General features: G+C 67.0%; 50 protein-coding genes and 1 tRNA gene (2 of these 51 cut by a window edge). 25 read left to right on the forward strand and 26 right to left on the reverse strand.

All coding sequences use genetic code 11. From position 1 onward, the window contains the following. From ACFPOU_RS10190 to ACFPOU_RS10200, 3 genes are all read right to left on the reverse strand, one after another. On the reverse strand, positions 1-439 hold the start of the coding sequence (locus tag ACFPOU_RS10190) for an efflux RND transporter periplasmic adaptor subunit (RefSeq protein ID WP_379720223.1). Its footprint begins 749 nt before the window's first position; the window shows 439 of its 1,188 coding nt (coding positions 1-439); the start codon lies at positions 437-439; its stop codon lies beyond the left edge, outside the window. A 146-nt stretch (positions 440-585) separates the two neighbouring features. Further along, positions 586-1,443, reverse strand: a complete 858-nt coding sequence (locus ACFPOU_RS10195; protein ID WP_379720226.1) for an alpha/beta hydrolase — start codon at positions 1,441-1,443, stop codon at positions 586-588. Further along, a complete protein-coding gene (locus ACFPOU_RS10200; RefSeq protein WP_379720229.1) occupies positions 1,440-1,652 on the reverse strand; it encodes a hypothetical protein in 213 nt (70 codons plus the stop codon). The genes ACFPOU_RS10195 and ACFPOU_RS10200 overlap by 4 nt, the downstream gene beginning before the upstream one ends. A gap of 141 nt (positions 1,653-1,793) precedes the next feature. On the opposite strand from ACFPOU_RS10200, the gene ACFPOU_RS10205 reads away from it, so the two are divergent. From ACFPOU_RS10205 to ACFPOU_RS10225, 5 genes are all read left to right on the forward strand, one after another. Continuing rightward, on the forward strand, positions 1,794-2,744 hold the full coding sequence (locus tag ACFPOU_RS10205; RefSeq protein WP_379720232.1) for a LysR family transcriptional regulator: 951 nt from the start codon (positions 1,794-1,796) through the stop codon (positions 2,742-2,744). 58 nt (positions 2,745-2,802) lie between these two features. Continuing rightward, on the forward strand, positions 2,803-3,249 hold the full coding sequence (locus ACFPOU_RS10210) for an Mpo1 family 2-hydroxy fatty acid dioxygenase (protein ID WP_379720235.1): 447 nt from the start codon (positions 2,803-2,805) through the stop codon (positions 3,247-3,249). Between the two features lie 77 nt (positions 3,250-3,326). Beyond that, positions 3,327-3,773, forward strand: coding sequence for an outer membrane lipoprotein (locus ACFPOU_RS10215; protein ID WP_379720238.1), 447 nt, complete (start codon positions 3,327-3,329; stop codon positions 3,771-3,773). A gap of 128 nt (positions 3,774-3,901) precedes the next feature. Next, positions 3,902-4,840, forward strand: coding sequence for a DMT family transporter (locus ACFPOU_RS10220; RefSeq protein ID WP_379720241.1), 939 nt, complete (start codon positions 3,902-3,904; stop codon positions 4,838-4,840). Further along, positions 4,837-5,334, forward strand: coding sequence for a GNAT family N-acetyltransferase (locus tag ACFPOU_RS10225; protein ID WP_379720244.1), 498 nt, complete (start codon positions 4,837-4,839; stop codon positions 5,332-5,334). Before ACFPOU_RS10220 ends, ACFPOU_RS10225 begins: the two co-directional genes overlap by 4 nt. Positions 5,335-5,666: 332 nt before the next feature. Here the strand turns inward: ACFPOU_RS10225 and hutI are convergent, their stop codons facing one another. The 7 genes from hutI to ACFPOU_RS10260 form a co-directional block, all read right to left on the reverse strand. Next, positions 5,667-6,911, reverse strand: a complete 1,245-nt coding sequence (hutI, locus tag ACFPOU_RS10230) for an imidazolonepropionase (protein WP_379720247.1) — start codon at positions 6,909-6,911, stop codon at positions 5,667-5,669. Then, positions 6,904-7,509: a HutD/Ves family protein gene (locus ACFPOU_RS10235; protein ID WP_379720250.1), complete on the reverse strand. Its 606-nt coding sequence runs from the start codon at positions 7,507-7,509 to the stop codon at positions 6,904-6,906. Before ACFPOU_RS10235 ends, hutI begins: the two co-directional genes overlap by 8 nt. After that, complete coding sequence (locus ACFPOU_RS10240; protein ID WP_379720253.1) at positions 7,506-8,873, reverse strand: formimidoylglutamate deiminase; 1,368 nt, start codon at positions 8,871-8,873, stop codon at positions 7,506-7,508. The genes ACFPOU_RS10235 and ACFPOU_RS10240 overlap by 4 nt, the downstream gene beginning before the upstream one ends. After that, positions 8,870-9,658 carry an N-formylglutamate deformylase gene (hutG, locus tag ACFPOU_RS10245; protein ID WP_379720256.1) on the reverse strand — a complete coding sequence of 263 codons (789 nt, stop codon included), beginning with the start codon at positions 9,656-9,658 and terminating at the stop codon, positions 8,870-8,872. Before hutG ends, ACFPOU_RS10240 begins: the two co-directional genes overlap by 4 nt. Positions 9,659-9,672: 14 nt before the next feature. Further along, positions 9,673-11,235: a histidine ammonia-lyase gene (gene hutH, locus ACFPOU_RS10250; protein ID WP_379720259.1), complete on the reverse strand. Its 1,563-nt coding sequence runs from the start codon at positions 11,233-11,235 to the stop codon at positions 9,673-9,675. Continuing rightward, positions 11,232-12,956: a urocanate hydratase gene (gene hutU / locus ACFPOU_RS10255; RefSeq protein WP_379720262.1), complete on the reverse strand. Its 1,725-nt coding sequence runs from the start codon at positions 12,954-12,956 to the stop codon at positions 11,232-11,234. Before hutU ends, hutH begins: the two co-directional genes overlap by 4 nt. A gap of 103 nt (positions 12,957-13,059) precedes the next feature. Then, entirely contained in the window at positions 13,060-14,727 is a 1,668-nt protein-coding gene (locus ACFPOU_RS10260; protein WP_379720265.1) for an amidohydrolase, read from the reverse strand. Positions 14,728-14,883: 156 nt separating this feature from the next. Between ACFPOU_RS10260 and bla the strand changes: the two genes are divergently transcribed. Further along, positions 14,884-15,717 (forward strand): subclass B3 metallo-beta-lactamase, encoded by an 834-nt coding sequence (gene bla, locus ACFPOU_RS10265; protein ID WP_379720268.1) that lies wholly within the window; start codon positions 14,884-14,886, stop codon positions 15,715-15,717. A gap of 1 nt (position 15,718) precedes the next feature. Here bla and ada read toward each other — a convergent pair whose 3' ends face one another. Then, positions 15,719-16,795 carry a bifunctional DNA-binding transcriptional regulator/O6-methylguanine-DNA methyltransferase Ada gene (gene ada, locus ACFPOU_RS10270; protein ID WP_379720271.1) on the reverse strand — a complete coding sequence of 359 codons (1,077 nt, stop codon included), beginning with the start codon at positions 16,793-16,795 and terminating at the stop codon, positions 15,719-15,721. 139 nt (positions 16,796-16,934) lie between these two features. On the opposite strand from ada, the gene hutC reads away from it, so the two are divergent. The 3 genes from hutC (at position 16,935) to rho (ending at position 19,803) form a co-directional block, all read left to right on the forward strand. Then, entirely contained in the window at positions 16,935-17,651 is a 717-nt protein-coding gene (hutC, locus tag ACFPOU_RS10275) for a histidine utilization repressor (protein ID WP_379720371.1), read from the forward strand. A gap of 393 nt (positions 17,652-18,044) precedes the next feature. Further along, positions 18,045-18,371, forward strand: coding sequence for a thioredoxin TrxA (gene trxA / locus ACFPOU_RS10280; RefSeq protein ID WP_379720274.1), 327 nt, complete (start codon positions 18,045-18,047; stop codon positions 18,369-18,371). 169 nt (positions 18,372-18,540) lie between these two features. Continuing rightward, the gene (gene rho / locus ACFPOU_RS10285) at positions 18,541-19,803 is read left to right on the forward strand and encodes a transcription termination factor Rho (protein ID WP_192056178.1); all 1,263 of its coding nucleotides are present in this window, start codon (positions 18,541-18,543) and stop codon (positions 19,801-19,803) included. Positions 19,804-19,943: 140 nt separating this feature from the next. Here the strand turns inward: rho and ACFPOU_RS10290 are convergent, their stop codons facing one another. Next, positions 19,944-20,765: a helix-turn-helix domain-containing protein gene (locus ACFPOU_RS10290; RefSeq protein WP_379720374.1), complete on the reverse strand. Its 822-nt coding sequence runs from the start codon at positions 20,763-20,765 to the stop codon at positions 19,944-19,946. Between the two features lie 239 nt (positions 20,766-21,004). On the opposite strand from ACFPOU_RS10290, the gene ACFPOU_RS10295 reads away from it, so the two are divergent. Next, positions 21,005-21,280 carry a type B 50S ribosomal protein L31 gene (locus ACFPOU_RS10295; protein ID WP_379720277.1) on the forward strand — a complete coding sequence of 92 codons (276 nt, stop codon included), beginning with the start codon at positions 21,005-21,007 and terminating at the stop codon, positions 21,278-21,280. 150 nt (positions 21,281-21,430) lie between these two features. Beyond that, on the forward strand, positions 21,431-23,152 hold the full coding sequence (locus tag ACFPOU_RS10300) for an ArnT family glycosyltransferase (RefSeq protein ID WP_379720280.1): 1,722 nt from the start codon (positions 21,431-21,433) through the stop codon (positions 23,150-23,152). Positions 23,153-23,168: 16 nt separating this feature from the next. On the opposite strand, the gene ACFPOU_RS10305 is transcribed toward ACFPOU_RS10300, so the two are convergent. Further along, positions 23,169-23,801, reverse strand: a complete 633-nt coding sequence (locus ACFPOU_RS10305; RefSeq protein WP_379720283.1) for an FxDxF family PEP-CTERM protein — start codon at positions 23,799-23,801, stop codon at positions 23,169-23,171. Positions 23,802-23,985: 184 nt separating this feature from the next. On the opposite strand from ACFPOU_RS10305, the gene ACFPOU_RS10310 reads away from it, so the two are divergent. Together ACFPOU_RS10310 and ACFPOU_RS10315 are read left to right on the forward strand one after the other, a co-directional pair. Beyond that, positions 23,986-24,555, forward strand: a complete 570-nt coding sequence (locus tag ACFPOU_RS10310; protein WP_379720286.1) for a hypothetical protein — start codon at positions 23,986-23,988, stop codon at positions 24,553-24,555. Continuing rightward, a tRNA-Leu gene (locus ACFPOU_RS10315) sits at positions 24,538-24,622 on the forward strand. The genes ACFPOU_RS10310 and ACFPOU_RS10315 overlap by 18 nt, the downstream gene beginning before the upstream one ends. Before the next feature lie 144 nt (positions 24,623-24,766). Here ACFPOU_RS10315 and ACFPOU_RS10320 read toward each other — a convergent pair. Then, the gene (locus tag ACFPOU_RS10320) at positions 24,767-25,537 is read right to left on the reverse strand and encodes a substrate-binding periplasmic protein (protein ID WP_379720289.1); all 771 of its coding nucleotides are present in this window, start codon (positions 25,535-25,537) and stop codon (positions 24,767-24,769) included. A 229-nt stretch (positions 25,538-25,766) separates the two neighbouring features. Here ACFPOU_RS10320 and ACFPOU_RS10325 point away from each other — a divergent pair, with 229 nt between their 5' ends. Continuing rightward, the gene (locus ACFPOU_RS10325; protein ID WP_379720291.1) at positions 25,767-29,150 is read left to right on the forward strand and encodes an MHYT domain-containing protein; all 3,384 of its coding nucleotides are present in this window, start codon (positions 25,767-25,769) and stop codon (positions 29,148-29,150) included. Beyond that, entirely contained in the window at positions 29,147-30,142 is a 996-nt protein-coding gene (locus ACFPOU_RS10330) for a response regulator (protein WP_379720294.1), read from the forward strand. The genes ACFPOU_RS10325 and ACFPOU_RS10330 overlap by 4 nt, the downstream gene beginning before the upstream one ends. Positions 30,143-30,145: 3 nt before the next feature. Here ACFPOU_RS10330 and ACFPOU_RS10335 read toward each other — a convergent pair whose 3' ends face one another. From ACFPOU_RS10335 to ACFPOU_RS10350, 4 genes are all read right to left on the reverse strand, one after another. Beyond that, positions 30,146-31,318 (reverse strand): glycosyltransferase family 4 protein, encoded by a 1,173-nt coding sequence (locus ACFPOU_RS10335; protein WP_379720297.1) that lies wholly within the window; start codon positions 31,316-31,318, stop codon positions 30,146-30,148. An 89-nt stretch (positions 31,319-31,407) separates the two neighbouring features. Continuing rightward, the gene (locus ACFPOU_RS10340; protein WP_379720300.1) at positions 31,408-32,334 is read right to left on the reverse strand and encodes an NAD-dependent epimerase/dehydratase family protein; all 927 of its coding nucleotides are present in this window, start codon (positions 32,332-32,334) and stop codon (positions 31,408-31,410) included. 13 nt (positions 32,335-32,347) lie between these two features. After that, positions 32,348-33,394, reverse strand: coding sequence for a GDP-mannose 4,6-dehydratase (gene gmd, locus ACFPOU_RS10345; RefSeq protein WP_379720303.1), 1,047 nt, complete (start codon positions 33,392-33,394; stop codon positions 32,348-32,350). A gap of 275 nt (positions 33,395-33,669) precedes the next feature. Further along, a complete protein-coding gene (locus ACFPOU_RS10350; protein WP_379720306.1) occupies positions 33,670-35,982 on the reverse strand; it encodes an NADP-dependent malic enzyme in 2,313 nt (770 codons plus the stop codon). A 229-nt stretch (positions 35,983-36,211) separates the two neighbouring features. On the opposite strand from ACFPOU_RS10350, the gene thiL reads away from it, so the two are divergent. Further along, a complete protein-coding gene (gene thiL / locus ACFPOU_RS10355; RefSeq protein WP_379720309.1) occupies positions 36,212-37,180 on the forward strand; it encodes a thiamine-phosphate kinase in 969 nt (322 codons plus the stop codon). Between the two features lie 37 nt (positions 37,181-37,217). Here thiL and ACFPOU_RS10360 read toward each other — a convergent pair whose 3' ends face one another. Genes ACFPOU_RS10360 through ACFPOU_RS10370 form a run of 3 tightly spaced genes read right to left on the reverse strand, consistent with a single transcriptional unit; the run spans position 37,218 to position 42,183 of the window. Continuing rightward, positions 37,218-39,782 carry an EAL domain-containing protein gene (locus ACFPOU_RS10360; protein ID WP_379720312.1) on the reverse strand — a complete coding sequence of 855 codons (2,565 nt, stop codon included), beginning with the start codon at positions 39,780-39,782 and terminating at the stop codon, positions 37,218-37,220. Next, positions 39,779-41,791, reverse strand: a complete 2,013-nt coding sequence (locus ACFPOU_RS10365) for a sensor histidine kinase, YfiR-like protein-associated (protein WP_379720315.1) — start codon at positions 41,789-41,791, stop codon at positions 39,779-39,781. The genes ACFPOU_RS10360 and ACFPOU_RS10365 overlap by 4 nt, the downstream gene beginning before the upstream one ends. Further along, positions 41,788-42,183, reverse strand: coding sequence for a hypothetical protein (locus ACFPOU_RS10370; protein WP_379720318.1), 396 nt, complete (start codon positions 42,181-42,183; stop codon positions 41,788-41,790). The genes ACFPOU_RS10365 and ACFPOU_RS10370 overlap by 4 nt, the downstream gene beginning before the upstream one ends. Positions 42,184-42,303: 120 nt before the next feature. Between ACFPOU_RS10370 and ACFPOU_RS10375 the strand changes: the two genes are divergently transcribed. The 4 genes from ACFPOU_RS10375 to ACFPOU_RS10390 all read left to right on the forward strand — a co-directional run bounded on the left by ACFPOU_RS10375 (position 42,304) and on the right by ACFPOU_RS10390 (position 47,097). Further along, on the forward strand, positions 42,304-42,786 hold the full coding sequence (locus tag ACFPOU_RS10375) for a CinA family protein (RefSeq protein WP_379720321.1): 483 nt from the start codon (positions 42,304-42,306) through the stop codon (positions 42,784-42,786). A gap of 27 nt (positions 42,787-42,813) precedes the next feature. After that, positions 42,814-43,749, forward strand: a complete 936-nt coding sequence (locus ACFPOU_RS10380) for a metallophosphoesterase family protein (protein ID WP_379720324.1) — start codon at positions 42,814-42,816, stop codon at positions 43,747-43,749. A 49-nt stretch (positions 43,750-43,798) separates the two neighbouring features. Then, positions 43,799-46,636, forward strand: coding sequence for a M16 family metallopeptidase (locus tag ACFPOU_RS10385; protein WP_379720327.1), 2,838 nt, complete (start codon positions 43,799-43,801; stop codon positions 46,634-46,636). 98 nt (positions 46,637-46,734) lie between these two features. Next, positions 46,735-47,097 carry a methyltransferase domain-containing protein gene (locus ACFPOU_RS10390; RefSeq protein ID WP_379720330.1) on the forward strand — a complete coding sequence of 121 codons (363 nt, stop codon included), beginning with the start codon at positions 46,735-46,737 and terminating at the stop codon, positions 47,095-47,097. On the opposite strand, the gene glf is transcribed toward ACFPOU_RS10390, so the two are convergent. Continuing rightward, positions 47,094-48,248 (reverse strand): UDP-galactopyranose mutase, encoded by a 1,155-nt coding sequence (glf, locus tag ACFPOU_RS10395; protein ID WP_379720333.1) that lies wholly within the window; start codon positions 48,246-48,248, stop codon positions 47,094-47,096. The two genes, ACFPOU_RS10390 and glf, sit on opposite strands and share 4 nt — an antisense overlap. A 370-nt stretch (positions 48,249-48,618) precedes the next feature. Between glf and ACFPOU_RS10400 the strand changes: the two genes are divergently transcribed. Together ACFPOU_RS10400 and ACFPOU_RS10405 are read left to right on the forward strand one after the other, a co-directional pair. Beyond that, positions 48,619-48,936 carry an ArsR/SmtB family transcription factor gene (locus ACFPOU_RS10400; protein WP_379720336.1) on the forward strand — a complete coding sequence of 106 codons (318 nt, stop codon included), beginning with the start codon at positions 48,619-48,621 and terminating at the stop codon, positions 48,934-48,936. Then, positions 48,933-49,883, forward strand: coding sequence for a cation diffusion facilitator family transporter (locus ACFPOU_RS10405; protein ID WP_379720339.1), 951 nt, complete (start codon positions 48,933-48,935; stop codon positions 49,881-49,883). The genes ACFPOU_RS10400 and ACFPOU_RS10405 overlap by 4 nt, the downstream gene beginning before the upstream one ends. A gap of 70 nt (positions 49,884-49,953) precedes the next feature. Here the strand turns inward: ACFPOU_RS10405 and cysK are convergent, their stop codons facing one another. From cysK to tcdA, 3 genes are all read right to left on the reverse strand, one after another. Beyond that, a complete protein-coding gene (cysK, locus tag ACFPOU_RS10410; protein WP_379720342.1) occupies positions 49,954-50,883 on the reverse strand; it encodes a cysteine synthase A in 930 nt (309 codons plus the stop codon). Between the two features lie 39 nt (positions 50,884-50,922). After that, positions 50,923-51,486, reverse strand: coding sequence for an FKBP-type peptidyl-prolyl cis-trans isomerase (locus tag ACFPOU_RS10415; protein WP_379720346.1), 564 nt, complete (start codon positions 51,484-51,486; stop codon positions 50,923-50,925). A 75-nt stretch (positions 51,487-51,561) separates the two neighbouring features. Further along, positions 51,562-52,413: a tRNA cyclic N6-threonylcarbamoyladenosine(37) synthase TcdA gene (tcdA, locus tag ACFPOU_RS10420; RefSeq protein ID WP_379720349.1), complete on the reverse strand. Its 852-nt coding sequence runs from the start codon at positions 52,411-52,413 to the stop codon at positions 51,562-51,564. Between the two features lie 88 nt (positions 52,414-52,501). Between tcdA and pdxH the strand changes: the two genes are divergently transcribed. Together pdxH and ACFPOU_RS10430 are read left to right on the forward strand one after the other, a co-directional pair. Further along, entirely contained in the window at positions 52,502-53,710 is a 1,209-nt protein-coding gene (pdxH, locus tag ACFPOU_RS10425) for a pyridoxamine 5'-phosphate oxidase (protein ID WP_379720352.1), read from the forward strand. 94 nt (positions 53,711-53,804) lie between these two features. Further along, complete coding sequence (locus ACFPOU_RS10430) at positions 53,805-55,007, forward strand: class I SAM-dependent methyltransferase (protein ID WP_379720355.1); 1,203 nt, start codon at positions 53,805-53,807, stop codon at positions 55,005-55,007. A 51-nt stretch (positions 55,008-55,058) separates the two neighbouring features. On the opposite strand, the gene msrA is transcribed toward ACFPOU_RS10430, so the two are convergent. Further along, positions 55,059-55,598: a peptide-methionine (S)-S-oxide reductase MsrA gene (gene msrA, locus ACFPOU_RS10435; protein WP_379720358.1), complete on the reverse strand. Its 540-nt coding sequence runs from the start codon at positions 55,596-55,598 to the stop codon at positions 55,059-55,061. 146 nt (positions 55,599-55,744) lie between these two features. On the opposite strand from msrA, the gene ACFPOU_RS10440 reads away from it, so the two are divergent. Beyond that, positions 55,745-56,075: the 5' portion of a flavin reductase family protein gene (locus tag ACFPOU_RS10440; protein ID WP_379720362.1), read on the forward strand. The gene runs 182 nt beyond the window's last position; only the first 331 of its 513 coding nucleotides appear in the window; its start codon is at positions 55,745-55,747; the stop codon falls past the right edge of the window.

The raw sequence follows: 56,075 nt of genomic DNA on the forward strand, positions 1-56,075 counted from the left end.
CGATCGCCTTGTCGGCCACCAGGCTCTCGGCGCGCGCCAGCTCGCGCCTGGCGAGATCGGCTTTGGCGCGGGCCGAGGCAGCGGCGGCCTGGGCGCGGGTGGCTTCGGCCTGGTAAGGCCGCGGATCGACCACGAACAGCACGTCGCCCTTCTTGACTTTGCTGCCCGGCTTGAAGTTGACGGCGGTGATGAAGCCGCTGACGCGGGAACGAATGTCGACCTGCTCGACCGCTTCCAGGCGGCCGGAGAATTCCTGGGTTTCGGCGACCGGCTTTTCCAGCACGATGGCGGCCGAGACGGGCGGCGCGGCGGGTGCCGCGGCGGCGGGCTTGCCGGTCGCGTCGTCGCAGCCGCTGAGCGTGCCGGCAAGGATGCCGGCCGCGGCCAGCGCGACGATCAAGGGCCGGGCGGTGCTGGCCAGGTATGTCGGTTTTTTCATGATGGACCTTTTTTTATTGCAAGAACGTAAATACGTTGGCGACACCCGTCCTGCCCGCGACGAATCGCAGGAAAAACGGGTCCCGCCGCACCGGAACGGTGCGGCTATCCAGTTCGCTAGTGTTGGAAAATCAGGAAGCTGCTGGCTTACGCTGGAAGCCTCTCCTGCCCTTCGAGATCAGCAATGAAGTCGGCGATGGCGGCCAGTGCCGGCCCCTCGCAGGCGCATTCGTTGCGGTTGTCCGCCATCTGCGGCGCCGGCAGCATGCGGCGCACGGTCGCCTGCACGCCGAAGCCGGCGAGTTTGGCGCCATAGGCTTCGGCTTCGTCGCGCAAGGGATCGTCGTCCGCGGACAGGATCAGGGCCGGCGGCAGGTTCTTGAGCCGGCTCGATTGCAGGGGCGAAGCATACGGATGGGTACGGTCGGCTGCGTTCGGCAAATAGCCGCGGTAGGCGGCGGCGCAGCCGTCAGCCAGCTTTTCCTGGTCGGGGCAATTGGGCATCTCGCGCATCGAGCAGGTCGACAGGCCGGGGTCGAGCATCGGCATGATCAGGACCTGGCCGGCGAGCCTGGGCGCGCCGCGGTCGCGCGACATCAGGGCGCAGACGGCGGCGAGATTCGCGCCGGCCTCGATGCCGGCCACCAGCAGGTGCTTGCCGCTCCAGCCAAGCCTGGTCTTGTTCTTTGTCGCCCAGAGCAGCACGGCGTGGGCATCCTCGACCGCCGCCGGGAAGGGACGCACGGTGGCGAGCGTGTAGCTGGACGCCAGCACCACCGGAGCGTGGCTGACCCCCGCCAGGCGGCGCAGGAAGCCGTCCGAGTCGTCGAGGTTGTCGGCGACGAAACCGCCGGGCGGGAAGAACACGACCAGGGTGTCGCGCCTGGCCTTGGCGCCGGTGGCGTACAGGCGCCCCTTCAAGAGGCCCTGCTCGCCGGCCACCTCCAGTTCGCGCATCCGCACCGCGTCGGCGGCGGGGTCGACGGCATCGAAGCGGTCGTTCATCGCGCCCCCCGCGGCGAGACGGCGGCCAGCGTCGCCATCGGCGCGGCCTCGTTGCACAGCGATTCGGACACCGCAGCGGACAGCGCATGCACGCCGCGCGCTTCGGCCTGCGCCGCCTGGGCATAGACCCCGCTGCCGACCACCCCCGCCATGGCGAGGGTACCGATCGCCATGGCGATGCTTGCCACGATGCTGTCCCGAATCTTCATGTCCTGCTCCCGCTGACTGATAGGTTTTTCTGCAATGCGATCACTATAAACACGATCGTCAAGCAAATAAAGATGGCAATCTCGAATTGATTGTTCGTGAATGGCGAACAATAAGCTTAAAATATCGGGAAAGGGGGTTCCATGAACAAACTTCAGGCGATGGAAGTGTTCGTCCAGGTGGTCGACACAGGCAGCTTTACACGCGCGGCGCAGGTGCTCGACCTGCCGAAAGCGAGCGTCTCGACCCTGGTGCAGGCATTGGAAGCCTCGCTCTCGGCCAAGCTGCTGCACCGCACGACGCGCCAGGTGACGGTGACCTCGGACGGCGCGGCGTATTACGAGCGCTGCGTGCGTATCCTGTCGGACGTGCGCGAAGCCGAAGAGTCTTTGTCGCGCATGCGCATCAATCCGAGCGGGCGCCTGCGCGTCGATACCCCGACCGGCTTGTCGAGCGAGATCCTGATTCCCGCCCTGCCCGCCTTTTTCGAGCGCTACCCCGACATTACGCTGGAAATGGGCAGCACCGACCGTCCGGTCGACCTGGTCGAGGAAGGCGTCGACTGCGCGGTGCGCGGCGGTGCGCTGACGGATACCAGCCTGATCGCGCGGCGCGTCGGCATCATCAACTTCGTCACTGCGGCCGCCCCGTCCTACCTGGCGCGCTTCGGCGTGCCGCGCCATCCGGGCGAGCTGGCGCAGCACCGCTGCGTGAACTATTTCTCCGCCAAGACCGGCAAAGTCTACGACTGGGATTTCAACCGCGACGGCGAGCACATCAAGGTGCCGATGCCGGGCGTGATCGCGCTGAACGATTCGAACGCCTATGTGCAGGCGGGACTGGCGGGCCTGGGCGTGGTCCAGATGACCGACTACCTCGTGATGCGCCACGTCGAAGCGGGGCGCATGGTGCAGGTGCTGCCGGACTGGACGAGCGATCCGCTGCCGGTGCACATCGTCTACCCGCAGAACCGCCACATGTCGGCCAAGGTGCGCGTGTTCGTGGAATGGGTGTCGGAAGTGTTCGCGAACCATCCGCAGATGCGGCTCGGCGCGCGGCCGGCATTCGCGCCCGTGGCCGATGCGGCGACCTGATTGTTGGCCCTGCTCCGGTGTAGAATCTTTCGCATGACCATCACGGCCGGAGACACCCTTGGACCAGACCGCAAGCGCGCGCACCATCCACGCCCTGCTCGCCCAGTACGGCGAGAGCCACCGCCATCGAACCAATGAGCTGATCCACTTCGTGTGCGTGCCGCTGATCGTGTTTTCGCTGCTCGGCATCCTGTGGGCCATCCACCCGGCCGCCGCGCTGGCCGCCGTCGGCTGGGCGATGTGGTACTACCTTCAACTGTCGAAACCGTTCGCGGTCGGCATGCTCGCCATGTCGATCCTGATGCTGGCGATCCTCGCCGCCATGCCGCCGATGACGGTGCTGCCGCTGTCGATCGCCGTCTTCGTCGTGTCCTGGATCGGCCAGTTCATCGGCCACAAGATCGAAGGAAAAAAACCTTCTTTTCTCGACGACGTGCGCTTCTTGCTGATCGGTCCGCTGTTCGTGCTCGGCTTCCTGTACCGGCGTTTCAACCTGGCCTACTGAGGCGCCGATGCGGGTGGCGCGGGCCGCTTTCGAGGAGTAAGCTTTTCTGGCAGCGCCTCGCGCTTTTGGAGACCGCCATGAAAACTTCCCTCTCTCTCGTTTTCGTCGCCCTGCTCGCCGCTTGCGCCGTCCCGCCGCCGTCGGGCAGCGTCTACCACGCCTACCAGGCCCAGAACGAGCAAGTCATCCGCACCGGCACGGTCGAGTCGGTACGCAATGTCGTCATCGTCCATCCGGAATCGGGTGTCGGCACCGTGGGCGGCGCCGCGCTCGGCGGCCTGGCCGGCTCGCAGGCCGGCAGCGGCGACGGGTCGGCCGCGATGGGCATCATCGGCGCCATCGCGGGCGGCTTGCTCGGCCAGCGGGTCGAGGCCGGCGCGAACAGGCGTCACGGTGTCGAAATCACCGTCAGGCTCGACAGCGGCGAGCTGCGCGCCGTGACCCAGGCGGCGGACGAACTGTTCCGTCCGGGCGAGCGCGTGCGCCTGCTCAGCAACGGCTACACGACGCGCGTGACGCATTGAACCGGCCTGCGCCGCGTCGCCCGGCGGCTGATGCGGCACCGCCACACCCCTGCGCCGGCCCCGGCACGGACCCGGGCTTTTCCCATTTATAGACGGCAGGAAACGGGGAAAGCACGTATACTTCCGCGATGTCTTCTCCCGTCCTGTTTACCATCGCCTCGCTGATCTGGGGCTCGACCTTCTGGGCCATCACCTTGCAGCTGGGCGAAGTGCCGCCCTCGGTCTCGGTGGTCTACCGTTTCGCCCTCGCATCGAGCGTGCTGTTTGCCATCTGCATCGGCCGCGGCGTCAAGCTGCAGCTGCCGTGGAGCACCCAGAAGTGGCTGATGCTGCAGGGCATGGCGACCTTCGGCCTGTCCTATATCTGCACCTACCAGGCCGAGGAAGTCGTGGTCTCGGGCCTGGTCGCCGTGCTGTTCGCGCTGATGGTGTTCTGGACGCCCTTGCTCGGCCGCGTGGTCTACGGCACCCCGATCGCGCCGCGCACCTGGGGCGCCGGCGCGGTGGCCACCGGCGGCGTCGCCCTGCTTTTCTATCATTCGATCGCTGCCGCCTGGCGCGACGTGCAGGCGGGCGGCAGCGGCCATTTCCTGCTGGGCGTGGCGCTGGCCCTGGTGGCGACGATCGCCAGCTCGGCCGGCAGCATCGTGGTCGGCAAGGTGCGCGAGCAGTCGGGCAACGTCATGCTCACCACCGCCTGGTCGATGTTCTGGGGCACGCTGCTGGTGGCCGTGTACGCCGTGCTGACCGGCCAGCGCTTCATGCTGCCGCCGACGCTCTCCTACACGCTCGGCCTGCTGTACCTGTCGATCTTCGGCTCGGTGATCGCTTTCCTCGCCTACTTCACGCTGATCAACCGCATCGGTCCGCAAAAGGCCGTGTATATCGGCGTCATCACGCCGGTGCTGTCGGTGCTGCTGTCGATCCAGCTGGAAGCGTATCGTCCCGGACCGGTCGAATTCCTGGGCATGATCCTGTGCCTGGCCAGCGTGGCCTGGGCCCTGCGCGCACCCGCCGTCAAACCGGTACGCACCATTATGTTGAACAACGCAACCGAAACTCCATGACCGCTGTCATCCATTTCTCCGTCCGCCCGGCAGAACCCGCCGACGTCAGCCACATCCACTCGATGATCGTCGAGCTGGCCGTGTTCGAAAAACTCGAGCACATGGTCGTTGCCACCGAAGAGTTGCTGCACGACGGCCTGTTCGGCACGCGCCCCGCCTGCGAAGCCATCATCGGCGAGGAAAACGGCGAAGTCGTCGCCTTTGCCCTGTTCTTCCACAATTTCTCGACCTTCCTCACCAAGAAGGGCCTGTACCTGGAAGATTTATATGTGCGCCAGTCGCACCGCGGCAAGGGCTACGGGACCCAGTTGCTGTCGAAGCTGGCCCAGATCGCAGTCGAACGCGATTGCGGCCGCTTCGAGTGGTCGGTGCTGGACTGGAACGAACCGGCCATCGGTTTCTACCAGACCATGGGCGCCGAAATCATGCCGGAGTGGCGGATCTGCCGCGTGACCGGGGAAGCGCTGGATCACCTCGCGCGGCGCGCGGACTGAGCATCGCGCCGGCTTTCCAGGCATAAAAAACCCACGGAGCCGCGAGGCGCCGTGGGCGAACCCATTGTGGTAATGGGGAGGGGAGACTGGAAATCAACGATTTCACTATAGCGGCTCGAAATCGCTGGAAGCTGTTGTTCTTACAATTGCTTACCTCTCTTACCGATACTCTGGTACCTATAATTACCGAGCTGGAGACTGACGAATTGACTCCGATCAAGGGTAAGCAACCGCTGTTGCACGATTGAGTGATCACAAATGCAAGGGCGGAGCGTGCTTGAGAATGTGCGCTTCGCTCCGGGAGACATGCCTGCAATCGCCCTGCGGCGCACTCAGAACCCCGCCGGCAAGCCCACATCGCGCGCGCGCATCACACCGCCGTTGACCACCGCCTGGCAGGGATTGAAGCCGATCGCATACGCCAGCTCGGCCGGCCGGCCGATGTCCCACAGCGCGAAATCGGCGCGCTTGCCCACCTCCAGAGTGCCGACCTCATCTTGCAGGCCGAGCGCGCGCGCCGCGTGGACAGTCGCGCCCGACAAGGCTTCGCGCGGTGTCAGGCGCCACAGCGTGCAAGCCATGTTCATCGCCAGCAGCAGGGAACTGAGCGGCGAGGTGCCGGGATTGCAGTCGGTCGCCACCGCCAGCGGCACGCCGGCGGCGCGCAGGGCGGCGATCGGCGGCGCCTGCGTCTCGCGCAGGAAATAATAGGCGCCGGGCAGCAGCACGGCCACCGTGCCGGCCGCGGCCATGGCGGCGATGCCGGCCGGCGTCACGTGTTCCAGATGGTCGGCCGACAGGCCGCGGTAGCGCGCCACCAGTTCGGCGCCGCGTCCGTCCGACAGTTGTTCGGCGTGCAGCTTGACGGGCAGGCCGAGCCGTTTGGCGGCGGCGAACACCCGTTCGGTCTGGTCATAACTGAAGCCGATGTGCTCGCAGAAGGCGTCGACCGCGTCGACCAGCTTTTCCTTCACCAGCAGCGGCAGCATGCGCTCGGTGACTTCGGCGATGTAGTCGTCGGGGCGGCCCGTGAACTCGGGCGGCAACGCGTGCGCGCCCAGGAAGGTCGTGCGCACCTTCACCGGCAACAATTCTCCGATGCGGCGCGCGGCGCGCAGCAGGGCCGCTTCCCCCTGCAGATTCAGCCCGTAGCCGGACTTGATCTCCAGCGTCGTCACGCCTTCGGCCAGCAGCTGCGAGACGCGCGGCGCGCTCTGGCGCAGCAGGTCCTCGACGCTGGCCGCGCGCGTGGCGCGCACGGTTGCCATGATGCCGCCGCTGTCGCGCGCGATGTCTTCGTAGCTGGCCCCTTCCAGGCGCGCTTCCCATTCGTCGCTGCGGCTGCCGGCGTGGACGATATGGGTATGGCAGTCGACCAGGCCGGGCGTGAGCCAGGCGCCGTCGCAGTCGTGGATGACGGCCGCACGGGGCGCCTCGCGGCGCGGGCCGAGCCAGGCGATGCGGCCGTGGTGCACGGCGATCGCGCCATCCTTCACCTCGCCGTAGCCGCCGACCATCGTGGCCAGGTTAACGTTCGCAAACACCGCGTCGACGCGCGGCCCGTGGCGCTCACTCATCTTCGTAATCCTCGTCTTCGTTGTAATAGAAAATGTCGACAATGAAGATCACCGCCTGGGTCGCCTCGATCGACCAGATCGTGCCCGGATCGAACATGACGGCGTCGTAGCGGACCATGTTGATGCGTTCAATGTCACTGGCGATCTCGAGGGTCTCGCCCTCGGCCAGGAACATCAATGTCAGGTCGGCGCGCGCCACGAAACGCGATTTGCCCGCCAGGCGGCGGCGTCCGAACTGGTGGTAGCAGCGGTCGCTGCGGGTCATGACGTTGAAGTCGGTGGTCGGGCCGCGATTGAGCTTGGCCACCACCTCCGAGTCGCCGTCGAAGGCCAGCACCGGCCCGCTTTCGCAGATGATCACGCGTTCGCTGCCGTCGATGTCGAGCGTCATGCCGTGGCCGTCCACCAGCGCCAGCGTGCGGTCGACGCCGGGAAAGCGCGAGAACGGGCCGTCCTCGGAGATCGTGGCCAGGCTGACGCGCCAGTCGAAGTCCTCCAGGCCGGCCTCGGGCGGGCCGACCGCGATCGTCGTGGTGCTGCCGCCGCCGTTTTTCCACGGAAGGGCCGACAGGCCGGCAAACGGAATCAGGATGTTCATGTTTGTGCCTCGCGCAACTGTTGGATGGCTTGCCGGTAGCGGCGCCCGATTGCTTCCTGGGCCATGTGGCGCCCGCCCTGCACGACCCAGCGTCCGCCGGCCAGCACGTCGCGCACCAGGTTGTCATTGCCACAGAATAGCAGGCGGCCCAGCACGTCGGTGTCCGCCACGCCGTCCAGGTTCGGATGGGCCGCGTCGAGCACCAGCAAGTCGGCCCGCCGGCCCGCCGCCAGGGCCCCCACCGGACGGCCGGCCGCCTGCGCGCCGCCGTCCAGTGCATCCTGCCACAGGTTGAGCGCCACGTCGCGCCTTGTCGGCGTGGCGGCCACATTCCGGCGCTGCCCGGCCAGGCGCTGGCCGTATTCGAGCCAGCGCAATTCCTCGACCGGACTGTGCGAGACGTGGCTGTCGCTGCCGATGCCCCAGCGTCCGCCGGCGACCAGGTAGTCGCCCAGGGGGAACAGGCCGTCGCCCAGGTTGGCCTCGGTCGTCGGACACAGGCCGGCCACGGCGCCGCTGGCGGCCAGCTGCGCCACTTCCGCCGCGTTCAGATGGGTCGCATGCACCAGGCACCAGCGCGCGTCGACGGCGAGCTGGTCGAACAGGTATTGAACCGGACGGCGTCCGCTGAAGTCGAGGCTTTGCTGGACCTCGCCCTGCTGCTCGGCGATGTGGATGTGCAGCGGACGTTCGACCGGCAGCGCCGCCATCAGTTCCGCGATCTGTCCGATGCCGGCCGCGCGCAGCGAATGGGGCGCCGCGCCCACTTCGAGCTGGCCATTGCGCAGCGGTTCCAGGGCCTCGACGATGCGCAGCACGGTGTCGACGTCCGTCTGAAAGCGCCGCTGCCCGGCTTGCAAGGACTGGGCGCCGAAGCCGCCGTGGCTGTACAAGACCGGCAGCAGGGTCAGCCCGATGCCGGCCTGCTGCCCGGCCGCCGCCACGCGTTCGGCCATCTCGGCGGGCCGGGCGTACAGGCTGCCCGCCGGATCGCGCTGGATGTAGTGGAATTCGCACAGCGCCGTGTAGCCGTGGCGCAGGCATTCGGAAAACAGCTGGGCCGCGATCGCTTCCACCTGTTCCGGCGTGATGTTCGCGGCGAAGCGGTACATCAGCGCGCGCCAGGTCCAGAAGCTGTCCGGCCCATCGCCCGCCTTTTCGGTCAGGCCGCCGAGCGCGCGCTGGAAGGCGTGCGAATGCAGGTTGACCATGCCCGGCACCACATACTCGGCCCGCGCCACCCCGATCGGCGGGCGCGCACGCGGCTCGACGCGCGTCAGGTTGCCGCGCGCATCCCATTCGACGAGCACGTCGCCATGCCAGCCCGCGGGGAGCAAGGCGTGGCGCGCGAACAGGGCGTTCATGCGCGCACCCAGTCGAGCGCGGACCCCAACAGGTCATTCAACAGCGGCTGGACCCCGGCCGCGACCTCGGGGCGATAAGTGAACGGCGGCGCTTCATCCATGTACAGGCATTGGCACATCTCGAGCTGGATCGCATGCACGCCCGCCTGCGGCTGGCCATAGTAACGGGTGATGTGGCCGCCCTTGAAACGGCCGTTGACCGCGATGCTGAAACGGTCCTGGACGCGCGCCACGCCAACGACCGCCTGCTCCAGCCCGCGATCGCAGGACTTGCCTTCGGCGGTGCCGAAGTTCAGGTCCGGCAGGCGGCCCTCGAAAAAGCGCGGCACGGTCGAGGCGATCGAATGCGCATCCCACAGCACCACGCGCCCGTGCAGCGCCAGCAACCGCGCCAGTTCGGCGCGCAGCTGGCCGTGGTAGGGCTGCCAGTAGCGCGCCAGGCGGCGCTGGACCTCGGCCTGGCCGGGCACGCGGCCCTCCTGGTACAGGCTTTCGCGGCCGAAGGTATCGACCGGGCACAGGCCGGTCGTGTCCAGGCCCGGATACAGGTTGGTGTTCTCGGGCGGGCGGTTCAGGTCGATGACATAGCGCGACCAGCGTGCGGCGAGCGTCGAGATGCCGAGCCGGTCGGCGCAACCGTACAGTTCGGCCAGGTGCCAGTCGGTGTCGGCGCTCGCCAGCGCGCAGGGCGCCATGTGCGCGGCCACCTCGTCGGGAATGTCGGTGCCGACGTGGGGCATCGACAGCAGCAGCGGCGCCTGGCCTGCCTTGAACCGGAAATCCATACCATCTCCTGTTTTTAAGGGTGTAACACGGCGAACAGCGCCTTGCAGGACGCCGACAGCTCGCCATCGATCACCATCCTGCGCGCCGCCTCGATGTCGGGCGCGAAGAAGCGGTCGGCATCGAAGGGCGCCACGCGCTTGCGCAGCTGCGCATGCACGTGTTCGAGGTGCCCCGACGTTGCCAGGGGCCGGTGGAATTCGATGCCCTGGCCTGCCGCCAGCAGCTCGATCCCGACAATGACTGCCGTATTGTGTGCCATCTGGTCGAGGCGGCGCGCCGCGAAGGTGGCCATGCTGACATGGTCTTCCTGGTTGGCCGAGGTCGGCAGGCTGTCGACGCTGGCCGGATGGGCGAGCGACTTGTTTTCCGAGGCCAGGGCGGCGGCCGTGACGTGGGCGATCATGAAGCCCGAGTTCAGCCCCGGTTCGCGCACCAGGAAGGCGGGCAGGCCCGACAGGTTGGCGTCGATCAGGAGCGCGATGCGGCGTTCGGCCAGCGCCCCGATTTCGGCAATCGCAAGGGCCAGCGTGTCGGCCGCGAAGGCCACCGGCTCGGCGTGGAAGTTGCCACCCGAGAGGATCGCGCCCTGTTCCGGGTCGCCGGCCGCCGGGAACAGGAGCGGGTTGTCGGTCACGGCATTGGCTTCGATCAGGAGCGTGCGGCCGGCGTTGGCGACCAGGTCCATCACCGCCCCCATCACCTGCGGCTGGCAGCGCAGGCTGTACGGGTCTTGCACGCGCTCGTCGCCGACCAGGTGCGAGGCGCGGATCGCGCTGCCGGCCACCAGTTCGCGGTAGATGGCGGCGGCCGCGATCTGGCCCGGCTGGCCGCGTACGGCGTGGATGCGGGCATCGAAGGGCGCGTCGCTGCCGCGCGCGGCATCGACCGACAGCGCGCCGGTGACCATCGCCGCTTCCACCAGGCGTTCGGCCATGAACAGGCCGTGCAGGGCCAGCGCGGTCGATACCTGCGTGCCGTTGATCAGGGCCAGGCCCTCCTTCGCGGCGAGGGTGACCGGTTCGATGCCGGCCAGCGCCAGTGCCGCGCCGGCTTGCATGACCTGCCCCTTGTAGCGCACCGGACCGACGCCCAGCATGGCCAGCGTCATGTGCGCCAGCGGCGCCAGGTCGCCCGAGGCGCCGACCGAACCCTGGCTCGGTATGGCCGGCATGACGCCGGCGTTGTAGAGGGCGACCAGGGTGTCGATGATGACCGGGCGTACGCCCGAATAGCCGCGCGCCAGGCTGCCGATCTTGGTGAGCAGGATCAGGCGCACGACGGCATCCGGAACGAGCTCGCCGGTGCCGACCGCGTGCGACAGGATCAGGTTGCGCTGGAGCTGTTCCAGTTGGTCGTTGGGGATGTGGGCCTTGGCCAGGATGCCGAAGCCGGTGTTGATGCCGTAGGCCGGATCGCCCTTGTCGACGATGGTCTTGACCAGCGTGGCCGAGGCCGCGATTCCTGCGGCGGCATCCTGCGCGAGCGAAATCGGAAAATGCGCGGTCCAGACCGCGCGCAGGTCGGACAGGGTCATCGCGCCCGGGTGCAGGGTCCAGCCGTGGTATGCGTCGTTCATGGGGTATTGCCCTTGTTGATCATCGGGAGGTTCAGGCCGCTGCGCCGGGCACAGGCGATGGCCGTTTCGTAGCCGGCGTCGGCGTGGCGCATCACGCCCGAGCCGCTGTCGTTGACCAGCACCCGCGCCAGGCGTCTGGCGGCGGCGTCGGTACCGTCGGCCACGATGACGACGCCGGCATGCTGCGAGTAACCCATGCCGACGCCGCCGCCGTGGTGCAGCGAAACCCAGGTCGCGCCGCCCGCCGTATTCAACAAGGCGTTCAGCAGCGGCCAGTCGGAGACGGCATCGGTCCCGTCGCGCATGCCTTCGGTTTCGCGGTTGGGGCTGGCGACCGAACCGGTGTCCAGATGGTCGCGGCCGATGACGATCGGCGCCTTCAGTTCGCCCGTGCGGACCATCTCGTTGAAGGCGAGACCGGCGAGGTGGCGCTCGCCCAGGCCGAGCCAGCAGATGCGCGCCGGCAGGCCCTGGAAGGCGATGCGTTCGCGCGCCATGTCGAGCCAGCGGTGCACTTGCGCGTGGCGCGGGAACAGCTCCTTGATCTTGGCGTCGGTTTTATAAATGTCTTCCGGGTCGCCCGAGAGCGCCACCCAGCGGAACGGGCCGCGCCCTTCGCAGAACTGCGGACGGATATAGGCCGGTACGAAACCGGGGAAATCGAAGGCGTTCGCGACGCCTTCGTCGAGCGCCACCTGGCGGATGTTGTTGCCGTAGTCGACCGCGTGGCTGCCCAGGGCCTTGAAGTCGAGGATGGCTTGCACGTGCACGGCGCAGGACGCGGCGGCGGCCGCTTTCAGGCGTGCGTGCTGGCCTGGATCGGCCTGGGCCGCCTTCCACTCCTGTACCGTCCAGCCCTGCGGCAGGTAGCCGTGGATCAGGTCGTGGGCCGAGGTCTGGTCGGTCACCATGCCAGGCACCAGGCCGCCGGCGCGCGCTCGGCGCACCAGTTCCGGCAGCACGTCGGCGGCGTTGCCGAGCAAGCCGATCGAGACCGCCTCGCGTTTGTCGCAGTGCTCCTGGATGAGGGCAAGGGCGTCGTCGATGTCCTTCGCCTGCTTGTCGAGATAGCGCGTGCGCAGCCGGAAATCGATGCTGCTCTGCTGGCATTCGACGGTCAAGGAGACGGCGCCGGCGAAGGTGGCGGCCAGCGGCTGGGCGCCGCCCATGCCGCCCAGACCCGCGGTCAGGATCCAGCGTCCGCCCCAGTCGCCATCGAAATGCTGGCGCCCTGCTTCGGCGAAGGTTTCGTAGGTGCCCTGCACGATGCCCTGGGTGCCGATATAGATCCAGCTGCCGGCCGTCATCTGGCCGTACATGAACAGGCCCTTGCGATCGAGCTCGTTGAAATGCTCCCAATCGGCCCATTTCGGCACCAGGTTCGAGTTCGCCAGCAGCACGCGCGGGGCGTTCTCGTGGGTCTGGAAGACGCCGACCGGTTTGCCCGACTGGATGAGCAGGGTCTGGTCGTCTTCCAGCGTGCGCAGCGAGGCCAGGATCTGGTCGTAGCATTCCCAGTTGCGCGCGGCGCGGCCGATGCCGCCATACACCACCAGGCGCTGCGGGTCCTCGGCCACTTCCGCGTCGAGGTTATTTTGCAGCATGCGGTAGGCCGCTTCGGTCAGCCAGCTCTTGCAGGAGAGCGCGCTGCCGCGCGGGGCGCGGATGGTGCGGGCCGGATCGAAGCGGGGATCGGCAGCGCGGGGCGATTCTTGGGTCATGGCAGCTCCTAGGACAGAAACAGGCGCGCGGCCCTTCCGCGCACCGGATACGTACGAAGTCTAGGTTGTCTATACAAGCCAGTCAATCCATTTTGTCACACCTTTACTGCGAGGTGTACACCGTCTTGCCCGCCACCCAGGTCTGCAGCACGGCGGTCTTGTGGATGTCGTAGGTCGGCATGGTAAACAGGTCGCGGTCGATGACGATGAAGTCGGCCCACTTGCCCGGCTCCAGCGAGCCCAGGCTGTTTTCGGCGTGGCCAGCGTAGGCGGCGTCGAGCGTGAAGCAGCGCAACGCTTCCTTCAGCGACATCGCCTGGTTCGGGTACCAGCCGGCAATCGGCTGGCCTGCCGCATCCTGGCGCGTGACGGCCGCGTGGATGCCGAAGAAGGGGTTCGGCGACTCGACCGGGAAGTCGGAACCGCAGGCGATGCGCGAGCCCTGGTGCAGGAAGCTGCGCCAGGCATAGGCCCCCTTGATACGCTCGGCGCCGACACGGCGCTCGGCCATGTTCTTGTCGGAGGTCGCATGGGTCGGCTGCATCGACGGGATGATGCCGAGGGCCTTGAAACGCGCGATGTCGGCTGGCGCCACGACCTGGGCGTGTTCGATGCGATGGCGCTGGGCCGCGCTTTTCGTCGCGCCCAGTTCCTTCTTGTAGATGTCGAGGATCTGCTTGTTGCCGGCGTCGCCGATCGCGTGCACGTTGACCTGGTAGCCGCGCGCCATCGCCTTTTTCATCCTGGCGTTCATCTCGGCCTGCTTGAAGAACAGCAGGCCATGCGAATGCGGTTCGTCGCTGTAGGGCTTGATCAGCGCGGCGCCGCGGCTGCCCAGGGCGCCGTCCGAATACAGCTTCACCGCGCGCAGCGCGTACATGTCCCTGGCATGGGTTTTCAGGGGACCGTCCTTGGCCAGCGCATCGAAGTCGGCGTCGGTGCCGCCGATCATGCCGTAGATGCGCGCGGTCAGCTTGCCCGCGTCGGCGTAGGCGCGGTACAGGCGGTCTTCGGCCACGCCCACGCCGGCGTCGTGGGTCCCGGTCAGGCCGACTTTCGCCATTGCGCCGAGGGCGCGCTCAAGCGCCACGCGGCCCTCGGCTTCGGTCTGGGCCGGCATGACCTTGACGACCAGGTCCTGGGCCGCGTCGACCAGCACCCCGGTCGCCTTGCCGTTCGCATCGCGCATGATCTTGCCGCCGGCCGGGTCCGGGGTGGTATCGGTGATGCCGGCCGCGGCCAGCGCGCGGCTGTTGGCCCAGCCGGCGTGGCTGTCGACGCGCTCGAACCAGACCGGCTTGTCGCTCACGACCGGATCGAGGTCGGCGGCGGTCGGAAAGCGCCCCAGCTTCCAGTTTTCCTGGTTCCAGCCGCGCCCGCGCAGCCAAGTCTGCGTCGGGTTGGCGCGCGCATAGGCGGCGATCGACGCCAAGGCGCCCTCGAGCGAAGTGGCCTGCGACAAATCGAGCTGGGTCAGCATCTGGCCCAGGCCGAACACGTGGCCGTGGGCGTCGATCAGGCCCGGCAGCACGGTCTTGCCCTGCACGTCCACCTGGCGCGCGCCGGGCGCTTTCGCCCGTACGTCGGCGGCCGTGCCGACCGCCAGGATCTTGCCCTGCTCGTCGAAGGCGAGCGCGGCGAATTGCACCAGGTCGCCCTTGGCGTTCAGCGTATAACCGTTGGCGTTGACGATCACGGTATCGGCCTGCGCGCCCAGCATGGCAAGGGCGGCAAGGACGAACGCGGAACACTGCTTGAGACTGGGCTGCATGGACTCTCCGTCGAAGTGATAGGGGTTGCACGTTTATGAAATGCAAAACAGAAGTGTAGCGAACTCCCCGCGCCTTGGGGGCCGCCGGTGTCCTGCCGTCGGCCTTTTTTCGTTATGATGTCCCCGTAGCAATCCACCTCGACGAACTGGAATCCCGTGAAACGACTCGCCTGCTTCATCGCCTGCCTGCCGCTGGCCGCGGCCGCCGACTGGGACGCCCCGCAGCAACCCTTTCCCCTGTACGGCGGCAGTTACTACGTCGGCCCGCATGGGGTCAGTTCCGTGCTGATCACCTCGCACGCTGGCCACATCCTGATCGACAGCGGCACCCCGAAGTCGCCGCAGCAGATCGCGGCGCATATCCGCGCACTCGGCTTCAGGGTAGAGGACATCAAGGCCATCCTGGTGTCGCACGAGCACTACGACCATAGCGGCGGCGTCGCCGCCCTGCAGCGCCTGAGCGGCGCGACGGTCATGACCAGCCCGCACGCCGGGCAGGTGCTGGAATCGGGCAAGCCCGACCCGGGCGATCCGCAATACGGCGGCCTGCCGGACATGGAGCCGGTGGCCAGGGTGAAGGCCGTCGCCGACGGCGAACTGGTGACGGTGGGCCCGCTGCGCGTGAAGGCGCTCTATACGCCGGGTCACACCCGGGGCGGCATGAGCTGGACCTGGATCGCGGTCGAGAACGGCAAGGCCCTGAACATGGTGTATGCGGACAGCATGAACGCCGTCAGCGCCGGCGGCTTCCGCTACAGCGGCAGCGCGGCATATCCGGCCGCGAAGGCCGACGTGGAACGCTCGATCGCGCGCGTGGCGGCCCTGCCCTGCGACATCCTGGTGACGGCGCATCCAGAGGCGAGCCGCTTGTTCGAGCGCCAGGCCAGGGGCAAGGCGGCGCTGGTCGATCCGGCTGCCTGCCGCAGCTATGCCGAGGCCGGGCGGGCGCGCCTGGCGCAGACGCTGGCGCAGGAAGCGCGGCAGCGCTGAACTAGGTTTCGCGGGCGAGCAGCAGGGCCTTGCGCTCGACCCCCCAGCGGTATCCCGACAAGCCGCCATCGTGACGCACCACGCGGTGGCAGGGAATGGCGACCGCCACCGGATTGGCAGCGCAGGCCCCCGCCACTGCGCGCACGGCGGCGGGCGCGCCGATGCGCCGGGCCAGCTCGGTATAACTGACCGTCTCGCCCGCCGGAATCGCGCGCAGGGCCGCCCACACGCGCTGCTGGAACGCCGTGCCGCGCACGTCGAGCGGCAGATCCAGGCCGATGCGCGGCGCTTCGACCAGGCCGATCACTTGCGCCACGGTCTGCTCGAACGCACCGTCGGCGCCGATCAACCGCGCCTTTGAAAAGCGGCCCTGCAAATCGCGCACCAGCAGCTCCGGATCGTCCCCCATCAGCACCGCGCAAATGCCGCGTTCGGTCGCGGCCACCAGGATCGCGCCGAGCGAACAGGCGCCCACGGCAAAACGGATCTCCTCGCCGGCGCCGCCCGCCTTGAAACGCGCGGGCGCCATGCCGAGCATCGCCTCGCTGCCGGCGTAAAAGCGCGAACTCGATCGGAAGCCGGCCGCGTACAGCGCATCGGTGACGCTGCCGCCCGTCGCCAGCGCGGCGCGCACGCGGTCGGCCCGGCGCGCCGCGGCATAGGCCTTCGGCGTCACGCCGGCACAGGCTTTGAACACGCGCTGGAAGTGGAAGCGGCTCATGCCGACCGCCTGCGCCACCGCGTCCAGGTCGGGCGCCTCGCCCTGCGCGTCGATGATGCGGCAGGCTTCGGCCACGGCCTGCGCCTGGCGCTCGGCCAGCGGCGCCCGGTCCGGCTTGCAGCGCAGGCAGGCGCGAAAGCCGGCGCTTTCGGCCGCCGCGCAGCTGGCGTGGAAAGCGACGTTCGCGCGCAACGCGGTACGGGCGCCGCACGAGGGGCGGCAGTAGACGCCGGTCGTGCGCACCGAGTAATAGAAGAGGCCGTCGGCGGCGGCGTCGCGGCCCTGCACGGCGCGCCAGCGCGCCTCGTCGCTGGCATAGGCGCTGGCAGGGGATGCTGCGGTGGAGTCAATCTTCATGGCGCATTCCGGTCGAAGGTGAATGGCCCGATCCTGGCATGCCAGGTTTTGTCCCGCAACTCGCGCCTTGCTTTCGAATTCGCGATGCTAGAATCAGGCATTCAATCCTCATCATTATCGCCTTTCGGAGAGCAGTTTGATCGAGTCGAGCGCGCCAGCGAGCACCCCCATCTTCCAGCGCATCAAGGACTACCTGGTCGGCGAAATCGCCACCGGGCGCTGGAAGGAAGGCGACCTGGTGCCGTCCGAACAGGCCCTGGTGCGCCAGTTCGGCGTCTCGCGCATGACGGTCAACCGCGCCGTGCGCGAGCTGACGGCCGAGCAGGTGCTCACCCGGCGCCAGGGTTCGGGTACCTATGTTGCGCCGCGCAAGTACCAGGCGACGCTGGTCGAGATCCGCAACATCGCCGACGAAGTGCGCGCGCGCGGCCACCGCCACGCGAGCCGCCTGCACCTGCTCGAACAAGCCGCGGCGACCGAGGCGCTGGCGCTGCAGTTCGGCCTGGCGCCGGGCACGCCGCTATTTCATTCCCTGATCGTGCATTTCGAGAACGAGGTGCCGATCCAGCTCGAAGACCGCTGGGTCAACCCGGCCTGCGCGCCTGCCTACCTGGAGCAGGATTTCGCCAGCATCACGCCGAACGAACACCTGATGGCCGTCGCCCCGCTGCAAGACGCAAGCTACAGCCTGGAAGCCCTGGGCGCGCCGCGCGAAGTGACGGACCTGCTCGGCATCGACGGCCGCACCCCCTGCCTGGTCCTCAAACGCAGGACCACCTCCCAGGGCCGGGTCGCCTCGGTGGTCACGATGTGGCATCCCGGCCACCTGATCCAATTTACGGGAAAGGTGGGTTGACGCAGGACGCGCGCTACCCGGCCAGGATATTTTAAACACGGCAGGCCGCGCGGACCCGTTCTCGCGGATAATCACTGGCAGTCGATCACCGGCGCGGGCGCTCCGGTAGGACGTGGCGGCTGTCTTGCGCAACGCCCTTCGCGCTCGGGCAATTGCGCTCGGCAGTGGCGTGTTAGGATTTTGTACAAACGCCTGAACACCTTTTGGGAAAATAAGGTATGATTCGGCCTAAATCCCCCGCCTGACGTCCTCCAGACGCCCTTCCCATTGAGTTAGCGCACTTTGCCTCCACCATTGTGCTGCAGCCAGTTTTATCAGTAAGCGGAAGCCGGACGAGCCGTTGATCGGCAGTCGCCAGGCGTACATTGATCCTTACCTCTCTTTGAGGAAAACATGAGCGAAAACATTAAACACATCAGCGATGCTTCTTTCGAAACCGACGTGCTCAAATCCGAGCGTCCGGTACTGGTCGATTTCTGGGCCGAGTGGTGCGGTCCGTGCAAGATGATCGCCCCGATCCTCGAAGAAGTCGCCAAGGAATACGATGGCAAGATCACGATCGCGAAGATGGACGTCGACGCCAACCAGGCCGTACCGGCCCAGTTCGGCATTCGCGGCATTCCGACCCTGATCCTGTTCAAGGACGGTGCAGTCGCTGCGCAAAAAGTCGGCGCATTGGCCAAAGGCCAGCTGACCGCCTTCATCGACAGCAACATCTAAAAAGAATCGCATAGCGGCGGCAGCGCGCCCGCGCTGCCGCCATTGTCCGGGCGGGAATCCGGTCGGCTCCGACCGCTCCCCACCTCGACGCAGTTTAACGCAGTTAAATTTATATCCACGTCGTTCCCTCCCCTACCTTTACCTTCCCGTCACGGGACACCCACACAACATGCACTTATCTGAACTGAAGGCAATGCACGTCTCCGCGCTGCTGGAGATGGCCATCGGCCTCGACATCGACAACGCAGCCCGCCTGCGCAAGCAGGAACTGATGTTCGCGATCCTGAAGAAGCGCGCCAAGTCCGGCGAGCAGATCTTCGGCGACGGCGCCCTCGAAGTCCTGCCGGACGGCTTCGGCTTCCTGCGCTCTCCCGATGCGAGCTACATGGCCTCGACCGACGATATCTATATCTCGCCGTCGCAGATTCGCCGCTTCAACCTGCATACGGGTGACTCGATCGAAGGCGAAGTACGCACGCCGAAAGACGGCGAACGCTATTTCGCCCTGGTCAAGGTGGACAAGGTCAACGGCGAGTCGCCCGAAGCCTCGAAGCACCGCATCCTGTTTGAAAACCTGACGCCGCTGCACCCGAACGAGCCGCTGCGCCTCGAGCGCGACATGAACGGCGCCGAGAACATCACAGGCCGCATCGTCGACCTGATCTCGCCGATCGGCAAGGGCCAGCGCGGCCTGCTGGTCGCTTCGCCGAAGTCGGGCAAGTCGGTCATGCTGCAGCACATCGCCCACGCGATCACCTCGAACCACCCCGACGTCACCCTGATCGTGCTCCTGATCGACGAGCGTCCGGAAGAAGTGACGGAAATGCAGCGATCGGTGCGCGGCGAAGTCGTCGCCTCCACGTTCGACGAACCGGCCACGCGTCACGTGCAGGTCGCCGAGATGGTGCTGGAAAAGGCCAAGCGCCTGGTCGAAATGAAGAAGGACGTCGTGATCCTGCTCGACTCGATCACCCGCCTGGCGCGCGCCTACAACACCGTGATCCCTGCCTCGGGCAAGGTCCTCACCGGCGGCGTCGACGCCAACGCGCTACAGCGTCCGAAGCGCTTCTTCGGCGCCGCCCGCAACGTCGAAGAAGGCGGCTCGCTGACCATCGTCGCGACCGCCCTGATCGAAACCGGCTCGCGCATGGACGACGTCATCTACGAAGAATTCAAGGGCACCGGCAACATGGAAGTGCACCTCGAGCGCCGCCTGGCCGAGAAGCGCGTCTACCCGGCGATCAACCTGAACAAGTCGGGCACGCGCCGCGAAGAGTTGCTCATCAAGCCGGACCAGCTGCAAAAGATCTGGATCCTGCGCAAGCTGCTGTACTCGATGGACGAGATCGAAGCGATGGAGTTCATCCTCGACAAGATGCGTGCGACGAAGACGAATATCGAGTTCTTCGACATGATGCGGCGCGGCGGCTGATCCAGTCGAAAGCATCCAGGAAGGCAGCCTCGGCTGCCTTTTTTTATGTGGCCGCCGCGCATGCAGGACGCCAAAAGCTGTCAACGCTAAATAGAAATGTCCCCTGTTCTGCAAAGTAGAAATGTCCCCTGGGGCTCGCTTCAGGAAGCAGGAGCCAAGGCTAAAGGCGCCTTGGTGTGCTCGAACTGAGCGCATGGCGGCGCCTTTCCCGGGGCGGTGGACATTTTCTTTTTCCAAGGGTGGCCGACCGGCTGCGGTGGGGTACGCCGGCTCAGCGCGCGGTCGACCTTCCTGTTGACCTCCTTGCCGTCGACAGCCTCTTGTTGCCTGATCGCTTTGCTGCTGAGCGTATGGGGCAAGACACGCCCTTGCCAGAGCACTTCGGTTGGGCTGGCAGGGTGGGTTACGATGGTCACGTCGGCACCACGCAACGCAAGTCCACGGTCGGCGGGCTGCACTTCGCTGGTCGCGTCATCGATGAACACCAGCAGGCAGCAGCGCGGCGCACGCCCCTCGAACCAGTCGTGCGGGGAGCCATCAATCTGGATCAGTTCGCCACGCCTTGCGCCACGCTCACGTATCGCGTGGGTGCGTATGCCGGCGCCGCGCCGGGCTTTCCATAAACCTGCACCCAGCATTGCCTGGCGCACCGTTTCCACGGACAGCTTGATCTCATGCAGCTCTTGCAACTTCTCGCATGCCAGTGTCGGCCCGAAATCGGCGTAGTGCTTCCTGATTAGAGCGGCCGCCTTGGCCATCATCTCCGGCGGCGTGCGCCGGTTCGATGGCACGCCACGCTTCTGACTCAGCAGGCCCTGCGTCCCCTCGTCTTGCAGGCGCCGTTTCAAGCGCTTGACCTGTCGCACGCTGATTCCCAGCCTGCTCGCTGCACTGGCTTGATCCAGCTTTCCTTCCACTACCTGTGCCATCACCTGGCTACGCAGCACGTCCTTGGCCGTCATCTTGATCACGATCCCATCCTCCCCTAGAACGCATCCTAGGGGACATCTCTACTTAGCAGAGAGGGGACATTACTACTTAGCGCTAACAGCAGGACGCCAAAAGCTTGCCTGGGGACGCAGGGCGATTTATAATCGCCGGTTCAGCAGTACTCACCCTGGCAAGTGAGCGGCAATCGGGTCACGAAGCAAGACGACCGACGAAGTGCTGTTTGGCTACCAAACCTACCCAAGGCAGAACCATGAAAAACGAAATCCATCCAGATTACCGCGAAGTTGTCTTCCAGGACATGTCGTGCGACTTCAAATTCATCACCCGCTCGACCATCGCTACCCGCGAAACGATCAACTTCGAAGGCAAGGACTACCCGCTGATCAAGATCGAGGTGTCGGCTGAATCGCACCCATTCTTCACCGGCAAGCACAAGATCGTCGACACCGCTGGCCGCGTCGAGAAGTTCCGCCAGAAGTTCGGCGCTGTCGGTTCGAAGACCGCCGTCGCGAACGACCAAGGGTAAATTCGCCCAACAGCCCCTCGCGGGCTGTCGCTGCCCGCACGGGCCTCGCAATGAAGCCGGGAACCAGAAGCCGATTCCCGGCTTCTTTTTTTTCGTCTTCTATTCGCCGTTATACTAGCGCGACCTTCATTCCACGCATCCGACTTATCGATGAAACCAGTCCGCCTCCCCGCTGCCGCCACGCTGGCCTTGCCGCGCTGGGCCTTGTTCGCGCTCGGCCTGCTGTATATCCTGCCGGGCCTGATCGGTCGCGATCCGTGGAAGGACGACGCCGGCAGCTTCGGCATCATGTGGACGATGGCGCGCGGCACCCTGGACGACTGGCTGTACCCGAACATCGCCGGCCTGCCCGCCCTCGAGGACGGCCCGCTCGCCTTCTGGCTGGGCGCCATCTGCATCAAGCTGTTCGGCTGGCTGCTGGGCGACGTGCTGGCCGCGCGCGTGTCCAATCTCGGCTTCTTCGTCATGGGCGGCATGTCGCTCTGGTACACCGCCTTCCACCTCGGGCGCCGCCCCGAAGCGCAGCCGCTGCGCCTGGCCTTCGGCGGCCAGCCCGAACCGGACGCCTATGGCCGCACCCTGGCCGATACCACGGTCCTGGTCTACCTCGGTTCGCTCGGCCTGCTGCTGTACAGCCACGAAACCCTGGCCGTCACGCTGCAAGGCTCGCTGGTCGCCTATTTCCTGTACCGCGCGGTGCGCTATATCGAAACGGCCAGCGCGCGCAACGCCGCCCTGGTCGGCCTGTCGCTGGGCGCGCTGGCGCTCGCGCGCGGCCCGCTGTCGCCGCTGGCCCTGCTGCTGGCGCTGCTGCTGTGCACGCGCTTCTTCCATATTCCGGCCGCCAGCGCGCTGCGCCACATGCTGCTGGCCGCCGCCGCCGCGCTGGCCCTGACGCTGGTGTGGATCGTGCCGGCGAGCCTGGCGCAGCCCTACGGCCAGTCGCCGGTGGGCGCGTGGTTCGACGCGAACATCGCGCAACTGGCCCTGCCGGGCTGGGTGGCGATCAAGGCCTTCTTCCGGGTCGGGGTCTGGTTCTTCTGGCCGGCCTGGCCGTTTGCCGGCTGGGCGATCTGGGCCTGGCGGCGCCAGGAAAACATGCTGCACATCGTGCTGCCGCTCACCTTCCTGGGGGCGCTGACCGCCTTGTCCCTGTGCGACCCGTCGCCCGAGAACGGCGACCTGCTGAAACTGCTGCCGCCGCTGGCCCTGATGGCCGCCTTCGGCCTGCCGACCATGAAGCGCGGGGCGATCAACGCCATCGACTGGTTCTCGGTGATGGCCTTGACGACGCTCGCGGCCCTGGTCTGGCTGTTCTGGATCGCCAAGCTGACCGGCTGGCCGGCCAAGCTGTCGCACAATGCCTTGAAACTGGTGCCGGGCTTCACGCCCGAATTCGGGCTCGTCGCCTTCACGGTGGCGGCCGCCGTTTCGGTCGGCTGGATCTGGCTCGTGCGCTGGCGCGTCTCGCGCCAGCGCACCGTACTGTGGCGCGCGGTGGTGCTGTCCTCGAGCGGCCTGATCCTGCTGTGGGTGCTCCTGATGACCCTGTTCCTGCCGGACCTGAACTACAGCAAGAGCTACGCCGGCGTGGCCCAGGCCATCGCCGCCAAGCTGCCGCATGACGCGAACTGCATCGACACCAATGTCGGCCCGCCGCAGCGCGCCTCGTTCGCGTTTTACGGGCGCCTGCCCTTCGCCGGCATGGAAGGCGGCCGATGCGATTACGTCCTGCTGCAAGACAATGTCAAAACGCGCGACGACCGCGCGCTGTTCCGCGACTGGAACGCACGCGGCGCCACGCTGTTGTGGGAAGGCCGGCGCGCCTCCGACCGCAACGAACGGTTCCGCCTGTACCGGCGCGCGCGCTGAGCGGGCGCCCCCCTCCTCAAGCCGCCCGTCCAGGCGGCCTTTCCCTTGCCGCCGGCGGCAGCGCCAAGCCGCGGCGCCAGGCCAGCGCGCCGCCCGCCAGGCCTGCCAGCAGCAAGGCGTGGAACGGCGCCTCCGGCACCGGCGACACGCTCAGGTCGCCGCCGAAGCTGCCCCCGGCCGTACCCGCCACTCGCCCGTCGACGCGGATCGCATACGCGCCGCTCGCAAGGTTCAAGCCGGTCACCGCCCAGGAATCGACCGGATTGTCGCCCGAGCCGGTCAGGTCGATGCCGGCCACCGCGTTGCCGATCACGTTCAGGGTCCGCGGATCGTAGCGGTACAGGCTCAGGGCCGTGATCGACAGGTCTTTCGAGCCCGGCGAATCGAGGAAGGACGAGGTGGTGGACGCGCTGGCGTCGAACGGCGTGCCGGCGACCTCGAACGTGAACAGGCCGGTGAAGCCGCTGCCGCTGTCGGCCGCGTTGAACGCGTCGCCGAAGAAGGCATTGAAGCCGCCCGCCCCGTCGGGCACCGTGCTCACCGCCACGCTGCGTTCGAGCGCTTGCGCCCGCGCCGGCGATGCGCCCGCCAGCGCGACCGGAAGGATGGCCGAGAGCACGGCCCCCGGCACGAACAATGATCGTTTCATGGTGTCTCCATCGGCAAGTTAACGCCGCTTCGCGCATGTCGACGTGCCAGCGGGCCGGGTCGCGCCCTGCCCAGGCAGCGTCCCGCCAGCTTGTTTGAGTCACGTCAACGCCAGGACGCAAGCGGGGCCGACAATGGCAAAGGCGCCTGCCGACCCCCATCCGCCCTCTAAGAAAGGAGACACCATGAAAAGCGTAATGTTCTCTGAAATCGTGGGGGCGCCGCATTCGGGCCTGCGCGGCCTGTCGCCCTGGACCGCCTATGGCCTGACGATGGCGCTCGGCACGCCGCTGCTGGTGCTGGCGCTGCGCGCGCTCGACCCCGCTGCGCCGCTGGCCTGCATCGTGCTGCCGGTGCTGGCCGGCCTGGCCCTGCCACTGTGCGCACGCGCCCCCGGCCGCCTCGACATCAGCACCCGCTTCCATGCCCGGCACATGCGCTCCATGCTCGACCGCACGCTTGGCGAAATGGGTTTCACCCAGGCGTCCGGCAGCCTCGAGTGCATCCGCTACGTCAGGGCCGGCCGCGGCGCCTGGCGCGGCCAGGCGGTCCACGTGCGCATTGGCCGGCACTCGCTGGAAGTCATCGGCCCGATCCCCACCCTGCGCACCTTGCAGGCCGCCCTGGCCGGCACGGCGCCCGCAGCCGCGCCGTCGCCGCTCCCGCGGGGCGCTGATCTTTCAAACAGGGAAAGTGTTGCCGCTACAATCCAAATCAGCGATAATGCGGAGCGCGTTGCCGGGATGGCGGAATAGGTAGACGCACGGGACTCAAAATCCCGCGCCGCAAGGCGTGCCGGTTCGATTCCGGCTCCCGGCACCACGACGCACGAATATGAAAAAACCCGCGTTCTCCCCTGGAGAACGCGGGTTTTTGCTTTGCGGCGGCAATGCCGGTCGATCACCATCGTCCTGGCCCGCCATCGAGCGCCGGGCGGGCCATGCGCACGCAGGTATGCGCGATCGCCTATTTGGCCGATTGCACCGACCATTGATCGTACGAGCGCTCCACCCGCCGCATCGTGCCGTCCCGTTCGAGCGCCAGGAACGCCGCGTTCAGGCGCCCGATCACCTCGTCCGGCACCGCGCGGTTGCAGGCCAGGAAAACGTCGACGCGGTTGAACACCAGTACCGGCACGATCTGCCCGGCCCAGCCGTTCTGTTCGAGCACGGGACTGCCGACGCGCAGCGAGGCGGCCCACAGGTCGATGCGTCCGAGCAGCAGCTTGCGTGGATTGGTCAGATCGTTGGGCGCGGAGTCGACCCGGAAACCCCGGCTGCGCAGGAAATCGTCGCGCGCGTCGCCGTTGTAGGTGCCGATCCGGTAAGGCCGCGCGTCTTCCAGGGTGCGCAGCGAAAAGCGGCGGTTGGCATGCGCCATCAGCACCCATTCCGCGCTGTCGACCGGGCCCACCCATTTGAACAGCGGCTCGCGCTCGGGCGTGCGGGTGGCCGAGTAGACGCAGGCATCGGGCCGGTCGCGCGCGGCGGCGTAGGCCCGTTTCCAGGGCAGCAGCTCGATGGTATAGGCAAGGCCGGCGCGCTCCATGGCGGCGCGCACCTTGTCGGTCGAGATGCCGACGACCTTGCCCTCGCTGTCCTGCATGCTCGACGGCGCTGCGGTCTCGGTCGTGATGTACAGCGACGCCGACTCGACGCGCGTATCGGCGTCGGTCATTGCGGCGGCGCACAGCAGCGTCACGGCCAAGGCCGCCCTTGGAAGTTGTCGAATGGACATTAAGAAACCCGTTCGTGCAGCACAAAAATCTCCCTATGGACGCAGCATACCCGATCGGCATCCTGCTATCCGGTATCTTGCCAGGGTGCTCGTCCATATGGTGGTAACTGCGCGACAATTTAATTGTGCGTTCGGCAATTTCAGCATTTCACGAAAAGACTTTCCACAAAGAAAGTGCCATACTGACGATATCGCCGCCCTCCTTGGGCGCCTTTCCCGTTGGAATGCCATGTCGCTCTTCACCTTGCCAAGTGATCCTTCGTTGTTTAGTTATGGAACCTATGACCCGAAGCTGGTCGCCTTGTCATTACTGATGGCGATCTTTGCGTCCTGGATGGGCCTGCAGGTTGCCGGGCAGGCGCGCCAGCAGACGCGTCAACGCAAGCTCTTCCTGTTTACCGGCAGCCTGGCGCTCGGCGCCGGCGTCTGGGCCATGCACTTCATCGGCATGCTGGCCTTTAATTTGTGCACCCAGGTCGACTACGACCCGATGATCACGATCCTGTCGAACCTGCCGAGCATCGGCGCCTGCTACCTGGCGCTGAACCTGATCGCGCGCGAGCGCATCGGCACCGGCACCCTCGTCATGGGCGGCGTACTGGTGGGCGCCGGTATCGGCACGATGCACTATGCGGGCATGGCCGGGATGCAGATGCGCCTCGACCTGCGCTACGAACCGCTCACCTTCGCCCTGTCGATCGTGGTGGCGGTCGTGCTGTCGACGCTGGCGCTCTGGGTACGCTTCGGCCTGACCCGCCTGCGCAGCCTGTCGGAAGGCAAACGCCTGCTGCTGGCCGCCGTCGTCATGGGCTGCGCCATCACCGGCATGCACTACACCGGCATGGCCGCCGCGCGCTTCGTCGGCACGGTCGACCCGAACGCGGCGGCGGCGTCGAACACCACGTTCCTGGCGCTGGCGGTTTCCCTGATCACGGTCCTGTTCACGGTCGTCGTGCTCGGCGCCAACGGCCTGCTGCGCTACCGCCAGCTCTACGTCGAACTCTCGCGCAGCGAAGCCTGGATGCGCGCCCTGCTCACCACCACCGTCGATGGCGTGATCACGATCGACCGCAGCGGCAGGATCGAGGAATTCAATGCTTCGGCCGAGAAGATCTTCGGCTGGAAGCGCGACGAGATCGTGGGCGGGAACATCCGTCTCCTGATGACCGACGCCAGGCGCAGCAACGAAGGCGGCCTGCTCGGCTACCTGCGCGACAGCAGCGCCCACGCCGCGCCCAACAACGCCGAAGTCGAGGCCGTGCGCCGCGACGGCAGCCTGGTGCCGATCCGTGTCGCGGTCGGCCATGCGCGCCTGGACGAGCGCGAGCTCTTCGTCTGTTTTGTCACCGACATCACCGAACGGCGCGAAATGGTGGCGGCCCTGCGCGCCAGCGAAACCCAGTTCCGCTCCCTGATCGGCACCATCCCCGGCATTTCCTACCGCAGCCGGATCGAGGGCGCGCATCCGATGGTCTTCATCAGCGAGGCCGTCGAGCGCGTGGCCGGCTATCCCGCGCGCGACTTCCTGGGCGACCCGCCGGGTGCGGCGCCGCGGCGCTGCTTCGGCGCCCTGATCCACGCCGCCGACCGCGTGCGCGTGTCCGGGGCGATTGCGGCGGCGCTGCAGGAAGAGCGTCCTTACCTGGTCGAATACCGGCTGCTGCATGCCGACGGCTCCACCCGCTGGCTGTGGGAAAACGGCACCGGCGTACGCAACGAAGCGGGCGAACTGACCTGGCTCGATGGCGTGATCCTCGATATCAGCGAGCGCCGCAAGATGGAAGATGCGCTGCGCGAAGCGAAGGACGCGGCCGAACAGGCCGCCGCCGCGCGCGCCAGCTTCGTCGCCAACATGAGCCACGAGATCCGGACGCCGATGAACTCGATCCTGGGCTTTACCGACGTGCTGCTCGACGGCGACCTGGCGCCCGACCAGCGCCGCCACCTCGACACGGTGCGCAGCAACGGCCGCTCGCTGCTGCGCCTGCTCAACGAAATCCTCGACACGGCGAAACTGGAAAAAGGCGCGGTCGAACTCGAGCTCAACGATTTCAACCTGCTGTCCCTGATCGACGAACTGTCCTCGACGCTGGCGGCCAATGCGCGCGCCAAGGGCTTGCAGGTCGACATCCATTACGACCCGGCGCTGCCGACCAACCTGCGCGGCGACGAGCTGCGCATCCGCCAGGTCCTGACCAACCTGCTCGACAACGCGATCAAGTTCACCGGCGCCGGCACCGTCGGCCTGCGCGCCGAGGCGCAGGACGGCATGCTCCACTTCAGCGTGAAGGACACCGGCATCGGCATCGCGCAGGACCGCTTGGAGGCGATCTTCGACCCCTTCACCCAGGCCGACGCTTCGATGACGCGCCGGTTCGGCGGCACCGGGCTCGGCACCACGATCAGCAAGCAGCTTGTCGAGCTGATGGGCGGGAAGATCTGGGCCGAGAGCGTCATCGGCGAAGGCACGACCTTCCACGTGGTACTGCCGCTGGTGGTGTCGCGCTTCGCGCCGCAGCAGGCGCGCGTGCGCACCGCCGCCGTCCTGCCGCCGCTGCGCGTGCTGGCGGCCGACGACGTGCCGCAAAACCTCGAGCTGCTGCAGCTGCTGCTGGCGCGCCGCGGCCACACGTTGACGACCGCCTCCGACGGCGCCGCGGTGGCCGACCTGGCCGCGCGCCAGGAATTCGACCTGATCCTGATGGACTTCCAGATGCCGGTGCTTGACGGCCTGAGCGCCACGCGCCGCATCCGCGAGCAGGCGCTGGCGGCCGGCCGCGCGCGCATCCCGGTCATTGCGATGACCGCCAGCGTGCTGGCCGAACACCGCCGCGCCAGTCTCGAGGTGGGCATGGACGGCTTCGTCTCCAAGCCGGTCGACTGGGTCACCCTGTCGCACGAGATCGCACGGGTGCTGGGCCTGGGGGCCGGCGCCCCGGGGCCGGATGTGGCGCCGGTGCTCGAGCGCCAGGTCCTGAACCGGCGCGCCGCCCTGCACCGCTGGGGTGGCGAGGAAGACGCCTACCGCGAGGCGCTGGAACACTTCCACAGCCAGCATGCGATGCTGCCGCAGTTCCTGCGCGGCTTCCTCGACAGCGCCGACTATCCGTCGCTGCGCATGCTGGCGCACAAGGCGCGCGGCGTGGCCGCCAACGTCGGTCTCGAACTGCTGGCCGACGCGCTGGCCGGGCTGGAGGTCCTGGCCGAAGGCGACCAGGGCCAGGCGCTGGCTGGCGTGGCGCTGCTGCCCGAAGCCCTGGCCCATGCCGCGGCGACGCATGCCGAGGCGATCCGGACGATCCGCGCCGACCGCCCGCTCGCGGCCAGCAAGCCGGCTCCGGCGCCGCATGCGGCCGACCTGCCGCGCGCGCTGCGCGCCGGGCGCGTGCTGCGTGACGTCCTGGCACGCGGCGCGCTCGACGACGCCGCCCTGGCCGGCCTGGCCGCGGCCCTTTCCGGGCATCCGCTGGCCGCGCGCGTGACCCAGGTCCAGGCGGCGCTGGCCGATTTCGATTTCGACCTCGCCCAGCGGCAGCTCGACGCCGCGCTCGAGGAACTCGAGCAACACGAGAAGCAGCACGACAATTCAATGCCACGGGAAACGATGGAATGAGCATGACCGGCAACAAGCCGCTGATCCTGGCGGTCGACGACGAAGCGAGCAACCTGCAGTTGCTGCGCCAGATCCTGCAGGACCACTACCGCCTGCTGTTCGCGAAGGACGGCGCCCGCGCGCTCGAACTGGCGAACAAGGAGCGTCCGGACCTGGTGCTGCTGGACGTGATGATGCCGGGGATGAGCGGCTACGAAGTGTGCGCGGCCCTGAAGGCCAATCCGCTGACGGCGCCGATTCCGGTGGTGTTCGTGACCGCCCTGGCCGATACTGCCGACGAACTGGAAGGCTTCGAGGCCGGCGCGGTCGACTACATCACCAAGCCGGTCAGCCCGCCGGTGGTGCGCGCGCGCGTGCGTACCCACTTGTCGCTGGTGCGGATGGAAGAATTGAAAGCCTCGCGCCTGGCAATCGTCCAGCGCCTGGGCCTGGCCGCGGAATACAAGGACAACGAGACCGGCCTGCACGTGATCCGCATGAGCCATTTCTCGCAGATCCTGGGCTTGGCGGCCGGCATGACGGAGCGGGAAGCGGACGAGCTGCTGCATGCCGCGCCGATGCACGACGTCGGCAAGATCGGCATTCCCGACCGTATCCTGCAAAAGACCGGGCCGCTCGACCCGGATGAATGGAAGGTGATGCAGAGCCACGCGACGATCGGCGCCGAGATCATTGGCGAGCACAGCGACGGCATGCTGGCGCTGGCGCGCGAGATCGCCCTTACCCACCACGAGAAGTACGACGGCAGCGGCTATCCGAACGGACTGGCCGGCGACGCGATCCCGCTCACCGGGCGCATCGTGGCCATTGCCGACGTGTTCGACGCCCTGACCTCGATCCGGCCCTATAAACGCGCCTGGACCGAACAGGAAGCGATCGAGTACATGCTCCAGCAAAAGGGCAAGCACTTCGATCCGGGGCTGATCGACCTGTTCGTTGCCCAGCTGCCGGCGATCCGCACCGTGCGCGAGCGCTGGGCGGAAGCGGCCTGAGCCTCAGTCGCGGCTTGGAGGCAGGACCGCCACAGCCGGCGCGACGGCGCCCGACCTGGCGCTGTGGCGCGCCACCAGTTCGCGGTACAGGGCAAGGTAACCGCTCGCCATCTGCTCGGCCGTGAACACCGCCTCGAAGCGGGCCGCGGCGCGCGCGCCCATGTCGCGTGCCATCTCCGGGTTGTCCCACAGCGTGCGCATGGCCGCGCGCAGGGCGCGCGGATCGTCCGGCGGCGTCACCAGCCCGGTCTCGCCATCGATGTTGATATAGGTAGTGCCGCTGCCGATGTCGCAGGAGATCAGCGGCTTGCCGAACATCGCCCCTTCCAGCAGCGAAATGCCGAACGCTTCCGAGCGCAGGTGCGAGGGGAAAGCCAGCGCGTAGCACAGGGTCAGCAGGGCCACCTTGTCGTCCTCGCCGACGGCGCCGACAAAGACCACGTTCTTCAAGCCCAGGCGCATGGCCTGGATCTTCAGTGCCGCTTCCTCGGGCCCGGCGCCGACGATCACCACCGGATAATCGGTGTCGGCGACCGCCTCGAGCAGCACATGCAAGCCCTTGTAATAGCGCAGCACGCCGACGAACAGGAAGAACTTCGGGCCGATCCGCTCGCGCCAGTGCGCGAGAAGCGCCGGGTCCGGCTGCGGATAGGTGCCCTGGTCCAGGCCGTAGGTGATGATGCGGGTCTTGTCACGGTAGCGCCCCAGCACCGGCGACGATTCCATGTAGTTCGGCGAGGTCGCGACGATGGCGTCGACGCTGCGCAGGAAACGCTGCTTGAGCGGCTGGTACAGGCGCAGCAGCTTCTTCTGGCGCACGATGTCGGAGTGGTAGGTGACCACGGTCGGCTTCTTGACGCGCGCGATGAAGTGGGCCAGGTCCATGAACGGCCACGGGAAATGGTAGTGCACGACGTCGGCTTGGCGCGCCAGGCGCGCCAGCGCGCCGAGCGAGGAAATCGAGCAGGCATTTGAGGCCAGCTCGAAGTCGAGCGGAACGCGGTGCACGGTATGGCCCTCGAAGGCGATCGGCGCCAGGTCCTTTTCGCGCGACAGCGACAGCACGGTATTGGCCACCCCGAGGCGGCCGGTGCCGACGCACATCTGGCGGATGACTTGCTCGATGCCGCCGACGCTGTCGGGATAATAGGTCTTGTAGAAGTGAAGGACGCGCATAGGTACGATCGGAAAAGAACAGGCCTGCGACCGCGGCGCGCTGAGGGCAACCCGGGCTGGTCGTGCGCGGGACTGCGGCCCGCCCATGGTCAGCCCTGGTACATCCAGCGCAAGGTATCCAGTAATGGAGGCGCTTCGAGCGGCCCGATGACCCTGGCCAGCTTGTCGTTACTCCCCGACAGTGTAAGGACGTCGTTGGCGCGCACGAACGCAGGATTGACCTGCACTTCGATGCGGTAGCCGGCGATGTCGGAACTCAGGTCGATCACTTCGGCCAGCGAGTGGCTGCGGCCGGAGCAGACATTGAAGGCTTCGCCGCTGGGCGCCGCCGCCAGCAGACGGCGATAGCTGCGCGCGACCATGCGGACGTCGGAGAAGTCGCGCGCGATCGCCAGGTTGCCCAGTTCGATGCGGCGTTCGCGGCGGCGGAAATGCGCCACGATCTTCGGCAGCAGGAAACTCTCGCTCTGCCCCCGGCCGGTGTAATTGAAGGGGCGCACGATGACGATCGGCAGCTTGTCCATCCACAGGCGCGCCATGTATTCCATGGCCAGCTTGCTGACGGCGTAGTCGTTGGCCGGCGCCGGCACCACGCCTTCGTCGATGACGGGCACGCTGGCGTTGCCGTAGATGTTGGCCGACGAAGCCAGCAGCACGCTGGACGCCTTGTGGCGCGCCCCGGCCAAGGCCTCGAGCAGGTTGCGCGTGCCGACCACGTTGACGCGGTAGATTTGCGCGACGTCGCTATGGCCGACAAAGGCGATGCCGGCCAGGTGCACGACCACGTCCGGCTCGACCTGCTCGACCATCGCAGCGACGGCATCGCGGTCGCACAGGTCGACCGGCAGCATGCCGGAGCCGCTATCGTCGCCCGGCATGGCCGTGCCGAATACGCGGTACCCGGCCGCTTCCAGTTCGCGCGCCACGTATGCGCCGGTGAAGCCGCGCAGGCCGGTGATCAGGGCGCGCTTGCCCTCGCCTTCACGTGCGGCCGGGTCACACCGGAAATCATGCATCGCGGCGCTCATGTCAGAACGAGAAGCCCTGCTCGTTGCGGCGCAGGTCGGCGTCGACCATCATCTGGCACAGCTCCTCGAGGCTGGTCTTCGGCTCCCAGCCCAGCACGCGCCTGGCTTTTTCCGGGTTGCCGATCAGGAGATCGACTTCGGCGGGACGGTAGAATTTCGGCGAGATGCGCACCAGGGTCTTGCCGCTCCGGGTGCACTGGCCCGATTCGTTCTCGCCGCTGCCGGTCCATTCCAGCGAGACGTCGGCGCCCTTGAAGGCCATGTCGACGAAGTCGCGCACGGTTTCGGTACGGTTGGTGGCCAGCACGAAGGTATCTGGCTCGTCGACCTGCAGCATGCGCCACATGCCCTCCACGTATTCCTTGGCAAAGCCCCAGTCGCGCTTGGCGTCGAGGTTGCCCAGTTCGAGCACGTCGAGCTTGCCCTGGACGATCTTGGCGACCGAGTCGGTGATCTTGCGCGTGACGAATTCACGGCCGCGCAGCGGCGATTCGTGGTTGAACAGGATACCCGAGGCGCCGAAGATGCCGTAGCTCTCGCGGTAGTTGATCGTCATCCAGTGCGCGTACAGCTTGGCCACGCCGTACGGGCTGCGCGGATAGAACGGGGTGTCCTCGATTTGCGGGATGGCCTGGACCTTGCCGAACATTTCCGAGGTCGACGCCTGGTAGAAGCGGATCTTCGGGTTGATCAGGCGAATCGCCTCGAGCAGGTTGACGGCGCCCAGGCCGGTAATCGACGCGGTGGTGAGCGGCTGGTCGAAGGAAACGCCGACGAAGCTTTGCGCCGCCAGGTTGTAGACCTCATCCGGTTCCGCGGTCTGGATCAGGCGCAGGCTCGATGCCAGGTCGGTCAGGTCGTATTCGACCAGCGACAGGTTCGGATGTGCCTGGATGCCGAGTTCTTCGATACGCCAGAAATTGGTCGAGCTGGCACGGCGGAAAGTACCGGTGACGTGGTAACCCTTCTCTAGCAGCAACTGCGCCAGATAGGCGCCGTCCTGGCCGGTGATACCCGTGATGACCGCTCTTTTTGTTGCTTTCTGCATGATGTGAAATTCCGGATAAGTGTCGTGCGCGACGTATACGTTTCTGACAACCGCCAATTGTAACAGAGGAGCATGCGCCGTAAGGGTGCGGTGCAACATAACAACAGGCGCATCGGCAGCGCATTATTGGCCGAAATACAAGCCCAGGGGTAGGTGCTTACGGATTGTTACGTGAGACGGCCCGAAAAGACAGGCGAGCACGCTCGCCTGCAAGTCCTGCTCAACATGGGTTCAGACGGGCCGAACTTTCGCCCGCACGCATTGCCTAAGTAAGTTCAACGGTTCGATACGGCATCGACGACGCACAGGGCCGTCATGTTGACGATGCGGCGTACCGTGGCCGAGGGGGTCAGGATGTGTACCGGCTTGGCGCAACCGAGCAGTACCGGGCCGACCGCGATGCCGTTGCCGGCGGCCGTCTTGAGCAGGTTGTAGGCGATGTTGGCCGACTCGATGTTCGGCATCACCACCATGTTGGCGTCGCCCTTGAGCGACGACTGCGGCATGATCTTGGCGCGCAGCTTCGAATCGAGCGCCGCGTCGCCGTGCATCTCGCCGTCGATCTCCAGGTTCGGCGCCTTTTCCCGCACCAGCGCCAGCGTGGCGCGCATCTTCTGCGCCGACTCGCTGTCGGAGGTGCCGAAGTTCGAATGCGACAGCAGCGCCACGCGCGGGGTAATGCCGAAGCGCTCGAGTTCCTCGGCCGCCATGATCGTGATCTCGGCCAGTTCGTCGGCGTTCGGATTCTCGTTGACGTGGGTGTCGACCATCGCCAGCTGGCGTTCCTCGGTGATGATGAAATTCATCGCCGCGTACACCTTGGTGCCGGCGCGCTTGCCCAGCACCTTGTCGATGAAGTCCAGGTGGGTCCAGGTGGTGCCGTAGGTGCCGCAGATCATGCCGTCGGCGTCGCCCTTGTGGATCATCATCGCGCCGATCAGGGTATGGCGGCGGCGCATGGCCAGCTTGGCCATGTCCGCGGTCACGCCCTTGCGCATGACCATCTGGTGATAGGTCTGCCAGTAGTCGCGGTAACGCTCGTCGAAATCGGGGTTGATGACGTCGAAATGCACGCCCAGCTTCAGGCGCAGGCCGAACTTCTCGATGCGCTGCTCGAGCACCGCCGGGCGGCCCACCAGGATCGGGCGCGCCAGCTTCTCGTCGACCACCACCTGCACCGCGCGCAGCACGCGTTCGTCCTCGCCTTCGGCGTAGACGATGCGCTTCATCTCGGGCGGGGTGCTCTTGGCGACCTGGAAGAGCGGCTTCATGAACGAACCGCTGCGATAGACGATCTGCTGCAGGCTCTCGGTATAGGCTTCCAGGTCCGCGATCGGACGCGCGGCGACCCCGCCGTCCATCGCGGCCTTGGCCACGGCCGGCGCGATATGGGTCAGCAGGCGCGGATCGAAGGGCATCGGGATCAGGTATTCCGGGCCGAAGGACAGGTTGTTGATGCCGTAGGTGGTGGCCACGACGTCGGACTGCTCGGCATGGGCCAGGTCGGCAATGGCGTGCACGACGGCGATTTCCATTTCGCGCGTGATCGTCGTCGCGCCGCAATCGAGGGCGCCGCGGAAGATGTACGGGAAGCACAGGACGTTGTTGACCTGGTTCGGATAGTCCGACCGGCCGGTGGCGATGATGACGTCGCCGCGCACGGCCTTCGCGTCTTCCGGCAGGATTTCCGGATTCGGGTTCGCCAGCGCCAGGATCAGCGGGTTCGGCCCCATCGCGGCGACCATCTCCGGCTTCAGGACGCCCCCGGCCGACAGGCCGAGGAAGATGTCGGCACCGGGAATGACTTCCGACAGCGTGCGGTACGGCGTGTCTTGTGCGAAACGTTCCTTGTCCGGGTCCATCAGCTCGAGACGGCCCTTGTAGACGACACCGGCGAGGTCGGTGACATAGATGTTCTCGATCGGGAAGCCGAGGTCGACGATCAGGTCGAGGCAGGCCAGGGCCGCCGCGCCCGCGCCCGAGACCACCAGTTTGCATCCCTTGATATCCTTGCCCACCACCTTCAGGCCGTTCAGGATGGCCGCGCCGACGATGATCGCGGTGCCGTGCTGGTCGTCGTGGAAGACCGGGATCTTCATCCGCTCGCGCAGCTTGCGCTCGATGTAGAAGCACTCGGGCGCCTTGATGTCTTCCAGGTTGACGCCGCCGAAGGTCGGCTCGAGCGAGGCAATGATGTCGACCAGTTTATCCGGATCGTTTTCGGCGATCTCGATGTCGAACACGTCGATCGCGGCGAACTTCTTGAACAGCACGCCCTTGCCTTCCATGACGGGCTTGGAGGCCAGCGGGCCGATGTTGCCGAGGCCCAGCACGGCGGTGCCGTTCGAGATCACGGCCACCAGGTTGCCGCGCGCGGTGTATTTGTAGGAGGCTGCCGGGTCCTTGACGATCTCTTCGCAAGGAGCGGCGACGCCCGGCGAGTAGGCCAGCGCCAGGTCGCGCTGGTTCAGCAAGCCCTTGGTCGGCGTGACGCTGATCTTGCCTGGACGGGGAAGCTGGTGGTATTCGAGCGCTGCAGCACGCAGTTGTTGGCGTAATTCTTCTTTTTTGTCCGGTGACGAATCCATGCTATGCAGCCTTCCTGAACTAGAGGGGAACCTCCAATTTTATCAGAGTGGCTATTTCAGTCAGCTACGTATTTTCCACGGCAGGAAAACTATCGGTTTTACTGATACAACGTCTTGCAATATAAGAAACTCCGATAATCGGGAGCGGATCGTTACGCCGGTATCCGCCACCGGAAGCATGTCCAGCCGGGAGTGCCACGGCGAGGCGGGCGGACGGTAGAATCAGGCCATGCTTTCCGAATTCGACCTCATCAAACACTACTTCCGCCGCGCCCGCGCCGGCCACGCCGTCCTCGGCATCGGCGACGATTGCGCCCTGCTCGCGCCCACTCCCGGCATGCAGACGGCGATCTCGACCGACATGCTGATCGAAGGACGCCATTTCTTCGCCGGCGCCGACCCGCGCATGCTGGGCCATAAATGCCTGGCCGTGAACCTGTCGGACCTGGCGGCGATGGGCGCCAGGCCGGTCGGCTTCACGCTGGCCCTGTCGCTCCCGGGCGCCGACCCGGACTGGCTGGAAGCCTTCTCGGCCGGCATGTTCGCCCTGGCCGACCTGCACGACTGCGAACTGGTCGGCGGCGACACCACGCGCGGGCCGCTCGTCGTCTGCATCACCGTGTTCGGTGAAATCGCGCCCGGCCACGCCCTGCGCCGCGACGCCGCGCGCGCCGGGCACGACATCTGGATCTCGGGCACCCTGGGCGACGCCCGCCTGGCGCTGGCCGGCTACTGGAAGGAAATCGCGCTGCAACCCGAGGCGCTGGCGCTGGCCGCGCCGCGCATGCACCTGCCGACGCCGCGCGTCGCCCTGGGCCGCGCGCTGGCCGTGCTGCCGACGGCGCACGCGGCGCTCGACATCTCCGACGGCTTGATCGGCGACCTGGCGCACATCCTGGACGCCTCGAAGGTCGGCGCCACGCTCGATGTCGACGCGCTGCCGGTCGGTCCCGCACTGGCGCGGCAGCCGCTGGCGCTGCGGCGCCGCTTCACCCTGGCCGGCGGCGACGATTACGAACTGTGCTTCACCGCCCCCGCCGGCGAGCGCGCGGCGGTGCTGGCGGCGGCCGGCTCGGCCGGCACGCCCGTCACCCGCGTGGGGACGATCGACGCCCAGCCGGGGCTGCGGCTGGTCGATGCCGCGGGCCAGGCCCTGGCGATGGACGTGCGCGGGTGGGACCACTTCGGCGGGGAGTGAGGCGTCCTGCCCATGCGCAGCCGGCACCCCCGACGGCCTATCCCGTGCGCTCCACCCTGCGGTCGTCATACGGCCCGTGCTCCATCCAGTAATGCCGGAACGCCAGGCGCACGTTATCGCGCAGCTCGGCATCGTTCCACGGCTTCGTGTAGAACTTGTAGATCGCGCCGCGGTTGATCGAATCGAGCACGGTCTGCAAGGCGGTGGGGCCGGACAAGATGATGCGCTTCGTGTCCGGGTACATCTCCTTCACCTTGCTCAGGAATTCGATGCCGCTCATGGCCGGCATGCGCTGGTCGCACATGACCACCTGCACCCGGTACAGCGCCAGCAACTCGAAGGCCTCGGTCGGCGTGGAAGCCGTCAGCACCCGGTAATTGTCGCGCCGCAGCAGGCGGTGCAGCGTGCTGAGGGTATCGACGTCGCTGTCCACCACCACGATCGTCTGGACGTTGCTGTCGTCCGCGGCCGTGCAGTCCGGGGTCGCGCGGTTCTGGCGGACCAGGTAGGCCAGCTGGTCCGCCGGCACCGCGCGCGAAAAATGGAAGCCCTGGATTTCGTCGCAGCGGTGGCGCCGCAGGAACGCCATCTGGGCGCGCGTCTCGACGCCCTCGGCGATCACCTGCATGTGCAAGCTGTGCGCCATGCTGATGATGGCCAGTGCAATGGCCGCGTCGTCCGGGCTGGTGACGATGTCGCGCACGAACGCGATGTCGATTTTGAGCTTGTCGATCGGGAAACGCTTCAGATAGGCCAGGCTCGAGTAGCCGGTGCCGAAGTCGTCGATCGCGATCCGGATGCCGAGTTTTTTCAGGCGCTGCAGCACCTCGATGGTGCGCTCGGCATTGGTCATGAGCGCGCTTTCGGTCAGCTCGAGCTCCAGCATGCCCGGCTCGATGCCGTGGCGTTCGATCGCCGCGCGCACCGCCGCTTCCAGGTCGCCCTCGACGAACTGGCGGCTCGACACGTTGACCGCCACGCGCACGTCGCGCACCCCCATCGCGTTCCAGTCGGCGATCTGGCGGCAGGCCTCGCCGATGATCCAGTCGCCGATGCGCACCACCATCCCGGTTTCTTCCAGCACCGGCACGAATTCGGCCGGATACACCAGGCCGTGCCCGGGCCGGTGCCAGCGCAGCAGCGCTTCCACGCCGCACATGCGGCCGGTCGACAGTGCGAGCTTGGGCTGGTAGTGCAGCACGAACTGGCCGCCCTCGAGCGCGCCGCGCAAGGCGACTTCGAGGTCGAGCCGCGCCAGCACCTGCACGTTCATGCCGGCCGTGAAGAAGCGGTAGCCGTCGCGCCCCGCTTCCTTGGCGCGCACCATGGCCGTGTCGGCGTATTTCACCAGCGTGTCCGGATCGACCGCGTCGTCCGGGTACATGGCAATGCCGATACTGGCGGTCATGCCGGCCTGCTGGCCATCGAGGTCGAAGGGTGCGCGCAGCGCCTCGCGGATCTCGTTGGCCAGGTGCGCCGTTTCTTCCTGCTGCTCGCGCGTCATGCTGAGGATGACGGCGAATTCGTCGCCGCCCAGGCGCCCGACCGAATCGCGCTGCTCGCGCACGCGCACCAGGCGGTCGCTGAACTGGCGCAGCAGTTCGTCGCCCAGGGCCGGGCCGAGCGAGTCGTTGACGATCTTGAAGCGGTCCAGCGTGATGAACAGCACCGCCACGCGCCAGGCCTTGTCCTGCGCCAGCTCGATCGACTCGCGCAGGTTCTGGAAGAACAGGGTGCGGTTGGGCAGGCCGGTGAGCGCGTCGAAACTGGCAAGGTGCTTCAGGTGCTGCTGCGCCTGCAGGCGTTCGCTGATGTCGCGCGCGACCGCGATCAGCAGCTTGCTGGTGCCGGCCTCCTGCCACTGCCAGCTGATCTCGACCGGCACCGCGCCTTCCCCGCCGGCGCGCAGCAGTTCGGTCTCGGCGATGTCGGCCTCGTGGGCCGCGCCATTGGTCGCCAGGTGGCGCTCGAGCTGGGACGCCGTGGTCAGGCCCAGCGCCACCGGATCGATGCGCAAGAGCGCCTCGCGCGAAAAGCCGAGCATGCGGCAGGCGCCGTCGCTGACGTCCACCAGCGCCAGGCTGGCCGCGTCGATCAGGAAAATGCCGTCGGTGGTGGCGTCCATGGCGCTGCGAAAACGCCCCAGCGCCGCGGTGCGCTCGCGCACGGTGCGCTCCAGGCGGGCGCCGTATTCGAGCGATTCGCGGTGCATCAGGCGCACCTCGAGCAGGTTGCGGATGCGCGTCATCACCTCGACCGTATCGATGGGCTTGCCGATGAAGTCGCGCGCGCCCGCTTCCAGCGCGGCGAGCTTCTTGTCCGGCTCGGCCGTCACCACCAGTACCGGCAGCCAGGATTCGCTTTCCAGCGGCTTGAGCGCCTCCATCACCTGGAAACCGTCCATGTGCGGCATGTGCAGGTCGAGGATGATCAGGTCGAAGCGGTGTTTCAGGTGCAGGGAGACGACCTGGCGCGGATCGGTCGTGCTGTACACGTTCTCGTAGCCGGTGGTCTTGAGCAGGTATTCGAGCAGCTGGACGTTGACCGCCTGGTCGTCGACCACCAGCACCCGGGCGCGCCGTACCTCGGCTTGCGTGATCATGGGGCGACTTCTTTGCGGCTGCGCAGGTGCGCCAGCGTCAGGTCGATCGCCTCGTTGAACTTGTCGATGTCGACCGGTTTCGTGAGATAGCGAAAGAAGCCGGCCGCGATCCCGCGCTCGATGTCGCGCGCCATCGCATTGGCCGTCAGCGCGATCACCGGGATATCACGCGTGGCCGGCTCGCGCCGTAGTTGCGCCAGCACGTCCAGTCCGCTCATGCCGGGCAGGTTCAGGTCCATCAGGATGATTTCGGGCTGGTGCGCGCGCGCCAGCGACAGGCCGAGCGGGCCGTCGCCGGCCGCCATCAGGCGCAGATCGGATCGGAAGCGCACGATTTCCTCCACCAGTTTCAGGTTGGCCGGATTGTCCTCGACGTACAGCAGCAGATGCGGGGCGTCCGCGCCCCTGGCGGGGGTGCCGGTCTCGACCGGCGCATTGCCGGCGGCGCCGGCCAACGGCGCGGTCGTGCCCAGCTCAATCGTAAACACACTGCCCACGCCGCGGCTACTGGTTACATTGATAGTGCCGTTCATGAGTTCGACCAGGCGGCGCGTGACCACCAGGCCGATGCCGGTCCCTTCCTGCGGTCCCGCTTCCTGGCCCAGGCGGTTGAAGGGCTGGAACAGACCCTCGAGCTGGTCGGGCCGCAGGCCGATGCCGGTGTCCTGCACCGAGATGCGCAGCCGCTCCGGCGTCACCTGCACGCAGTCGAGCACCACGGCGCCGGCGTCGCGGTTGTACTTGACGGCGTTCGACAGGAGGTTCAGCAGCACCTGTTTCAGGCGCGTGCGGTCGGCCAGCAGCACGGCGTCGGCCTGCTGCGGGAACAGCACGCGGATGCCGCGCGCGGCCGCCAGCGGTTCGATCATGGTCTGGCATTCGTCGAGGATCTCGCCCAGGGCCACCGGCTCCATCGACAGCGTGACGGTGCCCGACTCCACCTTGGCCAGATCGAGGATCTCGTTGATCAGCGTGAGCAGGTGGCGGCCCGCCTTCAGGATGTGGGTCGCGAATTCCGTCTTCTGGGCCTCGGTCGTGGGCAGCGACCCGGTGGTCAGTATCTGGGCAAACCCGAGGATGGCGTTGAGCGGCGTGCGCAGCTCGTGGCTCATCGCGGACAGGAAGGCCGATTTCGCCTGGTTCGCGTTGCGCGCCTCGTCGATGGCGTTGGCCAGTTCCGCGTTCGCCAGCGCCAGCTGCAGCGTGCGTTCGTCGACGCGTTGCTCGAGCTGCTCGTTCAGGCGCATCACTTCCTGCTGGGCGCGCGAGCGCTCGGCCGCTTCGCGCGCGATCTCGGCGTTGGAGTCTTCCAGTTCACGCGTACGCTGCTCGATCTCGGTCAGCATCGCATTGAACGAGTCGGCCAGCTCGGCCGCCTCGTCGTTGCCGACCCGCGGCGCGCGGCGCGAATAATCGCGCGTGGCGACGACGTCGCGCGCGATCTCGGTGACGGCGACGATCGGCGCCGTGATCACGCGCCCGATGCGCCGCATCAGGAGGTAGGCCGTGGCCATCGCCAGCAGCATCACCCCGAGCGCGATGGACAGGTAATCGAGGGTGCGCTCCAGCAGGCGGTTCTCGGCGCGCAGCCAGACCGTGCCGATGGTTTCGCCGTTTTCCACGATCGGCCGGAACAGCACCAGCGCGTCGCCCTCGGTGCGCGAGCCGGCGCTTTGCGGGCGCGCCGGGAAAGCGGCCGTCTTGCCGTGCGCCGAATAGGAGGCGAACAGGCGGCCGTTTTCGTCGAAGATGGCGGCCGCCGCGACTATCGGCCGGGTGCGCAGCAGCGCCAGGTTCTCGCCCGCCAGGCGCGGATCGTCGAACGCCAGCGCGGCCGAGGTCATGTGCCCGACCAGCTCGGCCTGGGTCGACAAGTCGTTGTCCAGGGAGCGCTGGTAGCTGCGCAGGTCGTAGACGATGATCAGGCCGACCGATACCAGCAGCGCGGCGAAGGTGGTGGCCATCACGACGACCACCAGTTTCTTGCGGATCGAGGAGCGGCGCGTCATCGGGCGCCTGTCGCGCGCAGGGCCATGGCCATGGCCAGCGGATGGCCGCACGCGCTGCGCACGGACACGGGGTGGTGGGGCCGGACAGCAGGCGCGTCGTGGCCGGCCATGCCGCTCACGGGCGGGCTGTCGGGCCTGGCGAAGGCGGCGCGCTGCCGGTCGGCGAAACGGACGAACTCGACCCAAAAAGCAAACGCCGCACGCGCGGCCCGGACGGCAAAAGCCATCACCGTGGAACCGGCCCTGTCCGGGCGCGCGTGAACAATACAAACGGCATAAGAGTTTTGTTGAAAAAAAGAAACGGCGAAACCGCCGCGATGCAGGATAGCAGTGCGGATTGTCGACGTGTCGCACGGGACATTTTTCGCGCCGTGGCCCAGGCCGGGCGCCATCAATCGGGCGCTGCAAGTTTGCCACACCGGTCGATGCCACGTCGCGCTAGAATGAATCATGCGCGACCACCCGCTGTCGCGACCGCCGGGCATGCCCGGCGCCACCTGGAGGAGCTGCACGTGACGAACGATTTGATCGATCTTGCAACGAAAGTGGGCATGGCGCTGCAGGCCAAGCGCCTGGTGCTGGCCACGGCCGAATCCTGTACCGGCGGCGGCGTCTCGCAGGCCGTCACCGAGATCTCCGGCTCGACCGGCTGGTTCGAATGCGGCTTCGTGACCTACTCGAATGCCTCGAAAACCGAGCTGCTCGACGTCTCGGCGGCCTTGATTGCCCAGTTCGGCTCGGTCAGCGAGGAAGTGGCGGGCGCCATGGCCGAAGGCGCCCTGGCCAACAGCAATGCCGACGTCGTCGTCTCCACCACCGGCATTGCCGGCCCGACCGGCGCGGTACCGGGCAAACCGGTCGGCACGGTCTGTTTCGGCTGGTCGCGCGGCGACACCACCCACACCGAGCGCCTGGTGTTCCAGGGCGACCGCCAATCGGTGCGCGAGCAGGCCGTGGCCCATGCGCTGCGCGGCCTGCTGCGCTTCATTGAATAGTGCGGCGCGCACAGTGAGGCAGGCCTAGTGCGGCGGCGGCCGGCCGCGGCGCGCGGCGCCGCGCTGCTGATCGCCTGCGCGGGGGGAGCGGCGAGTGCTGCCGGCGCGGGTCAGCCGGCACCGGCGGTGCAGACCGTGTACGCCGCCGGCGACCTCGCCCGCTGCCCCTACCCCGACCCGCGCTGGTCGGGCGCGGCCGACACGGCCGCCGTGGTCGCGGCCGGCCTGGCTGCGGACCCGGCGGCCGTGGTCCTGACCCTGGGCGACCACACCTACCCGCGCGGCACGGCGGCGGAATTCGCCGACTGCTACGGCCCGACCTGGGGCCGTTTCAAGGAGCGCACCTGGCCGTCTCCCGGCAACCACGAATACTATACCAAGGGCGCACTGCCCTATTTCGCCTACTTCGGCGCGCGCGCCGGACGCGGTTACTACCGCCTCGCGCTGGGCGCCTGGCATATCTATTCGCTCGACAGCAACCTGACGGGCGCGGCGCAGGCCAGGCAACTGGCCTGGCTGAAGGACGCACTGGCGCGCGACCCGCGCGCCGGTCCGGACGGCGCGCCGGCCTGCACGCTGGCATTCTGGCACCATCCACTGTACAGTTCGGGCGGCCACGGCAGCATGCCGAACATGCGCGCGGCCTGGGCGCTGCTGCAGGCGGCCGGCGCGGAACTGGTGCTGTCCGGCCACGACCACGATTACGAGCGCTTCGCGCCGCAGGATGCCGACGGCCGTTTCGCTCCCAGCGGCCCGCGCCAGTTCGTGGTGGGCACCGGCGGCGCCTATCCGACGCCGTTCCTGGTGCCGCGCGATCACAGCGAAGCGCGCGACGCCAGCCGCAACGGCGTGCTGCGCCTGCGCCTGGCGCCGGGACGCTATGACTGGGAATTCCTGGAAGCGACCCCACCTCAGTTACCGAACGCCTCGCCGCCCGACAGGGGTAGCGGCGTTTGCCACTGAACGGCCATTGACCCATCGAGCACGAACCGATTACCTTCTGGAGCACCACATGAAAACCCGCCCGTTGTTTGCCGCATCGCTGCTGATGGCCGCCCTGAACGGCGCCGGCGCGCAGGGCGGCGGGGGCAGCGCCGCGCCGAGCGGCGGCGCAGCGGCCACCAGCCTGCCCGGCATCCCGCGCATCGCCTTCGACAAGTACACCCTGCCCAACGGACTGCAGGTGATCCTGGTCGAAGACAAGCGGCTGCCGCTGGTGGCCGTCAACGTCTGGTACCACGTCGGCCCGGCCAACGAAGCGCCGGGCCTGACCGGCTTTGCCCACCTGTTCGAGCACATGATGTTCGCCGGCAGCAAGCACCTGCCGCGCGGCCTGGCCGACCGCCTGATGGAAGGCGCCGGCGCCAGCGACAGCAACGGCAGCACCGATTACGACCGCACCAATTACTACGACACCGTGCCCTCGAACCAGCTGGAACTGGCCCTGTGGGTGCATGCCGACCGCATGGGCTACCTGCCCGACGTGCTCGACCAGAAGTCGCTCGCCAACCAGCAGGACGTGGTGAGGAACGAGCGGCGCGACACGGTCGAGAACGAACCCTACGGGATCGTCGAGGAAGCGCTCAACCACGCGCTGTTCCCGCAAGACCACCCCTACCGCGCCTCGGTGATCGGCTCGCACGCCGACATCCAGAACGCGAAGCTGGCCGACGTGCGCGACTTTTTCACGCGCTACTACGGCCCGAATAACGCCAGCATCGTGATCGCCGGCGACATCGACAAGGTCAAAACAAGGGCCCTGGTCGCCAAATACTTCGGCAGCCTGCGCCGCGGCCCGGCCGTGGTGCGCCCGGCAGTGACGACGCCGCCCATTACCAGCGAGCGCCGCCTGGTGGTGCCGGACCGGGTCGAACTGCCGCGCGTCTACATGGCCTGGCTCACGCCGCCGGCCTACCAGGCGGGCGATGCGGAATTGGCGGTGGCCGCGCAGATCCTCGCCGGCGGCAAGTCGAGCCGCCTGTATAAATCGCTGGTCTACGGGCGCCAGATCGCCCAGGACGTCGACGCCAACCAGGATGCGCGCGCGCTGGCGTCGACCTTCCTGATCGAGGTGACGGCGCGCGCCGGCCATACCCCGGCCGAACTGGAAGCGGCGATCGACGCCGAACTGGCGGCCCTGCGCGACCATGGCCCGAGCGAACAGGAAGTGGCGCGGGCGCGCAACCAGATCGAGACGGCCATCGTCAGCTCGCTGGAAAAACTCGGCGGCGACGGCCTGGCCGACCAGCTGAACCACTACAACCAGTTCACGGGCGACCCGGGCTACCTGGCCCAGGACGTGGCGACGCTGCGCAGGATCACGGCCGCCGACGTCCAGCGCGCCGCGCGCACCTGGCTGCAGCAGAAGTCGCGCGTGGTGGTCGCCGGCGTGCCCGGCATCCCCGACCTGCCGCCCGACCCGCCGGCGCCGAAACCGCCGAAGGCACGCTCGGGCCAGGGCGCCGGCGGCATCAACGAAGCCGAAGCCTGGCGCGCCCAGATGCCGAAAGCGGGACCGGCGCCGCGCCTGAACCTGCCGCAGGGCGAAGCGTTCAAACTACCGAATGGCTTGACGGTGATCCACCACTACAATCCGGCGCTGCCGCTGGTATCGGCCGAGCTGGTCGTGCGCAGCGGCTCGGACGCGAATCCCCCCGCGCTGCCGGGCCTGGCCGGTTTCACGGCGCAGCTGCTGCTCGAGGGCACGGCCACGCGCAGCGCGCCCCAGATCGCCGACGAGATCGCGCAGCTGGGCGCCTTCATCGATGCCGACAGCAGCACCGGCGCCTCCTCGGTCGCGCTGTTGTCGCTCAGCGCCAACTTCGGCGCGGCGCTGGCGGTGCTGGCCGACGTCGTGCAGCACCCCGCTTTTCCGACCGCGGAAGTCGAGCGCCAGCGTGCCAGCCGCTTGGGCGAGCTGATGCAGCAGCGCGACGATCCGGAACTGATCGCCGCCCTGGCCGCCGCCGGCGCCCTGTACGGCCCACGCCATCCCTACGGCTACGGCCAGCTGGGCACCGAGCCTGCCATCCGCGCTGTCACCCGCAACGACCTGCACGGCTTCTGGCGCCGCCATTACGTGCCCGGCAACGCGGCGCTGGTGGTATCCGGCGACATCTCGCGCGCCGACCTCGCGGCCCTGGCCGAAGCGCGCTTCGCATCCTGGCAAAGCGCCCCGGTGCCGCCACTGGTGCCGGGCACGCCCGCCACGACCAAGGCGCGCGTGGTGCTGGTCGACCAGCCGGGCGCGGGCCAGACAGCGCTGCGCCTGACAACCCTGGCCGCCGAGCGCAAGACGCCGCATTATCCGGCGCTGGAAGTGATGAACGCGGCCTTCGGCGGCCTGTTTACCAGCCGCATCAACCAGAACCTGCGCGAGGACAAGGGCTATACCTATGGCGTGTACTCGGGCTTCCGCTACGACCGCACGCCCGGTCCCTTCATTATCGCCGGCAGCGTGCGCGCGAACGTCACCGGCGCCTCGGTGGCCGAACTGCTCAAGGAAGCGCAGGCGATGGTCGACAAGCCGCTCGATGCACAGGAACTGGCGGGCGCGCGCAATGCCGAGCTGCTGTCGCTGCCGAACCGCTTCGAAACCAACAGCGACATCGGCGCCAGCCTGGCCGAGACCTTCATCTACGACCTGCCGCTCGATTACTACACCGAGCTGCCGGCGCGCCTGGCAGCCGTCACCGCGGCCGACGTGCAGGCCGCGGCCAGGCGCTACCTCGACCCGGCCAAGCTGGTGGTGGTCGCCGTGGGCGAGCGCAAGAAGATCGCGGCGCAGCTGGACAAGCTGAAACTGGGGCCGGTCGAAGCGCGCGACAGCGAAGGGCAACTGCGGCCTTGAAACGCGGCGTCGATTCGATGGAGAGATTGCATGGCTGAGCTGACGGACGAACGCATCGTGCAATCCTGGTCGCGCAACAGCGACCCTGGGTGGCCGCCGTGCGCGGCCGCGACATCGCCAGCCGCGCGCTGGTGACGGATGCGGCCATCGTGGAAGCGGTACGCGCCTGCGCGCCGCGCACCGGGGTCGATCTCGGCTGCGGCGAAGGCTGGCTGGTGCGGGCGCTGCCGGAGGTAGCGATGGTCGGCGTCGACGCCATTCCCGGCCTGGTCGCGGCGGCGCAGGCGGCGAGCGGCGGCGCGGGCGACTTCCGCGTCATGTCCTATGAAGAGATCGCAGCCGGCACATTGCAGCTCGCCGCCGATGTCGCCATCTGCAATTTCTCGCTGATCGGCGAAGCGTCGACGGCGGGCCTGCCCGTCATGCGACGGGCTTCGTTGCCGAGCCTGGAAAAAACTTAGGCCAGCGGATCGATCACGAAGGCCGGCATGGCCGCCTTGTCGCGCGCGCAATCGAGGAACTTATCGGCCGTCATCAAGGCTTCGTTGATGGTGACGTCCATGTCCAGGTAGCGGTAGGTACCGAGGCGGCCGACGAAGGTGACGTTCGGCTCCTTCTTGGCCAGGTTCACGTACAGCTCGAGCTGCTGCTTGTCGCGCGCCAGGCGGATCGGGTAGTACGGGATGTCCTTCTCTTCGCACTGGCGGCTGTATTCCTTGTAGCAGATCGTCTTTTCGTGCTTTTCCCACGGCGAAAAGTGCTTGTGCTCGGTGATCCGGGTGTACGGCTTTTCGTTGTCGCAGTAGTTGATGACCGCGTTGCCCTGGTAGTCGCCGGTGGCGCGGAAGGTTTCGAAATCGAGCGTGCGGTACGGCAGGCGGCCTTCGGCATGCTTGAACCAGGCGTCGATCGGGCCGCTGTAGAAGACGTGCTCGTAGTCGGACTTGAGGTCCGGGTCGAAACGGGTGTTCAGGTGCACGGTCACGCCAGGCACGGTGATGATGTTCTTGACCAGCTCGGTGTAGCCTTCGGCCGGCATGCCCTGGTACTTGTGGCTGAAATAATTGTCGTCGTAGTTGAAGCGCACCGGCAGGCGCTTGAGGATGCTGGCCGGCAGTTCGCTCGGCTCCAGGCCCCACTGCTTGACGGTATAGGTCTTGAAGAAGGCTTCGTAGAGCTCGCGGCCGACGAAGCGCAGCGCCTGCTCTTCGAAGGTGGTCGGGTTCTCGATGGTCTTGTCGCCGAGGGACTGCAGGAATTCTTCCGCTTCGGCCGGCCCCATGGTCTTGCCGAAGAACTGGTTGATCGTCAGCAGGTTGATCGGCAAGGTGAATACCTGGCCCTTGGTGATGGCCTTGACGCGGTTCACGAAAGGCTTGAATTCGGCGTAGCGGTTGACGAATTCCCAGGCACGCTCGTTGTCGGTGTGGAAGATGTGCGGACCGTAGACGTGCAGCATGACGCCGGTTTCGGCATCGCGTTCAGAGTGGCAATTGCCCGCAATGTGGGGGCGCGATTCGAAGACTTCGACGGTGTAGCCCGCTTGCGCAAGCTGGTTGGCAATCACAGCTCCGGAAAATCCAGCGCCGACGATGGCGATTTTCTTGTTCATGTATCGATCCTAACTGTTGATTGATGTTATCTGGGAAAGCGTCGTCCACCTGCTGACCGGACCGCCGCCGCCATGGCGCTACTGTTCGTATCGACCCGTAAGGCGGCCGGAAACGGTACCGCGACGAGGCAATAAACTGAGCGTTGGAAATATTCTTGTTGCACGCTTCAGCGATCCTCGCTGTTCCTGATTATTAATACACCGGCAATTATATGATGCGCTCCGGTTTAGCCCCCGTTCGATTGGGAGGGTGGGTGCACGTCCTGTCGCATCGGCCCACACGGGCGGCCATGCCCTGTTTTTGACCATCCACCGCTTGCTGGATTCACTTTCTTGCTCTAACATGTGAACAAATATTCACATATTAATCATGACCCAAGCCGACTATCCCGACGAGGCCGTCGAGCAGCTGGCCGACCTGTTCCACCTGCTGGGCGATCCGAGCCGCCTGCGCATCGTGCTGGCCTGCCTGGCGCGGCCGACCGCGGTGGGCGAGATCGCCGCCGCCCTTTCCTTGTCGAGCTCGCTCGTCAGCCACCACCTGCGCCTGCTGCGCGCGGCCCGCATCGTCAAGGCCGAGCGCCAGGGCAAGCAAGTGTTCTACGCCGCCGCCGACGCCCACATCAGCACCCTGCTGGCCACCATGTTCGAGCACGTCGCCGAACCCACTACCGGGATGGACGCATGAGCCACGACCACGATCACAAGCACGATCACAAGCATGACCACAAGCACGGGCATGGCCACCATCACCACCACGTCCCGGCCGCCGGCCACGGGCGCGCCTTCGCACTGGCGATCGGCGTCAATTCGCTGTTCGTCGCCATTGAATTCGTCTACGGTTTCCTGGCCAACTCGACGGCGCTGATGGCCGACGCCGGCCACAACCTCTCCGACGTGCTGGGCCTGGTGCTGGCCTGGGGCGCGGCGCTGCTGGCCAAGCGCGCGCCGGACGCGCGCTACACCTACGGCATGCGCAGCACGTCGATCCTGGCGGCGCTGGCCAACGCCTTGCTGTTATTGGTCGCCTGCGGCGCCATCGCCTGGGAAGCCGTGCACCGCTTCACGGCGCCGGCGCCGGTCGAAGGCTTCACGGTGTCGGTGGTGGCGGGGATCGGCGTGCTGATCAACGGTTTTTCGGCCTGGCTGTTCATGGCCGGCAGCAAGGGCGACCTGAACATCCGCGGCGCCTACCTGCACATGGCGGCCGATGCCGCCATTTCGCTGGGGGTGGTCATTGCGGGCCTGGTCATCATGGCCACCGGCTGGTCCTGGCTCGACCCGGCCGTGAGCCTGGCGATCGTGCTGGTGATCGTGCTGGGGACCTGGTCGCTGCTGCGCGAATCGCTGCGCCTGATGATGGCGGCCGTGCCCGACAGCGTCGACGCCGTGGCGGTCGGTCGTTTCCTGGCGCAGCAACCCGGCGTGGCGGGCGTGCACGACATGCACATCTGGGCCATGAGCACGACCGAAACGGCGCTGACGGCGCACCTGGTGATGCCGGGCGGTTATCCGGGAGACCGGGCGATCGACGAGATCGTGACCCGCTTGCGGCACGATTTCAAGATCGGGCATTGCACGCTGCAGGTCGAGGAAGGAACCTTGCAGCATCGCTGCGCGCTGGTGAAGCACTGAGCGGACATGGCGACGCGGGATGGGCGCGGCGTGCCCGTCCCGCATGCAGGACGATCTCTTCGGCGCCCGCTCAGCCGGCCAGGTTCGCGAACAGGGCGGTGCTCAGATAGCGCTCGCCGAACGACGGGATGATCGTCACGATCATCTTGCCCTGGTTCTCGGGCCGCCGCGCCACCTGCATCGCCGCCCACAAGGCCGCCCCCGAGGAAATGCCGACCAACAATCCCTCCTCGCGGGCGGCGGCGCGCGCCGTCTCGAAGGCGTTCTCGTTGCTCACCGCAATGATTTCGTTGTAGATAGCGGTATTCAATACATGCGGCACGAAGCCGGCGCCGATGCCCTGCAGCGGGTGCGGGCCTTTCGTGCCTTTCGAGAGCATCGGCGAGGCTTCCGGTTCGACCGCGATGGCCTGGAAGCCCGGCTTGCGTCCCTTCAGCACTTCGCCCACGCCGGTAATGGTGCCGCCGGTGCCGACACCGGCCACGAGGATGTCGACCTTGCCGTCGGTATCGCGCCAGATTTCCTCGGCCGTTGTGCGGCGGTGCACGTCCGGATTGGCGGGGTTGTTGAACTGCTGCGGCATGAAGGCGCGCGGGTCGCTGGCGATGATTTCCTCGGCGCGCCGGATCGCGCCCAGCATGCCTTCGGAGCCCGGCGTGAGCACCAGTTCGGCGCCATAGGCGCGCAGCAGCATGCGCCGCTCGTTGCTCATCGTTTCCGGCATGACGAGCTTGCAGCGGTAGCCGCGCGCGGCGCACACCATCGCCAGCGCGATGCCGGTGTTGCCGCTGGTGGGCTCGACGATGACGGTATCGGGGCCGATCAGGCCGGCCTTTTCGGCCGCCTCGATCATCGACAGGCCGATCCGGTCCTTGACGCTGTGCGCCGGATTATGGAACTCGAGCTTGGCCAGGATCTCGGCCCCGCCAGGCGCAAGCTTGCGGATCCGGACGAGGGGGGTATTGCCGATCAGTTCGGTAACATCGTTTGCGATACGCATGGCGTTGTTCTCCTAGCGATTGAGTGTGACTGAGGGTTCCTACTTAACGCCGAGCAGTTCCACATCGAAAATCAGGTCGGTGTCCGGGGGAATCGAACCGCCCGGCGCGCCGCGCTTGCCGTAGGCGAGATGGCTGGGAATGACCAGGGTGCGCTTGCCGCCGACCTTCATGCCGGCCACGCCCTGCTCCCAGCCCTTGATGACCTGGCCGGCGCCGAGCCGGAACTCGAGCGGCTCGCGGCCCGCGTCGAGCGAGGAATCGAACTTGCGTCCGCGCCCCGTGGTCGACAGCGGGCGGTGGAACCAGCCGGTGTAGTTGACGCGCACCTGGCTGCCGGCGGTCGCTTCGCGGCCCTTGCCGACGACGCGGTCGATGACTTCGAGCTGGGGACCGCCCGGCGCCGGCGGCACCGGCTGGGCGGCCTGGGCGGCGGCCGCGGCCTGCGCGGCGCTGCCGGCGGTCTCGGTGGGGGCGGCCGCCTGGCCGGCGGCAGCCGCCGTGGCCGGCGCATCGGCGGGCGTGATGGTGGCTGGATTGCCGGTCTGGGCGTTGGCGGCGGCGGCCGCCAGCAGCAGGGCGGCAAAGGTAATACGACGCATCATGTGGGCTCTTTCAATGACAGGATTTCAATCGATATCCAATCATAGCAAGCCGCAGGCGTACTGCCCAGCGATGACTCAGACCGTTACAAACGGCGCTTGCGGCACCGTCGCCGCCTCGGACGCCGTGTCGGCCAGCTTGCGCAGGATGTGGCCGGCGGCGATCATGCCGAAGGTCGCCGTCACCACCATGCTCGAACCGAAGCCGGCGCAATTGAGGCCGGTAACGGAGGAACCGATCTCGCAGGTATCCTCCGCCTCCGGGTAGCGCAGGGGCTCCATCGAGAACACGGCGTCGATCCCGTATTTCTGCTTCTCGCCGCGCGAAAATCCATATTGTGCGCGCAACAGCTTGCGCACCTTTTTCAGCAGCGGCTCCTGCTCGGTGCGTCCCAGGTCGCGCACTTCGATCCTGGTCGGGTCGACCTGGCCGCCGGCCCCGCCGATGGTCACCAGCGCCAACCCATGCTCGCGGCAATGGGCGATCAGGGCCGCCTTGGCCTTGACGCTGTCGATGGCGTCGACCACGTAGTCGAAGCGGCCGGTGCCGACCATCTGCGCGGTGTTGGCGGGATCGATGAAATCCTCGACCAGGGTCACCTTGCAGAAGGGATTGATCTGCGCGATCCGGTCGCGCAGGGCCTCGATCTTCGGCTGGCCGACGGTCGCGGTCAAGGCCTGGATCTGGCGGTTGATGTTCGATTCGGCCACGTTGTCGAGGTCGACCAGGGTCAGGTGGCCGATGGCGCTCCTGGCCAGCGCCTCGACGATCCAGGAGCCGACGCCGCCCACGCCGATCACGCAAACGTGCGCCGCTGCGAATCGTTCCAGTGCACGCTCGCCGTAGAGGCGGCCAATGCCGCCGAAGCGGCGTGCGAAGTCGATGGCGTCGTCCTGCGGCGAATGGAGTGGGGTGTCGATCGTATTCATCAGGGCATTTTACCGGACCCATCTTTCGCAACCGCACTAAAATGACGCTTCGTCAATCAAAAAACTTCCCTCTGTCAAAAATACGCACATGAACGATTTCCTTCCTGAAACCGCGCCCGGCTTCGACCAGCCGATCGCCGTGCTCAAGCACTGCCACGGCCGCATCCGCAAGCAATTGACGACGCTCGAGCGGCTGCTCTCGCACCTTCCCGAGCACGGCGCCGACGACGCGGCGCGCCAGGCGGCCGGCGCCGTCCTGCGCTATTTCGAGAAGGCCGCGCACCTGCACCACGACGACGAAGAACAAGACCTGATTCCAATGCTGCGCGCGGTGGCGCAAGGCGACGACGCGGCCACGCTGCAGGCGCTGGCGCCGGTGATCCTGCAAGACCACCAGGACATGGATGCCCTCTGGCAGGACTTGCACGAGCAGCTGGCGGCGATCGCCGACGGCAGCGCGGCGACCCTGTCGGCCTCGGCCGTGCAGCGTTTCAGCCAGCGCTACACGTCCCACATGGAGCGCGAGGAAAGCACGATGGCGCCGATGGCGATGCGCCTGTTCTCGCCCGCGCAGATGACGCAGCTGGGCAGCGCCATGGCGCGCCGGCGCGGCATCGGCGACGGCGCCCCCGCCGCGACACAGGCGGCCCCGGCCATCGGCGACGCGGTGGCCGGCCTGCGCAAGGATTACGGCCAGGCCAGCCTGGACGAGGACGAGGTGCTGGACGACCCGATGCTGCAGTTCACCCGCTGGTTCGAGCAGGCGCTCGAGGCGCAGGTCAACGAGCCGAATGCGATGAACGTGGCGACGGTGGACGCGCATGGCCGGCCGAGTTCGCGCATCGTGCTGGTGAAACAGTTCGATGAACGCGGCTTTACCTGGTACACCAATTATGACAGCCGGAAAGCTCAGGAATTGCGCGCCAATCCTTATGCCGCCCTGCTATTCTTTTGGAGCGAACTTGAACGCCAGGTTCGCATCGAGGGCCGGGTCGAAACGACCTCGGCCGAAGAAAGCGACAAGTATTTCCACAGCAGGCCGTTGAAGAGCCGCCTGTCGGCGATCGCCTCCCAGCAGAGCGCGCCGATCGAGAACCGCGCGGCCCTGGAACGGAACTACGACGCGGTTGCCGCCACGGCGGGCGACGCGCCGGCGCGGCCGGTCAATTGGGGCGGCTTTCGCCTGGTGCCCGAGCGCATCGAGTTCTGGCAGGGACGCCGGTCGCGTTTCCATGACCGCATCGTCTACGCGCGGCAGGAAGACGGCAGTTGGGCACGGCAGCGTTTGCAACCATGAGAACCTGAGACAGGTTCTCAAGACCTGTCGCTTCGACGGGACAGGTTTTTACGCCGGCACAGTACGGCCGGCGCGCCAACCGCCGGAGGGAATCATGTTCACCGAAATGTCGCTCAGCGCCTGGAGCACAGGCGTGCGCAGCAAGCTGTCGCTGCCCTTGCGCGTGGAACTGTGGAATGGAGAGCATGTCGACTTGTCCTCCGACCCGCCGCGCGTCACCATCCGCGTGCCCAGGCCGGCCAGCCTGCGCTACCTGCTCTCCCCCAGCCTGTACAAGCTCGGCAGCGCCTATGTCGAAGGCGCGCTCGAGATCCGCGGGCACGCCGCCGACATGATCCGCATCGGCAGCGAACTGGCCGCCGCCAAGGGCGAAGGCAGGCGCCGCCCGAATCCCCTGCGTTTGCTCTCGCTGCATACGCGCAAGAAGGATGCCGAGGCGATCCGCTACCACTACGACGTCTCGAACGATTTCTACGCCGCCTGGCTGGACCCGAACCTGGTCTATTCCTGCGCTTATTTCGAGCACGGCGACGAAGACCTGGCGAGCGCCCAACTGAATAAAATCGACCACATCCTGCGCAAGATCGACGTGCGGCCGGGCCAGCGCCTGCTCGACATCGGTTGCGGCTGGGGCGCGCTGGCCATGCGTGCGGCCCAGCAGTTCGGCGCGCGCAGCGTCGGCATCACGCTCTCGGAAAACCAGGCGCAACTGGCGCGCGAGCGCGTCGCGCAGGCCGGCCTCGACAGGCAGGTCGAGATCCGCCTGCAGGATTACCGCGACATCGACGGCCAGTTCGACCGCATTACCAGCGTCGGCATGTTCGAGCATGTGGGTGTGCAGCACCTGCCCGACTATTTCACGAAGATCGGCGCCCTGCTCGCGCCCGGCGGCGTGGTAATGAACCACGGGATCACCACCACCGACGTCGACGCCAGGGCCACGCCCTATGGCGGCGGGGCGTTCATCGACCAGTATGTGTTCCCGCACGGCGAACTGGCACACCTGTCGACGGTCATCAAGGCGATGCAGCAAGGCGGCCTGGAAGTGCGCGACGTCGAAAACCTGCGCCGCCATTACGCGCGCACCTGCGCCATGTGGACCGAGAATTTCGAGAGCCGCTTCGAGGCCATCGGCAGGCTGACCGATGCCAGGCGGCTGCGTATCTGGCACGTCTATCTCGCCGGTTGCGCGTATGGGTTCGCGCACGACTGGATCAGCCTGTACCAGATCGTGGCCGGGAAAGCGGGCGAGGATCCGGCACAGATTCCCTGGTCGCGCAGGTATATGTACCCGTGACGATGGTACCGCGCCCGTGGTGACGGGGCGCGTGGCAAGGGGGCGCCGCCCCTACTTCGTCCAGTGCGTGAACGTTTTACGAAACTTCGCCACCTTCGGCGCCACCACGAACGCGCAATACCCCTGCATCGGGTGCTGCGCGTAGTAATTCTGGTGATATTCCTCGGCCTTGTACCAGGTGTCGCTGGGAAGCAGCTGGGTGACGATCGGCGCGTCCCATACCGAGGCCATCTCGGCCATCACCTGGCGCGCGGTCGCTTCCTGCCCGGGGTTCTCGAAGAAGATCACGGAGCGGTATTGCGGGCCGACGTCGTTTCCCTGGCGGTCAGGCGTGGTCGGATCGTGGATCGTGAAAAATATCTGCAGGATGTCGCGGTAGCCGATCACGGCGGGATCGAATTCGATCCGCACGACTTCCGCGTGCCCGGTCCCGGCGCCGCACACCTGTTCGTAAGTCGGGTTCTCGACATGCCCGCCCATGTAGCCCGATTCGACGCGGGTGACGCCGCGCACTTCGAGGAATACCGCCTCGACGCACCAGAAACATCCGCCGCCGAGGATTGCCACTTCCCGCTGTCCTTGCTCGCTCATTCCATGCCTCGCCTGTGTCCGTGGATGACCCGATGCTAACGCAAACGCGCGCTTCATGCAGGCGCGATAGGAAGGATGGCATGCGCCCGTGGCGACGGACCGCGGGCGGCGGTGGCATAATGGGCGTGCAACTTTCCAAGGTACCGATGAACACACGCTCTTCCCGCGCCACCGAGCGCGGCTTCGACTCGGCGCATTTTCGCCAGGCGCTGTCGCAATTTGCCACCGGCGTGACCGTGATCACGACGCGGCTTGCCGACGGCAGCTTTCGCGGCTTGACCGCGAGCTCGTTCAATTCCGTCTCGCTCGATCCGCCGCTGGTGCTGTGGAGCCTGGGCGCGGGCGCGAACAGCCTGCCTGTCTTTTCGGGCAATTCGCATTACGTCATCAATATCCTGTCCGCCGGCCAGAAAGACCTGGCCCTGCGCTTCTCGCGCCGCACCGAGACCAATCCGTTCGCGGGCATCGACTATGAAC

Origin of the sequence: Massilia jejuensis, assembly GCF_042656795.1 — a bacterium.
GTDB lineage: Bacteria > Pseudomonadota > Gammaproteobacteria > Burkholderiales > Burkholderiaceae_D > Telluria > Telluria jejuensis.

What these genes read in the sequence shown, in the direction of transcription:
- ACFPOU_RS10195 (WP_379720226.1), bottom strand. Translation starts at nt 1,443, where the DNA reads ATGAACGACCGCTTCGATGCCGTCGACCCCGCCGCCGACGCGGTGCGG.
- ACFPOU_RS10200 (WP_379720229.1), bottom strand. Translation starts at nt 1,652, where the DNA reads ATGAAGATTCGGGACAGCATCGTGGCAAGCATCGCCATGGCGATCGGT.
- ACFPOU_RS10205 (WP_379720232.1), top strand. Translation starts at nt 1,794, where the DNA reads ATGAACAAACTTCAGGCGATGGAAGTGTTCGTCCAGGTGGTCGACACA.
- ACFPOU_RS10215 (WP_379720238.1), top strand. Translation starts at nt 3,327, where the DNA reads ATGAAAACTTCCCTCTCTCTCGTTTTCGTCGCCCTGCTCGCCGCTTGC.
- ACFPOU_RS10220 (WP_379720241.1), top strand. Translation starts at nt 3,902, where the DNA reads ATGTCTTCTCCCGTCCTGTTTACCATCGCCTCGCTGATCTGGGGCTCG.
- ACFPOU_RS10225 (WP_379720244.1), top strand. Translation starts at nt 4,837, where the DNA reads ATGACCGCTGTCATCCATTTCTCCGTCCGCCCGGCAGAACCCGCCGAC.
- hutI (WP_379720247.1), bottom strand. Translation starts at nt 6,911, where the DNA reads ATGAGTGAGCGCCACGGGCCGCGCGTCGACGCGGTGTTTGCGAACGTT.
- ACFPOU_RS10235 (WP_379720250.1), bottom strand. Translation starts at nt 7,509, where the DNA reads ATGAACATCCTGATTCCGTTTGCCGGCCTGTCGGCCCTTCCGTGGAAA.
- ACFPOU_RS10240 (WP_379720253.1), bottom strand. Translation starts at nt 8,873, where the DNA reads ATGAACGCCCTGTTCGCGCGCCACGCCTTGCTCCCCGCGGGCTGGCAT.
- hutG (WP_379720256.1), bottom strand. Translation starts at nt 9,658, where the DNA reads ATGGATTTCCGGTTCAAGGCAGGCCAGGCGCCGCTGCTGCTGTCGATG.
- hutH (WP_379720259.1), bottom strand. Translation starts at nt 11,235, where the DNA reads ATGAACGACGCATACCACGGCTGGACCCTGCACCCGGGCGCGATGACC.
- hutU (WP_379720262.1), bottom strand. Translation starts at nt 12,956, where the DNA reads ATGACCCAAGAATCGCCCCGCGCTGCCGATCCCCGCTTCGATCCGGCC.
- ACFPOU_RS10260 (WP_379720265.1), bottom strand. Translation starts at nt 14,727, where the DNA reads ATGCAGCCCAGTCTCAAGCAGTGTTCCGCGTTCGTCCTTGCCGCCCTT.
- ada (WP_379720271.1), bottom strand. Translation starts at nt 16,795, where the DNA reads ATGAAGATTGACTCCACCGCAGCATCCCCTGCCAGCGCCTATGCCAGC.
- trxA (WP_379720274.1), top strand. Translation starts at nt 18,045, where the DNA reads ATGAGCGAAAACATTAAACACATCAGCGATGCTTCTTTCGAAACCGAC.
- rho (WP_192056178.1), top strand. Translation starts at nt 18,541, where the DNA reads ATGCACTTATCTGAACTGAAGGCAATGCACGTCTCCGCGCTGCTGGAG.
- ACFPOU_RS10290 (WP_379720374.1), bottom strand. Translation starts at nt 20,765, where the DNA reads ATGACGGCCAAGGACGTGCTGCGTAGCCAGGTGATGGCACAGGTAGTG.
- ACFPOU_RS10295 (WP_379720277.1), top strand. Translation starts at nt 21,005, where the DNA reads ATGAAAAACGAAATCCATCCAGATTACCGCGAAGTTGTCTTCCAGGAC.
- ACFPOU_RS10300 (WP_379720280.1), top strand. Translation starts at nt 21,431, where the DNA reads ATGAAACCAGTCCGCCTCCCCGCTGCCGCCACGCTGGCCTTGCCGCGC.
- ACFPOU_RS10305 (WP_379720283.1), bottom strand. Translation starts at nt 23,801, where the DNA reads ATGAAACGATCATTGTTCGTGCCGGGGGCCGTGCTCTCGGCCATCCTT.
- ACFPOU_RS10310 (WP_379720286.1), top strand. Translation starts at nt 23,986, where the DNA reads ATGAAAAGCGTAATGTTCTCTGAAATCGTGGGGGCGCCGCATTCGGGC.
- ACFPOU_RS10320 (WP_379720289.1), bottom strand. Translation starts at nt 25,537, where the DNA reads ATGTCCATTCGACAACTTCCAAGGGCGGCCTTGGCCGTGACGCTGCTG.
- ACFPOU_RS10325 (WP_379720291.1), top strand. Translation starts at nt 25,767, where the DNA reads ATGTCGCTCTTCACCTTGCCAAGTGATCCTTCGTTGTTTAGTTATGGA.
- ACFPOU_RS10330 (WP_379720294.1), top strand. Translation starts at nt 29,147, where the DNA reads ATGAGCATGACCGGCAACAAGCCGCTGATCCTGGCGGTCGACGACGAA.
- ACFPOU_RS10335 (WP_379720297.1), bottom strand. Translation starts at nt 31,318, where the DNA reads ATGCGCGTCCTTCACTTCTACAAGACCTATTATCCCGACAGCGTCGGC.
- ACFPOU_RS10340 (WP_379720300.1), bottom strand. Translation starts at nt 32,334, where the DNA reads ATGCATGATTTCCGGTGTGACCCGGCCGCACGTGAAGGCGAGGGCAAG.
- gmd (WP_379720303.1), bottom strand. Translation starts at nt 33,394, where the DNA reads ATGCAGAAAGCAACAAAAAGAGCGGTCATCACGGGTATCACCGGCCAG.
- ACFPOU_RS10350 (WP_379720306.1), bottom strand. Translation starts at nt 35,982, where the DNA reads ATGGATTCGTCACCGGACAAAAAAGAAGAATTACGCCAACAACTGCGT.
- thiL (WP_379720309.1), top strand. Translation starts at nt 36,212, where the DNA reads ATGCTTTCCGAATTCGACCTCATCAAACACTACTTCCGCCGCGCCCGC.
- ACFPOU_RS10360 (WP_379720312.1), bottom strand. Translation starts at nt 39,782, where the DNA reads ATGATCACGCAAGCCGAGGTACGGCGCGCCCGGGTGCTGGTGGTCGAC.
- ACFPOU_RS10365 (WP_379720315.1), bottom strand. Translation starts at nt 41,791, where the DNA reads ATGACGCGCCGCTCCTCGATCCGCAAGAAACTGGTGGTCGTCGTGATG.
- ACFPOU_RS10370 (WP_379720318.1), bottom strand. Translation starts at nt 42,183, where the DNA reads ATGGCGCCCGGCCTGGGCCACGGCGCGAAAAATGTCCCGTGCGACACG.
- ACFPOU_RS10385 (WP_379720327.1), top strand. Translation starts at nt 43,799, where the DNA reads ATGAAAACCCGCCCGTTGTTTGCCGCATCGCTGCTGATGGCCGCCCTG.
- glf (WP_379720333.1), bottom strand. Translation starts at nt 48,248, where the DNA reads ATGAACAAGAAAATCGCCATCGTCGGCGCTGGATTTTCCGGAGCTGTG.
- ACFPOU_RS10400 (WP_379720336.1), top strand. Translation starts at nt 48,619, where the DNA reads ATGACCCAAGCCGACTATCCCGACGAGGCCGTCGAGCAGCTGGCCGAC.
- ACFPOU_RS10405 (WP_379720339.1), top strand. Translation starts at nt 48,933, where the DNA reads ATGAGCCACGACCACGATCACAAGCACGATCACAAGCATGACCACAAG.
- cysK (WP_379720342.1), bottom strand. Translation starts at nt 50,883, where the DNA reads ATGCGTATCGCAAACGATGTTACCGAACTGATCGGCAATACCCCCCTC.
- ACFPOU_RS10415 (WP_379720346.1), bottom strand. Translation starts at nt 51,486, where the DNA reads ATGATGCGTCGTATTACCTTTGCCGCCCTGCTGCTGGCGGCCGCCGCC.
- tcdA (WP_379720349.1), bottom strand. Translation starts at nt 52,413, where the DNA reads ATGAATACGATCGACACCCCACTCCATTCGCCGCAGGACGACGCCATC.
- pdxH (WP_379720352.1), top strand. Translation starts at nt 52,502, where the DNA reads ATGAACGATTTCCTTCCTGAAACCGCGCCCGGCTTCGACCAGCCGATC.
- ACFPOU_RS10430 (WP_379720355.1), top strand. Translation starts at nt 53,805, where the DNA reads ATGTTCACCGAAATGTCGCTCAGCGCCTGGAGCACAGGCGTGCGCAGC.
- msrA (WP_379720358.1), bottom strand. Translation starts at nt 55,598, where the DNA reads ATGAGCGAGCAAGGACAGCGGGAAGTGGCAATCCTCGGCGGCGGATGT.